At 53.6% G+C, this 57,046-nt stretch carries 57 protein-coding genes, 1 tRNA gene, 1 other RNA gene and 1 pseudogene (1 of these 60 running past the window's edge); 33 read left to right on the top strand and 27 right to left on the bottom strand.

The genetic code is table 11. The annotated features are described in order from the left end of the window. Positions 1 to 49: 49 nt before the first annotated feature. From ubiI to FCH32_RS14760, 4 genes are all read right to left on the bottom strand, one after another. Positions 50 to 1,252, bottom strand: coding sequence for an FAD-dependent 2-octaprenylphenol hydroxylase (gene ubiI / locus FCH32_RS14745; RefSeq protein ID WP_174361130.1), 1,203 nt, complete (start codon positions 1,250 to 1,252; stop codon positions 50 to 52). Between the two features lie 122 nt (positions 1,253 to 1,374). Beyond that, a complete protein-coding gene (ubiH, locus tag FCH32_RS14750; protein ID WP_174361131.1) occupies positions 1,375 to 2,553 on the bottom strand; it encodes a 2-octaprenyl-6-methoxyphenyl hydroxylase in 1,179 nt (392 codons plus the stop codon). After that, positions 2,550 to 3,866: a Xaa-Pro aminopeptidase gene (gene pepP / locus FCH32_RS14755; protein WP_117342629.1), complete on the bottom strand. Its 1,317-nt coding sequence runs from the start codon at positions 3,864 to 3,866 to the stop codon at positions 2,550 to 2,552. Before pepP ends, ubiH begins: the two co-directional genes overlap by 4 nt. A 26-nt stretch (positions 3,867 to 3,892) precedes the next feature. After that, positions 3,893 to 4,471 (bottom strand): YecA/YgfB family protein, encoded by a 579-nt coding sequence (locus tag FCH32_RS14760; RefSeq protein WP_135911444.1) that lies wholly within the window; start codon positions 4,469 to 4,471, stop codon positions 3,893 to 3,895. Between the two features lie 166 nt (positions 4,472 to 4,637). On the opposite strand from FCH32_RS14760, the gene zapA reads away from it, so the two are divergent. The 3 genes from zapA to FCH32_RS14775 all read left to right on the top strand — a co-directional run bounded on the left by zapA (position 4,638) and on the right by FCH32_RS14775 (position 5,808). After that, positions 4,638 to 4,967 carry a cell division protein ZapA gene (gene zapA, locus FCH32_RS14765; protein ID WP_096755784.1) on the top strand — a complete coding sequence of 110 codons (330 nt, stop codon included), beginning with the start codon at positions 4,638 to 4,640 and terminating at the stop codon, positions 4,965 to 4,967. Between the two features lie 41 nt (positions 4,968 to 5,008). After that, positions 5,009 to 5,192: non-coding RNA, 6S RNA (gene ssrS, locus FCH32_RS14770), on the top strand. 19 nt (positions 5,193 to 5,211) lie between these two features. Continuing rightward, entirely contained in the window at positions 5,212 to 5,808 is a 597-nt protein-coding gene (locus FCH32_RS14775; RefSeq protein ID WP_117342630.1) for a 5-formyltetrahydrofolate cyclo-ligase, read from the top strand. A gap of 96 nt (positions 5,809 to 5,904) precedes the next feature. On the opposite strand, the gene serA is transcribed toward FCH32_RS14775, so the two are convergent. Beyond that, entirely contained in the window at positions 5,905 to 7,137 is a 1,233-nt protein-coding gene (gene serA, locus FCH32_RS14780) for a phosphoglycerate dehydrogenase (protein WP_096755782.1), read from the bottom strand. Positions 7,138 to 7,410: 273 nt separating this feature from the next. Continuing rightward, positions 7,411 to 8,070, bottom strand: a complete 660-nt coding sequence (gene rpiA, locus FCH32_RS14785; RefSeq protein WP_136345248.1) for a ribose-5-phosphate isomerase RpiA — start codon at positions 8,068 to 8,070, stop codon at positions 7,411 to 7,413. Positions 8,071 to 8,240: 170 nt separating this feature from the next. On the opposite strand from rpiA, the gene argP reads away from it, so the two are divergent. From argP to FCH32_RS14810, 5 genes are all read left to right on the top strand, one after another. Then, positions 8,241 to 9,134, top strand: a complete 894-nt coding sequence (gene argP, locus FCH32_RS14790; protein ID WP_003825477.1) for a DNA-binding transcriptional regulator ArgP — start codon at positions 8,241 to 8,243, stop codon at positions 9,132 to 9,134. Positions 9,135 to 9,366: 232 nt separating this feature from the next. Then, a complete protein-coding gene (scpA, locus tag FCH32_RS14795) occupies positions 9,367 to 11,511 on the top strand; it encodes a methylmalonyl-CoA mutase (RefSeq protein WP_174361132.1) in 2,145 nt (714 codons plus the stop codon). Then, positions 11,504 to 12,499, top strand: a complete 996-nt coding sequence (gene meaB, locus FCH32_RS14800; RefSeq protein WP_174361133.1) for a methylmalonyl Co-A mutase-associated GTPase MeaB — start codon at positions 11,504 to 11,506, stop codon at positions 12,497 to 12,499. Before scpA ends, meaB begins: the two co-directional genes overlap by 8 nt. Before the next feature lie 10 nt (positions 12,500 to 12,509). After that, positions 12,510 to 13,295, top strand: coding sequence for a methylmalonyl-CoA decarboxylase (gene scpB / locus FCH32_RS14805; RefSeq protein ID WP_096755778.1), 786 nt, complete (start codon positions 12,510 to 12,512; stop codon positions 13,293 to 13,295). A gap of 24 nt (positions 13,296 to 13,319) precedes the next feature. After that, on the top strand, positions 13,320 to 14,786 hold the full coding sequence (locus FCH32_RS14810; protein ID WP_174361134.1) for an acetyl-CoA hydrolase/transferase family protein: 1,467 nt from the start codon (positions 13,320 to 13,322) through the stop codon (positions 14,784 to 14,786). Here FCH32_RS14810 and srsR read toward each other — a convergent pair. From srsR to epd, 7 genes are all read right to left on the bottom strand, one after another. After that, entirely contained in the window at positions 14,783 to 15,679 is an 897-nt protein-coding gene (gene srsR, locus FCH32_RS14815; protein WP_115257528.1) for a LysR family transcriptional regulator SrsR, read from the bottom strand. The two genes, FCH32_RS14810 and srsR, sit on opposite strands and share 4 nt — an antisense overlap. Before the next feature lie 121 nt (positions 15,680 to 15,800). After that, positions 15,801 to 16,547 (bottom strand): oxidative stress defense protein, encoded by a 747-nt coding sequence (locus FCH32_RS14820; protein ID WP_096755775.1) that lies wholly within the window; start codon positions 16,545 to 16,547, stop codon positions 15,801 to 15,803. A gap of 93 nt (positions 16,548 to 16,640) precedes the next feature. After that, positions 16,641 to 17,276 carry an arginine exporter ArgO gene (argO, locus tag FCH32_RS14825; RefSeq protein WP_096755774.1) on the bottom strand — a complete coding sequence of 212 codons (636 nt, stop codon included), beginning with the start codon at positions 17,274 to 17,276 and terminating at the stop codon, positions 16,641 to 16,643. Between the two features lie 190 nt (positions 17,277 to 17,466). After that, complete coding sequence (locus tag FCH32_RS14830; RefSeq protein WP_096755773.1) at positions 17,467 to 18,327, bottom strand: small-conductance mechanosensitive channel MscS; 861 nt, start codon at positions 18,325 to 18,327, stop codon at positions 17,467 to 17,469. Between the two features lie 191 nt (positions 18,328 to 18,518). Continuing rightward, a complete protein-coding gene (fbaA, locus tag FCH32_RS14835; protein WP_096755772.1) occupies positions 18,519 to 19,598 on the bottom strand; it encodes a class II fructose-bisphosphate aldolase in 1,080 nt (359 codons plus the stop codon). A 97-nt stretch (positions 19,599 to 19,695) separates the two neighbouring features. Then, complete coding sequence (pgk, locus tag FCH32_RS14840; protein ID WP_096755771.1) at positions 19,696 to 20,859, bottom strand: phosphoglycerate kinase; 1,164 nt, start codon at positions 20,857 to 20,859, stop codon at positions 19,696 to 19,698. A gap of 48 nt (positions 20,860 to 20,907) precedes the next feature. After that, positions 20,908 to 21,927, bottom strand: coding sequence for an erythrose-4-phosphate dehydrogenase (epd, locus tag FCH32_RS14845; RefSeq protein WP_096755770.1), 1,020 nt, complete (start codon positions 21,925 to 21,927; stop codon positions 20,908 to 20,910). Between the two features lie 375 nt (positions 21,928 to 22,302). Here epd and FCH32_RS14850 point away from each other — a divergent pair, with 375 nt between their 5' ends. The 5 genes from FCH32_RS14850 to FCH32_RS14870 are packed head-to-tail and all read left to right on the top strand — an operon-like array spanning position 22,303 to position 25,357. Then, on the top strand, positions 22,303 to 22,728 hold the full coding sequence (locus FCH32_RS14850) for a PPC domain-containing DNA-binding protein (RefSeq protein WP_115257526.1): 426 nt from the start codon (positions 22,303 to 22,305) through the stop codon (positions 22,726 to 22,728). Between the two features lie 24 nt (positions 22,729 to 22,752). Then, on the top strand, positions 22,753 to 23,331 hold the full coding sequence (locus FCH32_RS14855) for an ECF transporter S component (RefSeq protein WP_135911441.1): 579 nt from the start codon (positions 22,753 to 22,755) through the stop codon (positions 23,329 to 23,331). Next, entirely contained in the window at positions 23,332 to 24,039 is a 708-nt protein-coding gene (locus tag FCH32_RS14860) for an energy-coupling factor transporter transmembrane component T (RefSeq protein ID WP_137362197.1), read from the top strand. Next, the gene (locus FCH32_RS14865; RefSeq protein WP_135911439.1) at positions 24,027 to 24,704 is read left to right on the top strand and encodes an ABC transporter ATP-binding protein; all 678 of its coding nucleotides are present in this window, start codon (positions 24,027 to 24,029) and stop codon (positions 24,702 to 24,704) included. The genes FCH32_RS14860 and FCH32_RS14865 overlap by 13 nt, the downstream gene beginning before the upstream one ends. Beyond that, complete coding sequence (locus FCH32_RS14870; protein ID WP_174361135.1) at positions 24,698 to 25,357, top strand: ABC transporter ATP-binding protein; 660 nt, start codon at positions 24,698 to 24,700, stop codon at positions 25,355 to 25,357. Before FCH32_RS14865 ends, FCH32_RS14870 begins: the two co-directional genes overlap by 7 nt. A gap of 53 nt (positions 25,358 to 25,410) precedes the next feature. On the opposite strand, the gene tkt is transcribed toward FCH32_RS14870, so the two are convergent. Continuing rightward, a complete protein-coding gene (gene tkt / locus FCH32_RS14875; protein ID WP_096755758.1) occupies positions 25,411 to 27,402 on the bottom strand; it encodes a transketolase in 1,992 nt (663 codons plus the stop codon). Between the two features lie 279 nt (positions 27,403 to 27,681). Here tkt and loiP point away from each other — a divergent pair, with 279 nt between their 5' ends. Then, a complete protein-coding gene (gene loiP / locus FCH32_RS14880; RefSeq protein WP_096755757.1) occupies positions 27,682 to 28,440 on the top strand; it encodes a metalloprotease LoiP in 759 nt (252 codons plus the stop codon). Between the two features lie 110 nt (positions 28,441 to 28,550). On the opposite strand, the gene speB is transcribed toward loiP, so the two are convergent. The 5 genes and pseudogenes from speB to FCH32_RS23325 all read right to left on the bottom strand — a co-directional run. Further along, the gene (gene speB / locus FCH32_RS14885) at positions 28,551 to 29,471 is read right to left on the bottom strand and encodes an agmatinase (protein WP_096755756.1); all 921 of its coding nucleotides are present in this window, start codon (positions 29,469 to 29,471) and stop codon (positions 28,551 to 28,553) included. A gap of 276 nt (positions 29,472 to 29,747) precedes the next feature. Then, entirely contained in the window at positions 29,748 to 30,482 is a 735-nt protein-coding gene (locus FCH32_RS14890; protein ID WP_174361136.1) for a hypothetical protein, read from the bottom strand. Positions 30,483 to 30,633: 151 nt separating this feature from the next. Further along, positions 30,634 to 32,610, bottom strand: a complete 1,977-nt coding sequence (gene speA, locus FCH32_RS14895) for a biosynthetic arginine decarboxylase (protein ID WP_096755755.1) — start codon at positions 32,608 to 32,610, stop codon at positions 30,634 to 30,636. An 8-nt stretch (positions 32,611 to 32,618) separates the two neighbouring features. Further along, positions 32,619 to 32,750, bottom strand: coding sequence for an acid stress response protein YqgB (yqgB, locus tag FCH32_RS14900; protein ID WP_115257520.1), 132 nt, complete (start codon positions 32,748 to 32,750; stop codon positions 32,619 to 32,621). A gap of 185 nt (positions 32,751 to 32,935) precedes the next feature. Further along, positions 32,936 to 33,037: pseudogene (locus tag FCH32_RS23325) on the bottom strand (hypothetical protein); the annotation flags it as partial. 419 nt (positions 33,038 to 33,456) lie between these two features. Here FCH32_RS23325 and metK point away from each other — a divergent pair. From metK to FCH32_RS14925, 3 genes are all read left to right on the top strand, one after another. Continuing rightward, positions 33,457 to 34,611 (top strand): methionine adenosyltransferase, encoded by a 1,155-nt coding sequence (gene metK / locus FCH32_RS14915; protein ID WP_115257519.1) that lies wholly within the window; start codon positions 33,457 to 33,459, stop codon positions 34,609 to 34,611. Between the two features lie 380 nt (positions 34,612 to 34,991). Then, the gene (gene galP / locus FCH32_RS14920; RefSeq protein WP_096755752.1) at positions 34,992 to 36,386 is read left to right on the top strand and encodes a galactose/proton symporter; all 1,395 of its coding nucleotides are present in this window, start codon (positions 34,992 to 34,994) and stop codon (positions 36,384 to 36,386) included. 78 nt (positions 36,387 to 36,464) lie between these two features. Further along, positions 36,465 to 36,986, top strand: a complete 522-nt coding sequence (locus FCH32_RS14925; RefSeq protein ID WP_115257518.1) for a SprT family zinc-dependent metalloprotease — start codon at positions 36,465 to 36,467, stop codon at positions 36,984 to 36,986. Positions 36,987 to 36,998: 12 nt separating this feature from the next. Here FCH32_RS14925 and FCH32_RS14930 read toward each other — a convergent pair whose 3' ends face one another. Beyond that, positions 36,999 to 37,874, bottom strand: coding sequence for a dihydrodipicolinate synthase family protein (locus FCH32_RS14930; protein ID WP_174361137.1), 876 nt, complete (start codon positions 37,872 to 37,874; stop codon positions 36,999 to 37,001). A gap of 237 nt (positions 37,875 to 38,111) precedes the next feature. Between FCH32_RS14930 and endA the strand changes: the two genes are divergently transcribed. From endA to ruvX, 5 genes are all read left to right on the top strand, one after another. Next, positions 38,112 to 38,819 (top strand): deoxyribonuclease I, encoded by a 708-nt coding sequence (gene endA / locus FCH32_RS14935; RefSeq protein WP_174361138.1) that lies wholly within the window; start codon positions 38,112 to 38,114, stop codon positions 38,817 to 38,819. Between the two features lie 74 nt (positions 38,820 to 38,893). Continuing rightward, positions 38,894 to 39,625, top strand: coding sequence for a 16S rRNA (uracil(1498)-N(3))-methyltransferase (rsmE, locus tag FCH32_RS14940; RefSeq protein ID WP_117342641.1), 732 nt, complete (start codon positions 38,894 to 38,896; stop codon positions 39,623 to 39,625). Positions 39,626 to 39,637: 12 nt separating this feature from the next. Then, complete coding sequence (gene gshB / locus FCH32_RS14945) at positions 39,638 to 40,585, top strand: glutathione synthase (protein WP_174361139.1); 948 nt, start codon at positions 39,638 to 39,640, stop codon at positions 40,583 to 40,585. A 175-nt stretch (positions 40,586 to 40,760) separates the two neighbouring features. Beyond that, complete coding sequence (locus tag FCH32_RS14950; RefSeq protein ID WP_096755746.1) at positions 40,761 to 41,324, top strand: YqgE/AlgH family protein; 564 nt, start codon at positions 40,761 to 40,763, stop codon at positions 41,322 to 41,324. Further along, positions 41,324 to 41,740 carry a Holliday junction resolvase RuvX gene (gene ruvX / locus FCH32_RS14955; protein ID WP_096755745.1) on the top strand — a complete coding sequence of 139 codons (417 nt, stop codon included), beginning with the start codon at positions 41,324 to 41,326 and terminating at the stop codon, positions 41,738 to 41,740. The genes FCH32_RS14950 and ruvX overlap by 1 nt, the downstream gene beginning before the upstream one ends. Before the next feature lie 9 nt (positions 41,741 to 41,749). On the opposite strand, the gene FCH32_RS14960 is transcribed toward ruvX, so the two are convergent. Beyond that, entirely contained in the window at positions 41,750 to 42,730 is a 981-nt protein-coding gene (locus FCH32_RS14960) for a type IV pilus twitching motility protein PilT (RefSeq protein ID WP_174361140.1), read from the bottom strand. A 17-nt stretch (positions 42,731 to 42,747) separates the two neighbouring features. On the opposite strand from FCH32_RS14960, the gene FCH32_RS14965 reads away from it, so the two are divergent. Genes FCH32_RS14965 through hemW form a run of 5 tightly spaced genes read left to right on the top strand, consistent with a single transcriptional unit; the run spans position 42,748 to position 46,054 of the window. After that, entirely contained in the window at positions 42,748 to 43,452 is a 705-nt protein-coding gene (locus FCH32_RS14965) for a YggS family pyridoxal phosphate-dependent enzyme (protein WP_174361141.1), read from the top strand. Positions 43,453 to 43,470: 18 nt separating this feature from the next. After that, positions 43,471 to 44,037 (top strand): YggT family protein, encoded by a 567-nt coding sequence (locus FCH32_RS14970; protein ID WP_096755742.1) that lies wholly within the window; start codon positions 43,471 to 43,473, stop codon positions 44,035 to 44,037. Continuing rightward, positions 44,034 to 44,324, top strand: a complete 291-nt coding sequence (yggU, locus tag FCH32_RS14975) for a DUF167 family protein YggU (RefSeq protein ID WP_003027101.1) — start codon at positions 44,034 to 44,036, stop codon at positions 44,322 to 44,324. The genes FCH32_RS14970 and yggU overlap by 4 nt, the downstream gene beginning before the upstream one ends. 7 nt (positions 44,325 to 44,331) lie before the next feature. Then, complete coding sequence (locus tag FCH32_RS14980) at positions 44,332 to 44,925, top strand: XTP/dITP diphosphatase (protein ID WP_115257510.1); 594 nt, start codon at positions 44,332 to 44,334, stop codon at positions 44,923 to 44,925. Further along, positions 44,918 to 46,054 (top strand): radical SAM family heme chaperone HemW, encoded by a 1,137-nt coding sequence (gene hemW / locus FCH32_RS14985; RefSeq protein WP_135911432.1) that lies wholly within the window; start codon positions 44,918 to 44,920, stop codon positions 46,052 to 46,054. Before FCH32_RS14980 ends, hemW begins: the two co-directional genes overlap by 8 nt. 124 nt (positions 46,055 to 46,178) lie before the next feature. Here the strand turns inward: hemW and ansB are convergent, their stop codons facing one another. The 4 genes from ansB to trmB form a co-directional block, all read right to left on the bottom strand. Beyond that, entirely contained in the window at positions 46,179 to 47,225 is a 1,047-nt protein-coding gene (gene ansB, locus FCH32_RS14990) for an L-asparaginase 2 (RefSeq protein WP_096755739.1), read from the bottom strand. 188 nt (positions 47,226 to 47,413) lie between these two features. Beyond that, positions 47,414 to 48,133, bottom strand: a complete 720-nt coding sequence (locus FCH32_RS14995) for a YggN family protein (protein WP_096755738.1) — start codon at positions 48,131 to 48,133, stop codon at positions 47,414 to 47,416. Positions 48,134 to 48,182: 49 nt separating this feature from the next. Then, positions 48,183 to 48,509 carry a YggL family protein gene (locus FCH32_RS15000; RefSeq protein ID WP_096755737.1) on the bottom strand — a complete coding sequence of 109 codons (327 nt, stop codon included), beginning with the start codon at positions 48,507 to 48,509 and terminating at the stop codon, positions 48,183 to 48,185. Next, positions 48,509 to 49,228 carry a tRNA (guanosine(46)-N7)-methyltransferase TrmB gene (gene trmB / locus FCH32_RS15005; RefSeq protein ID WP_174361142.1) on the bottom strand — a complete coding sequence of 240 codons (720 nt, stop codon included), beginning with the start codon at positions 49,226 to 49,228 and terminating at the stop codon, positions 48,509 to 48,511. The genes FCH32_RS15000 and trmB overlap by 1 nt, the downstream gene beginning before the upstream one ends. 160 nt (positions 49,229 to 49,388) lie before the next feature. Between trmB and mutY the strand changes: the two genes are divergently transcribed. The 4 genes from mutY (at position 49,389) to FCH32_RS15025 (ending at position 53,379) form a co-directional block, all read left to right on the top strand. Beyond that, entirely contained in the window at positions 49,389 to 50,441 is a 1,053-nt protein-coding gene (gene mutY / locus FCH32_RS15010) for an A/G-specific adenine glycosylase (protein ID WP_174361143.1), read from the top strand. A 27-nt stretch (positions 50,442 to 50,468) separates the two neighbouring features. Next, a complete protein-coding gene (locus tag FCH32_RS15015; RefSeq protein WP_003027126.1) occupies positions 50,469 to 50,738 on the top strand; it encodes an oxidative damage protection protein in 270 nt (89 codons plus the stop codon). An 86-nt stretch (positions 50,739 to 50,824) separates the two neighbouring features. Then, positions 50,825 to 51,910 (top strand): membrane-bound lytic murein transglycosylase MltC, encoded by a 1,086-nt coding sequence (gene mltC, locus FCH32_RS15020; protein ID WP_135911431.1) that lies wholly within the window; start codon positions 50,825 to 50,827, stop codon positions 51,908 to 51,910. A 212-nt stretch (positions 51,911 to 52,122) separates the two neighbouring features. Beyond that, positions 52,123 to 53,379: a nucleoside permease gene (locus FCH32_RS15025; protein ID WP_096755733.1), complete on the top strand. Its 1,257-nt coding sequence runs from the start codon at positions 52,123 to 52,125 to the stop codon at positions 53,377 to 53,379. Positions 53,380 to 53,455: 76 nt separating this feature from the next. Here the strand turns inward: FCH32_RS15025 and FCH32_RS15030 are convergent, their stop codons facing one another. Then, positions 53,456 to 55,591, bottom strand: coding sequence for an ornithine decarboxylase (locus FCH32_RS15030; protein ID WP_117342646.1), 2,136 nt, complete (start codon positions 55,589 to 55,591; stop codon positions 53,456 to 53,458). A 468-nt stretch (positions 55,592 to 56,059) separates the two neighbouring features. Between FCH32_RS15030 and FCH32_RS15035 the strand changes: the two genes are divergently transcribed. Together FCH32_RS15035 and FCH32_RS15040 are read left to right on the top strand one after the other, a co-directional pair. After that, on the top strand, positions 56,060 to 56,767 hold the full coding sequence (locus FCH32_RS15035; RefSeq protein WP_096755730.1) for a DUF554 domain-containing protein: 708 nt from the start codon (positions 56,060 to 56,062) through the stop codon (positions 56,765 to 56,767). Between the two features lie 105 nt (positions 56,768 to 56,872). After that, positions 56,873 to 56,948, top strand: a tRNA-Phe gene (locus FCH32_RS15040). Between the two features lie 75 nt (positions 56,949 to 57,023). Here the strand turns inward: FCH32_RS15040 and FCH32_RS15045 are convergent. After that, positions 57,024 to 57,046, bottom strand: partial view of a VasL domain-containing protein gene (locus FCH32_RS15045; RefSeq protein ID WP_174361144.1) — the 3' portion only. The gene runs 1,348 nt beyond the window's last position; only the last 23 of its 1,371 coding nucleotides appear in the window; its start codon lies off the right edge, out of view; its stop codon occupies positions 57,024 to 57,026.

A 57,046-nucleotide genomic window follows, 5' to 3' on the forward strand; every position in this document is an offset into this window, starting at 1 on the left:
AGAGGAAAGTGTGACGGGTCTCAAACTCTTAAAATTGTCCTGACGGACGTTAGCGCAACCACTCAGGAAGATCGTTTAATCCCATCGCCTGACGGATGAGTTGTGGTTTTACGCCTGGCAGGGTATCGGCCAGTTTCAGACCAATATCACGAAGCAGTTTCTTCGCTGGGTTCGCGCCAGCAAACAGTTCACGGAACCCCTGCATACCGGCCAGCATCACCGCTGCACTGTGCTTACGGCTACGCTCGTAGCGACGCAGATAGAGGTACTGACCGATGTCTTTCCCCTGGCGTTGCAGACGTTTTAGCTCATCAATCAGCTCCGCAGCATCCATAAAACCGAGGTTAACCCCCTGTCCTGCCAGCGGATGGATGGTATGTGCCGCATCACCGACCAGCGCCAGGCGGTGCGCGGCAAACTGGCGGGCATAGCGCCCCGTTAGCGGAAACACCTGACGTTCACTCTCAACGCGACATAGTCCCAGCCGATTATCAAAGGCGATATTCAGCGCCTGATTAAACGCGTCAGCACTTGCCAGTTGCATGCGCTCTGCTTCCTGCGGCGAGAGTGACCAGACGATAGAGCACAAATGCGGATCGCTGAGCGGTAAGAACGCCAGAATGCCTTCGCCATGGAACGCCTGGCGGGCAACTGCACCGTGCGCGTCCTCGGTACGAATGGTTGCCACCAGCGCATGATGGCGATAATCCCAGAAGGTCAGCGGGATATCCGCTTTGTTACGCAACCAGGAGTTTGCGCCGTCCGCGCCAATGACCAGGCGCGCAGTCAGCATCGAGCCATCCTTCAGGGTCAGAAAAGCTTCGTTCTCCCCCCAGGCCACTTGCTGAAGTTCTGCCGGAGCCATTAGCGTAATATCCGCCGACTGCTGCGCCTTTTGCCACAGCGCGTAGTGGACCACCGAATTTTCAACGATATGTCCTAAATGGCTATAGCCCATGCTTTGGTCATCAAATTCGATGCGCCCAAAGCTGTCTTTGTCCCAGACTTCCATCCCGTGGTAGCAGCAAGCCCGACGGGCGACAATGTCTGACCATACGCCAAGACGGGTCAGTAGTTTTTCGCTGGCGGCGTTAATGGCCGACACGCGAAGCTGAGGAGGTGCATCCGCCGCCAGAGGCTGCGGAACATGTTGTTCTAATACGGCAACGCGTAACCCGCTGCCCTGCAAGCCGCAGGCAACCGCCAGTCCCACCATGCCGCCACCAACAATTGCTACATCAACACTTTGCACTGTTTGCTCCTGAAAACGGGACTATCAAATACCGTAGGCCGGATCAGGCGAAGCCGCCATCCGGCATGATTGCCATTGCATTTTCCTGATGGCGCTACGCTTATCAGGCCTACTGGCTATATTTATCGCGCGACCCAGCCCAGGGTCCGCTCCGCCAACGCATCGCGGGCTGGCGTCAATAATTCCATCGCCATAAGACCCACGTTACGTCCAACAACCAGCGGTGCCCAGCGATTGGCAAACAGATACACCAGGCTGTTGGTCACGCCAATCGTTGTTTCGCGATCGGTCTCACGACGCTGCTGATAGCGCGACAGCACCGCATAATCACCCACGTCTTCGGCTGCAAACTGTGCCTGCGTCAACGTTTCGGCAAGGCTCATGACATCGCGCAGGCCGAGATTAAAACCTTGGCCGGCAATAGGATGCAGGGTCTGCGCCGCATTGCCCACCAGCACGGTGCGATGGCTAATCGCCTTCACCGCGGTGGTTAAAGACAGCGGATAGGCGCTACGTTGACCGGCTTGCGTAATGCGCCCAAGCCGCCAGCCAAACGTCGTTTGCAGTTCGCGACAAAACTGTTCGTCAGACCAGGCCATGATCTCATCTCGCTTTTCCAGCGGATGACACCACACCAGCGAGCAGCGCCCTTCTGACATCGGTAACATGGCCAGCGGGCCATGCTGCGTGAAACGTTCAAACGCTCGTCCGTTATGCGGGACGGAGGTGGTAACGTTGGCAATCACCGCCAGTTGTTCGTAAGGCTGCTGCTGCCAGTCAACGCCGCAGGCGGTCGCCAGCGCAGAGCGTGTGCCGTCAGCGGCTACCAGTACACGACCGGTAATCACCTCGCCATTCTCCAGCGTGACCTCAACGTGCTGCTGGGTGCGCGACACGCTGGCCACCCGGTCAGGGCAATGTAGCGTGACGCCGCGCGCTTTGCGCAACAGCGCAAACAGACGCAGCCCGACGTCATGCAGTTCCACCACCTGACCCAGCGCAGGAATACGGTATTCCAGTGCATCAAGCGTCACACACCCGGCATGTCCACGGTCGCTGACGTGCACCGTTTTGATCGGGGTTGCGCAATCGGCAATGGCCTGCCAGACGCCAATTCGCGCCAGCTGCTGGCAGGTGCCTGCGGCCAACGCAATCGCCCGAGCGTCAAATCCCGGATGGCGGTCAGTATCCGGCTCGCTCGCTTCAATAAGATGGACCGGCAGCGTCCCATGACTCAGCTCTGAAATAGCCAGCGCCAGAGTCGCTCCAACCATACCACCACCGACAATAATCACGCTCATTTCAGTCGCGCCGCAGCCATCAGGGCTTCAATATCATCCGCCTTTTTCACTACGCTGGCGGTGAGGTTTTCATTACCGTCTTCGGTAATCAGGATGTCATCTTCAATACGAATGCCAATTCCGCGATAAGCCGGTGGTACGTCGGCGTCCGGCGCGATATACAGTCCTGGCTCGACGGTAAGCACCATCCCCGGTTCGAGGATACGCGAGCGATCCTGGCCATAAACGCCAACGTCATGGACATCCAGCCCCAGCCAATGGCTCAGGCCATGCATAAAGAAAGGACGCTGCGCGTTGTCGGCTATCAGTTGATCGACATCGCCGTGCAGAATACCCAGTTTTACCAGACCGGTAATCATGATGCGCACCACCTCTCCCGTCACCTCCTGGATGGACGTCCCCGGACGATACAAACGCAGGCTGGTTTCCAGTGACTCCAGCACGATGTCATAGATCTCGCGCTGGGCGGGAGTGAACTTCCCGTTGACCGGGAAGGTGCGGGTAATGTCGCCAGCGTAACCTTTGTATTCGCATCCGGCGTCAATCAGCACCAAATCGCCATCGCGCATTTCACTTTCGTTTTCGGTGTAATGCAGGATGCAGCCGTTTACACCGCTGCCGACAATGGTGTTATAGGAAGGATAACGCGCACCATGACGGGTAAACTCATGATGGATCTCCCCTTCCAGCTGATACTCGAACATTCCCGGACGACATTTTTCCATCGCGCGGGTATGCGCCAGCGCGCTGATTTCACCGGCGCGACGCATGATTGCTATCTCTTCCGGCGATTTGAACAGGCGCATCTCGTGCACCATCGGACGCCAGTCGATAATCGCCGCAGGGGCTTTCATATTTTGTCTGGCGCCTTTGCGCAGCTTATCCATCGCCGTAAACACAATCTCATCCGCCCAGGCATATTCGCCCTGGGCGTGGTACACCGTGTCCAGACCGTTAAGCAACTGATGCAGCTGTTGGTTGATTTCGCTGAACGCTAACGCCCGATCAACACCCAGTTTCTCGGGGGCAGCATCTTGTCCCAGACGGCGACCAAACCAGATCTCCGCCGTCAGGTCACGTACCCGGTTGAACAAAACGCTATGGTTATGAGTGTCATTACTTTTAATCAGCACCAGCACGGCTTCAGGTTCGTTAAAACCGGTGAAGTACCAAAAGTCGCTGCTCTGGCGGTACGGATATTCACTGTCCGCACTGCGCGTCGCTTCTGGGGCCGCGAAAATCAGCGCAGCGCTGCCTGGCTGCATGTGCGCCAGTAATGCCTGGCGACGGCGTAAGTATTCTTGCTGAGTCATAACACTCTCCCTGGCGTTCTCGTTACTTAGTGCAGTGTCGGTTTACGTACTTCCGGCGCGGTCGGTTGCTGACGCGTAAACGTGTCATGGCACAACAGCGCAGCAACACGCACGTACTCGATGATCTCTTCAAGCGACATTTCCAGCTCTTCCTGATCTTCGTCTTCGTCATATCCCAACTGGGCGATATTGCGCAGGTCGTCAATCGCTTCGCCGGTTTCGCCGGTCACTTTGTCGAGCTTGGGCTGCGTAACCCCGAGGCCCAGCAAAAAGTGATTGACCCAGCCCGCCAGCGCGTCGGCACGATCGAACACGCTAACGCCGTCGCCTTCAGGCAGATAAAGCTGAAAAAGGAAGCCGTCGTCTTCCAGGGCGTCGCTGGTCGCCGCGTGCATTTTGATCAGTGCCTGAGCCAGCTCATGGCCAAAGGCCAAACCTTCGTTGGTCAGGTCGTGCAACAGCGGCTGCCATGAGCTGTCGTTGTTGCCGCCGCAAATCATCCCGCTGATCAAACCGTGCATTTCGGCCGGGGTTAATCCAGCCCCTTGTTGGTTCAAAAACTGGCTAACATCGGTGTAACCAGGCATTTCGTTCTGTATGGACATAAGCATTCGTCATCAAAGGGAGGATATTCATGTTATGCTACCACTTTGGGCCCTGGTGGACCAGAAAAGGGCTTGTATGTTCATACCAGGGTAGCTATAGTGTCGCCCCTTCGCGGACCCAAGGTCTGGAGACGAAGGCAGCGCAGTCAATCAGCAGGAAGGTGGCATGTCTGCACAACCCGTCGATATCCAAATTTTTGGCCGTTCACTGCGAGTGAATTGCCCGCCTGAACAACAAGATGCGTTGAATCAGGCTGCGGACGATCTGAATCAGCGATTGCAAGATCTGAAAGTTCGCACTAGAGTCACAAATACTGAGCAGCTGGTTTTCATCGCCGCGTTGAACATCAGCTATGAATTAACTCAGGAAAAAGCGAAGACGCGTGACTACGCGGCGAGCATGGAACAACGTATTCGGATGCTACAACAAACCATTGAACAGGCGTTGCTTGATCAGGGTCGCATAACCGAAAAAACGGGCCAAAACTTTGAATAACACTTTTCGGTTTACTGTGGTAGAGTGACCGTGAAGACAAAATTTCTCTGAGATGTTTGCAAGCGGGCCAGTCCCCTGAGCCGATATTTCATACCACAAGAATGTGGCGCTCCACGGTTGGTGAGCATGCTCGGTTCGTCCGAGAAGCCTTAAAACTGTGACGACACATTCACCTTGAACCAAGGGTTCAAGGGTTACAGCCTGCGGCGGCATCTCGGAGATTCCCTTCTACCTGGCAACAGCCATGACACTACTTTCTGAACTTCCTTTATCCCGGCAAGAAATTCGTCAACTGATTCGGCAACGTCGCCGTGCGCTAACGCCTGAGCAACAACGCCATTTCGGTCAGCAGGCCGCGAGCAGAATGCTGAGCTTCCCCCCTGTTGTACTCGCCCACACCGTGGCGGTATTTCTCTCTTTTGATGGCGAACTTGATACTCAACCGCTGATCGAACAACTGTGGCGTGCGGGCAAGCGTGTCTATCTCCCGGTTCTACATCCGTTTAGCCGCGGTAATTTACTGTTTCTGCACTATCATCCGCACAGTGATCTGGTAACTAACCGACTCAAAATCCAGGAGCCGCGACTCGATGTGCGCGACGTTTTGCCGTTATCAAAGCTGGATGTATTGATTACGCCGCTCGTGGCGTTTGATGAAGACGGACAGCGCTTAGGCATGGGCGGTGGTTTTTACGATCGCACGTTGCAAAACTGGCAGCAGCATCAGATCCAGCCGGTGGGCTACGCACATGATTGCCAGCGAGTGGAGAAGTTACCGGTCGAAGAGTGGGATATTCCGCTGCCCGCGGTGGTAACACCGTCAAAAGTATGGGAATGGTAGCCTTGAATTGCCAGATGGCGCTACGCTTATCAGGCCTACGAATCATCTCGTAGGTCGGTTAAGACGCAGTCGCCACCCGGCACGATGTACCAATAATTAGTACAGCATACGCGCGCGAATCGTTCCCGGAATGGCTTTCATCGCCAGCAGCGCTTTCTCCGCCACATCCTCATCTGCCTCGATATCAATAACCACATACCCCACCTGCGCGGAAGTTTGCAGATACTGCGCGGCAATGTTAACGCCCTGCTCGGCAAAGATTTGGTTCAGCGCGGTCAGCACGCCTGGTCGGTTTTCGTGAATGTGCATCAGACGACGACCACCGTGCAGCGGCAGCGACACTTCCGGGAAGTTAACCGCCGACAGCGTAGAGCCGTTATCGGAATACTTCGTCAGCTTACCTGCCACTTCCAGACCAATGTTTTCCTGCGCTTCCAGCGTTGAACCGCCGATGTGCGGCGTCAGGATCACGTTGTCAAAATCACACAGCGGAGATGTAAACGGATCGCTGTTGCTCGCCGGCTCCGTCGGGAAGACGTCGATTGCTGCGCCAGCCAGATGCTTAGTGGCTAACGCATCGCACAGCGCAGGAATATCAACAACCGTGCCGCGCGCGGCGTTGATCAGCAGCGCACCCGGCTTCATCAGGGCAATCTCTTGTGCGCCCATCATATTCTTGGTGGAGGCATTTTCCGGCACGTGAAGGCTGACCACATCGCTCATATTGAGCAGGTCGGAAAGATGCTGTACCTGGGTGGCGTTACCCAGCGGGAGTTTGTTTTCAATATCATAGAAATAGACGTGCATCCCCAGCGATTCCGCCAGAATGCCCAACTGGGTACCAATGTGGCCGTAACCAATAATCCCCAGTTTTTTGCCACGCGCTTCAAAAGAGCCGGTAGCCAGTTTGTTCCACACGCCACGGTGCGCCTTAGCGTTCGCTTCCGGCACGCCGCGCAGCAGCAGCAACAGTTCGCCAATTACCAGTTCGGCAACGGAGCGGGTGTTAGAGAATGGTGCGTTAAACACGGGGATCCCGCGTTTTGCCGCCGCCCCCAGATCAACCTGATTGGTGCCAATACAGAAGCAGCCAATCGCGACCAGTTTCTCTGCGGCGTCAATCACATCTTCAGTCAGATGAGTACGGGATCGCAGGCCAATAAAATGGGCATCACGGATGGACTCTTTCAGCTGTTCAGTGTCCAGAGCGCCTTTGTGAAACTCGATGTTGGTGTAACCTGCCGCACGAAGGCTTTCCAGTGCTTTTTGATGCACACCTTCAACCAGCAGAAACTTAATCTTTTCTTTCTCCAGTGATACCTTTGCCATTTCCCCGACCCTGTCTTTTTTTAGTTCAATCTGATGTGTTGTGTGTGGGATTTTCATCCGCCTCTTCAACATATCAAAAAAAAATATTGCGGCAATATGAACGTTTGCGTCGTCGTGCTGAAGAAGTGTCATTCAGCGGGAAATGTCAGAGTAAAATTCTGGTGATAACTTTTTCTTTGGAGGGATCGGCAGGACAATATTGTAAACGTGACACAAGTCACCAAATTTGCCCTGCCAAAATTTTTTTAACGACAGAAGATCCCGGTCGTCAGATCATTTTACGATAGTTTTCACGCCATCTGCTGTGCCGATCAGCGCAACGTCCGCCCCACGGTTGGCAAACAGACCCACGGTCACAACGCCCGGGATTGCGTTGATGGCGTTTTCCATCGCCACAGCGTCAAGGATCTCCAGACCGTGCACGTCAAGGATGACGTTGCCGTTATCAGTAACCACACCCTGACGGTATTCAGGACGACCGCCCAGCTTCACCAACTGACGAGCAACCGCACTACGCGCCATCGGGATCACTTCTACCGGCAGCGGGAAGTTACCCAGAATATCGACTTCTTTGGACGCGTCAGCGATGCAGATAAATTTCTTAGCGACGGAGGCAATGATCTTTTCGCGGGTCAGCGCTGCGCCGCCGCCTTTGATCATTTGCATGTGACCGTTGATTTCGTCCGCGCCATCAACGTAAACGCCAAGGCTGTCCACTTCGTTAAGATCGAACACGTGGATACCGAGGCTTTTGAGTTTTTCAGTGGAAGCGTCCGAACTGGACACTGCGCCTTCAATCTGACCTTTCATGGTGCCCAGCGCATCAATAAAGTGTGCGGCTGTTGAACCGGTACCTACGCCCACAATGGTGCCGGGCTGTACATACTGAAGTGCCGCCCATCCTACTGCTTTTTTCAGTTCATCCTGCGTCATGATCGTTTCGCCTGTGGTGTGAATGTGGTGTGGAAATTCACGCGCATTATAGAACATTGCGTAGAAAAATGTCCCCACACCCGCTCGCAGACGGCGGATTTCGTCTGTACCCAACCTAAAATTGTGTCATAGTGCAGAACACGCAAAAATATCAGGAGTACGTCAGAGCAATGAAACGTCCGGACTACAGAACACTACAAGCACTGGATGCGGTTATTCGTGAACGGGGATTTGAGCGCGCTGCGCAAAAGCTATGCATCACACAATCCGCGGTTTCACAACGCATAAAACAGCTTGAGAATATGTTCGGACAACCGCTGCTGGTGCGTACCGTACCGCCTCGCCCAACCGAGCAAGGGCAAAAGCTGCTGGCACTGTTGCGTCAGGTTGAACTGCTGGAAGACGAGTGGCTGGGAGATGAACAAACCGGCTCGACGCCGCTGCTGCTCTCCCTGGCCGTCAACGCCGACAGTCTGGCCACCTGGCTACTCCCGGCGCTGGCCCCTGTGCTGGCAAACTCACCGATTCGTCTGAACCTGCAGGTTGAAGATGAAACACGCACTCAGGAACGCCTGCGTCGCGGTGAAGTGGTGGGCGCGGTGAGTATTCAACATCAGGCGCTACCAAGCTGTCTGGTGGATAAACTCGGCGCGCTGGACTACCTGTTTGTCGGCTCAAAACCTTTTGCCGAGCGCTACTTTCCGAATGGCGTCACCCGTTCTGCCCTGCTAAAAGCGCCGGCGGTTGCGTTTGACCATCTCGACGACATGCATCAGGCTTTTCTGCAACAAAACTTCGATCTGCCACCGGGCAGCGTGCCGTGCCACATCGTTAACTCGTCGGAAGCCTTTGTGCAGCTGGCACGCCAGGGGACAACCTGCTGCATGATCCCACACCTGCAGATCGAGAAAGAGCTGGAAAGCGGCGAGCTTATCGACTTAACGCCAGGCCTGTTCCAGCGTCGGATGCTCTATTGGCATCGCTTTGCACCGGAAAGCCGCATGATGCGCAACGTCACCGATGCGCTGCTAGCCTACGGACACAATGTGCTGCGTCAGGATTAAAGCATTTATTGCCCCTGAGTGCCGGATGGCGGCGTAACGCCTTATCCGGCCTACAACCTTATACTCTCTTTTCATGCTATTCCCGCCACGTCTTTGAAATCCATCACAAAATAAAACACGCCACGCGGCAAAAAACGACGTCTTATTGGCTATTTTTTGCTGGCGACAAGCCAGCTGAAAAAGCTCACCGTATTCGCAAAGATTCAACTTATTGCGTAATACGGAGCAAAAAATGGCCAATATGCAGGCGTGGCAAACGCTCGCCAACAAAGAACTCAGCCGACGGGAAAAAACCGTCGACTCGCTGGTAAAACAGACGGCAGAAGGGATTGCCATTAAGCCGCTGTACACCGAGGCTGATCTCGACAACCTGGAAGTGACGGGCACCCTCCCCGGCCTGGCGCCTTACGTTCGTGGCCCACGCGCCACCATGTATACCGCGCAGCCGTGGACTATTCGCCAGTACGCCGGGTTCTCTACCGCCAAAGAATCTAACGCGTTTTATCGCCGTAATCTCGCCGCCGGACAAAAAGGGCTTTCCGTCGCCTTTGACCTCGCCACTCATCGCGGCTACGACTCAGATAACCCGCGCGTGGCAGGCGACGTCGGCAAAGCGGGCGTGGCTATAGATACCGTCGAAGATATGAAGGTACTGTTCGACCAGATCCCACTGGATAAGATGTCGGTATCCATGACCATGAACGGCGCGGTACTCCCGGTGATGGCGTTTTATATCGTGGCAGCGCAGGAGCAAGGCGTCGCGCCAGAGCTGCTCACTGGCACGATACAAAACGATATTCTGAAAGAGTACCTATGCCGCAACACCTATATTTACCCGCCCAAGCCCTCTATGCGCATTATCGCTGACATCATTGCCTGGTGTTCTGACAATATGCCGCGCTTTAATACCATCAGCATCAGCGGATATCACATGGGTGAAGCGGGTGCCAACTGCGTGCAGCAGGTGGCGTTTACCCTGGCCGACGGGATTGAGTACATCAAAGCCGCGCTGTCCGCCGGACTGAAAATTGATGATTTCGCCCCACGACTGTCATTCTTCTTCGGCATTGGCATGGATCTGTTTATGAACGTCGCCATGCTGCGCGCCGCGCGTTATCTGTGGAGCGAGGCAGTCAGCGGATTTGGCGCCACCAACCCAAAATCTCTGGCGCTACGTACCCACTGTCAGACCTCCGGCTGGAGCCTGACCGAGCAGGATCCGTACAACAACGTGGTGCGCACCACCATCGAAGCGCTGGGTGCAACCCTGGGCGGTACTCAGTCTTTGCACACCAACGCCTTTGATGAAGCGCTCGGCCTGCCGACTGACTTTTCCGCCCGCATCGCGCGCAATACGCAGATCATCATTCAGGAGGAGTCGGAGATCTGCCGCACCGTCGATCCGCTGGCCGGATCGTATTATGTGGAGTCGCTGACCGATCAGATCGTTAAGCAAGCACGGGCGATCATCGAACAGATCGATGAAGCGGGTGGAATGGCGAAAGCGATAGAAGCGGGGTTACCAAAACGGATGATCGAAGAAGCTTCCGCCCGCGAACAATCACTCATCGACCAGGGTCAGCGCGTTATCGTTGGCGTGAACAAATACAAGCTGGATAAAGAAGACGCCACGTCGGTATTGGAAATCGACAACGTCAAGGTGCGCAACGAGCAGATTGCCTCGCTGCAACACATCCGCGCGACCCGTGACGATATTGCGGTGAAAGCCACGCTGAAAGCTTTGACCCACGCAGCGCGGCACAATGAAAACCTGCTCGCCGCCGCAATAGATGCCGCGCGCGTTCGCGCCACGCTGGGTGAAATCTCTGACGCACTGGAGTCCGCTTTTGACCGTTACCTGGTACCCAGCCAGTGTGTTACCGGAGTGGTTGCGCAAAGCTACCACCAGTCTGAAAAATCCGCCGACGAGTTTGACGCCATTGTTGCGCAAACTGAAAAATTTCTCGCCGATAACGGCCGCCGCCCGCGCATTCTGGTCGCTAAGATGGGTCAGGACGGTCACGATCGCGGCGCCAAAGTGATTGCCAGCGCCTATTCCGATCTCGGTTTCGATGTTGACCTCAGCCCGATGTTCTCCACGCCGGAAGAGATCGCTCGCCTGGCGGTAGAAAACGATGTGCACGTGGTTGGCGCCTCTTCACTGGCGGCGGGTCATAAAACGTTGATCCCCGAACTGGTGGCGGCGCTCAAAAGCTGGGGGCGCGAGGACATTTGCGTGGTAGCCGGCGGCGTCATCCCACCGCAGGATTACGCCTTCCTGCAAGCGCGAGGTGTCGCCGCTATTTATGGTCCCGGTACGCCGATGCTCGACAGTGTACGCGATGTATTAACCCGCATTGGTCAGCACCATGATTAGCAGCGCCACGCTGGCTGATAGCATCCAGCGTTTACGTCTGGGGGAGCGCGCCACGCTCGCCCAGGCCATGACGCTGGTCGAGAGCCAGCATCCGCGTCATCAGCTACTCAGCACACAGCTGCTGGACGCCATTATACCGTTCGCCGGTAACGCCCTGCGTCTGGGCATTACCGGTACGCCGGGCGCGGGGAAAAGCACCTTTCTGGAAGCCTTTGGCATGCTACTGATCCGTAAGGGATTGCGGGTGGCGGTGATCGCTGTCGATCCCAGCAGTCCGGTCAGCGGCGGTAGCATTCTGGGCGATAAAACCCGTATGACGGAACTGGCGCGTGCGGATGCCGCGTTTATTCGACCGGTTCCTTCCAGCGGGCATTTGGGCGGTGCCAGCCAGCGCGCCCGGGAATTAATGCTGCTGTGCGAAGCGGCAGGCTTCGATGTAGTGATCGTCGAAACCGTCGGCGTTGGGCAGTCCGAAACAGAAGTCGCCAGCATGGTTGATTGCTTTCTCTCGCTGCAAATAGCCGGCGGTGGTGACGATCTGCAGGGCATCAAAAAAGGCATCATGGAGATGGCGGATCTGGTCATCATCAACAAGGATGACGGGGACAACCGCGCCAACGTCGCCATCACCCGCCATATGTATGATTCCGCCCTGCACATTCTACGCCGCAAGTATGACGAGTGGCAGCCGCAGGCTCTGGCCTGCACCGCGCTGGAAAAACGCGGCATTGAAGAAATCTGGCAGGCCATCATCGATTTTAAAACATGCCTTACAGCCAGCGGTCGGCTGGAAAAAGTCCGCCAGCAGCAAGCGGTGGACTGGTTACAGAAACAGGCCGAAGAAGAGGCGCTGCACCTGTTATTTTCCCGCACTGATTTCGATCGCTATTTCCAGCAAACGCTGCGCTCGGTCAGGAACAATGACCTTTCGCCACGTACCGGCCTGCGACACATCAGCGAATTTATCCAACATCATTACTTTGATTAAAGAGAACATTATGTCCTATCAATACGTCAACGTCGTCATCATCCAGAAAGTCGCGGTCATTGAATTCAACTATGCCCGCAAGCTTAACGCCCTGAGCAAAGTGTTTATTGACGATCTTATGCTGGCGCTGAACGATCTCAATCGTCCAGAAATTCGCTGCATTATTCTGCGCGCACCGAGCGGGGCCAAAGTGTTCTCTGCTGGACATGATATTCATGAACTCCCTACCGGACGTCGCGATCCGCTGTCCTATGACGATCCGCTGCGCCAGATCACCCGCATGATCCAAAAGTACCCGAAACCTATTATCTCGATGGTTGAAGGCAGCGTCTGGGGCGGTGCATTCGAGATGATCATGAGTTCCGATCTCATCATCTCTGCCGAGACCTCGACGTTCTCGATGACACCGGTCAATCTCGGCGTGCCGTATAACCTGGTGGGTATTCACAACCTGACCCGTGATGCGGGTTTTCATATCGTCAAAGAGCTGATTTTCACCGCCCTACCGATTACCGCCCAGCGCGCGCTGGCGGTAGGTATTCTCAACCATGTGGTCGCCGTCGACGAGCTGGAAGATTTTACTCTGCAAATGGCGCATCACATCTCAGAAAAAGCGCCGCTGGCGATTGCCGTGATCAAAGAAGAACTGCGCGTGCTGGGCGAAGCGCACACCATGAATTCCGATGAATTTGAACGCATCCAGGGCATGCGCCGTGCGGTTTACGACAGCAATGATTATCAGGAAGGGATGAATGCGTTTTTAGAAAAACGGAAACCGAACTTCGTCGGCCATTAATCGCGGTCAGCTAAAGGAAAAGCCATGAAACGGATGAACGCCGAACAGGCGGCAGAAATTATTCAGCATGATGATATGGTGGCGTTCAGCGGCTTTACACCTGCGGGTTCACCAAAGGCGTTGCCCGCAGCGATTGCCCGGCAAGCCAGCGAACTGCATCACGTAGGGCAGCCTTTTCAGATCCGCCTGCTGACCGGCGCGTCAATTAGCGCTGCCGCAGATGACGCGCTCTCTGAGGCGGATGCCGTTTCCTGGCGCGCGCCTTATCAAACCTCATCTGGTCTGCGTCAGAAAATTAATCAAGGCCAGGTGCGGTTTGTCGATCTCCATCTCAGTGAAGTCGCACAGATGGTTAATTACGGCTTCTTTGGCGAGATTGATGTTGCTGTTATAGAGGCCTCAGCCATTGCGCCGGACGGCAGGATCTGGCTGACCAGCGGGATCGGTAATGCGCCAACCTGGCTGCTACGGGCGAAAAAAGTCATTATTGAGCTGAATCATTATCACAATCCACGCGTAGCGGAACTGGCCGACATTGTGATACCAGGCGCGCCGCCGCGTCGTAACAGCGTCCCCATTTTTCATACCATGGATCGCATCGGCAGCCAGTGCGTCCAGATAGACCCGAAAAAAATCGTCGCTCTGGTGGAAACGAACCTGCCCGATGCCGGCAGTGCGTCGGATAAAACCAATCCGCTCTGCCAGCAAATTGCCGATAACGTGGTGAGCTTTCTGCTGGCGGAAATGGCGCACAAACGCATTCCACCTGAGTTTCTGCCCTTACAAAGCGGCGTCGGCAATATTAATAACGCGGTGATGGCGCGGCTGGGCGAGAATCCGGAAATTCCCCCCTTTATGATGTACTCCGAGGTACTGCAGGAGTCGGTCGTAAATCTGCTGGAAACGGGCAAGATAACCGGCGCCAGCGCCTCCAGCCTGACGATTTCTGCCGCCTCACTGCAGAAGATTTATGCCAATATGGATTTCTTCGCCAGCCGCATTGTGCTGCGCCCGCAGGAGATCTCCAATAACCCGGAGATCATCCGCCGGCTGGGGGTGATTGCGCTGAATGTCGGCCTGGAGTTTGATATCTATGGCCATGCCAACTCCACGCACGTTGCAGGGGTAAACCTGATGAACGGCATCGGCGGCAGCGGGGATTTTGAGCGCAACGCCTATCTGTCTATTTTTATGGCCCCGTCGATTGCCAAAGACGGGAAAATCTCGACGATCGTCCCGATGTGCAGCCACGTCGATCACAGCGAACACAGCGTCAAAGTGATCGTTACTGAACAAGGGATTGCCGATCTGCGTGGGTTATCGCCGCTGCAACGAGCGCACACCATCATCGACAACTGCGCGCACCCGCTGTACCGCGACTACCTGCATCGCTATCTGGAACAGGCACCCGGCGGGCATATTCATCACGATCTCAGCCACGCATTTGATCTGCACCGCAACCTGCTCGAAACAGGATCAATGCTGGGTTAATCTGCCGTACCGTCACGATCTTCAGCAATATGCTGGAGCATCGTGGCGGTATAACGATGATTTTTCAGCGAATAGAGAAATTCCTGCATGTACATCGGGCTGCCGGGCGCATCAAAATATTTCAGCGTTGCCGGATTCACCAGCCGCCAGGCAAAATGGGGGATTACCGTCAGAAAATGTCCGCGCTCCACCGCACTCACCTTAGCCATAAAGCTATATGGACGATAGATAATGGTTGGATTGATCCCACTGGGCCGCATGTAGGCATCCAGCATGGCTTCAAAATTGGCGCGGTTCTGGAAGCGCATTTGCAGCCAGGGTAATTCCCGCAGCAGATCCTGAGGCTGCTTTTCTTCGTAACGGCGGGACACCAGGAACCCCAGGCGCAGGGGAGGCAGTTCGCTCACCGCCAGATTTTCCAGCTCCTGAACGCGCGAAGAAACATGCTGCGGCGAAATAATAAAATCCAGCTGTCGGTCGAACAGATTATCAATCACCCCATTCTCACTGAATTCAACGGCCTGAGCCGTCACGCCTTCATATTTATCACCAAGGCTAATCAACTGGTCGAAAATGATGGTCGGATAGGTATTGTCGATGCCAATAACGATTTCACGCGAACGACGCGAGGAAGTATGGATTTCGTTATCAATGGCGGACAAACGCTGATAGACGGGAAACAGTTTCTGATACAGCTCCTGCCCGGCTTTGTTGAGACTGATGTTGTTGTCTTTACGGGTAAACAGCGTATAGCCGATTTGATCTTCCAGTGCAGCAATGCTTTTGCCAAAGGGCGATGCGGTCATGTGGATTTTTTCTGCTGCTCTGGCGATATTATTGGTTTGCGCCAGCAGAATAAAATTACGCATCTTTTTCGAGATAAAAATATCCATAGTCACCTCATAAAATCACTATGGCATATCCTCATGCAGCCCCAAAAAAGACGCACGACGCGGTCGCATTTTTACAGTTGATCACATAAAAAACCCGGCTGAAAAGCCGGGTCTGAAAAGATTACTGCGTTTTGGCAGGTGTTGTCGCTGGCTGACTTGCCGCAGGCTCTATCTGGAAGACCACATCGACCTGATCGTCAAACTGAATGACCGGCTGCTCGTAGGTTTCCTGCGCCGATGCTGCAGGCGCTGCGTCGGCTTTCATCATCCGTACCATTGGGCTTGGCTGATAATTCGACACGTGGTAGCGCACGCTGTAAACCGGGCCGAGTTTGCTGTTAAAGCCCGCCGCCAGTTGTTCAGCCTGATGAATCGCATCATCAATGGCTGCTTTACGCGCTTTATCTTTGTAGGCATCCGGCTGGGCAACACCCAGCGACACTGAACGAATCTCGTTCAGACCCGCTTTCAGCGCGCCATCCAGCAGCGCGTTGAGTTTGTCCAGTTGACGCAGAGTCACCTCAACGGTGCGCACCGCACGATAGCCTTTGAGTACGCTTTTACCATTCTGGTAATCGTAATCCGGCTGGGTACGCAGGTTTGCAGAGCTGATGTCTTTTTTCGCTATCTGGTTTTGTTCCAGGAAGGAAAGGTATTGCGCGACGCGTTCGTCAGCCTGTTTCTTTGCTGAGGCCGCATCCTTTGCCGCCACGTTGACTTCAATTGCCAGCGTCGCAATATCAGGTGTCGCGTCCACGCTTGCCGTTCCGGAAGTCACGATGTGAGGTCCATTCGGCAATTCATTTGCCTGTACTGAGAGTGCACTGAATCCGACTAATGCCGCCAGGGCCATTATTTTGAACTTCACTGTCGTTCCTCCATGTTTCATTATTTACCCCGAAACTCAGGGCGCATGCAGGCAAGCTTAGCGGATCTCAGCCTGTTGTCCATCAGACAACACTTAGTTGAACAGCGCATCTACATGCGCAACGCCTTCTTTTGCCAGTTGAAAAGCAATAAACCACATCACGAGTCCCACCAGCGTATTGATGATTCGTTGTGCTTTGGCGGTGCGTAGACGAGGCGCCAGCCAGGCCGCCAGCAGCGCCAGGCCAAAGAACCACAGGAACGATGCGCTAACAGTACCCAGAGCAAACCAGCGCTTCGGCTCGACGTCCAGTTGACCGCCAAGACTGCCCAGCACCACGAAGGTATCGAGATAGACATGCGGGTTAAGCCACGTCACCGCCAGCATCGTAGCGATAATTTTCCAGCGCCCCTGCTTCATCACCTCGGCACTGGCCAGCTCCAGATTACTGCTCATCGCCGTTTTTAACGCGCCGAAACCGTACCAGAGTAAGAACGCCACGCCGCCCCAGGTTACCAGCGCCATCAGCCATGGCGATTGCATCAGCAAGGCGCTGCCGCCAAAGATCCCCGCGCAGATCAGCAGTAAATCGCTGATGGCACAAAGTAAGGCGATCATAATGTGATACTGGCGACGAATACCCTGATTCATCACGAAAGCATTTTGCGGACCGAGCGGAAGTATCATCGCTGCGCCAAGCGCAAGCCCTTGAAAATAATATGATAACACGTTGAATATCCCGAACTGTTTCTCTTAAGCGCAGACTATAACGCGGGATAATCATTAGCGGAAATTGATAATATTAATCAGGTATAAGAGGAATTAATACCCGGAGGGAAAACGCCGGATGGCGGCTGACGCCTTATCCGGCCTACAGGTTTTGTAGGCCCGGTAAGCGGTAGCGCCACCGGGCTCGTGATTATTCTGCCGCGTTTGCTTTCACGCGCTTGAAATTCACATCCATTTGCGGATACGGGAAGCTGATGCCGTGAGCATCAAACTCACGCTTAATACGTTCCAGTACGTCCCAGTAGACGCTTTGCAGATCGCTACTGTTGCTCCAGACGCGCACCACGAAATTAATCGAGGACGCCCCGAGCTCATTCAGGCGCACCGTCATTTCACGGTCTTTCAGGATACGCTCGTCAGACTGAATGATATCGGTGAGGATTTGTTTAACCTGGTCGATATCAGAGTCATACGCCACCCCAATAATAAATTCGTTGCGACGAACCGGTTCACGAGAGAAGTTAATGATATTACCGGCAATGATTTTCCCGTTGGGGATCACCACAATTTTTCCGTCTACGGTACGCATGGTGGTAGAGAAAATCTGCACATTGAGCACGGTACCCGCTACGCCGCCAAGATCGACATATTCGCCTGCGCGGAACGGACGGAACATCACCAGCAGAACGCCTGCGGCGAGGTTAGACAGCGAGCCTTGCAACGCCAGACCGACGGCTAAACCGGCGGCACCGAGCACGGCGATAACAGAGGCTGTCTGCACGCCCACGCGGCCCAGCGCAGCAATCAACGTAAAGGCAATAATACCGTAACGCACCAGCGCAGAGAGAAAATCAGCCACGGTCGCATCAATTTGACGCGCCACCATCACACGGTTAATGGTGTTGGACACAACCCGAGCCACAATCATCCCGATGATGACAATAGCGATAGCCGCAACGATGTTGACGGCATAGCTCAACAGCAGCTCCTGGTTACGCACCAGCCAGGTACCCGCACCGTTTATGCTGTCGACAACATTCAAATCTTCCATTCACTATTCCTTTTTTGCTTACCCAAACGGGAGAAAGAAAGCCGCCCCACCGGGACGGGCAATTTGACAAGGGTAAACAATAAACGCCATTTTTGCCAAATAGATCACATAATTCTCTGTCGACTACCGCGAGAAATGACAATAAAAAAGGCCCGCATTTGCGGGCCTGATGTCATGTTGAACGGCGTAAATTACAGAACGTCAACCGCGTTCAGTTCTTTGAAAGCCTGTTCCAGACGGGTGATCATGGTTGCCTGACCAGCACGCAGCCATACGCGCGGATCGTAGTATTTCTTGTTCGGCTGATCTTCGCCTTTCGGGTTACCCAATTGACCCTGCAGGTAAGCTTCGTTTGCTTTGTAGTAGTTCAGAACACCTTCCCAGGTCGCCCATTGGGTATCGGTATCGATGTTCATTTTCACTACGCCGTAGCTTACGGAGTCTTTGATTTCCTGAGCAGTAGAACCGGAACCGCCGTGGAAGACGAAGTTCAGGCTGTTGTGCGGCAGGTTATGTTTCTTAGAAACATAGTCCTGAGAGTCACGCAGGATAGTCGGGGTCAGAACCACGTTACCTGGTTTGTACACGCCGTGTACGTTACCGAAGGATGCCGCGATAGTGAAACGCGGGCTGATTTTGCTCAGCTCGGTGAACGCGTAATCAACGTCTTCTGGCTGGGTGTACAGTGCAGAAGCGTCCATGTGGCTGTTGTCCACGCCGTCTTCTTCGCCACCGGTGCAACCCAGTTCGATTTCCAGAGTCATGTCCATTTTGGACATGCGCGCCAGGTATTTGGAGCAGATTTCGATGTTCTCTTCCAGAGACTCTTCAGACAGGTCGATCATGTGAGAAGAGAACAGCGGTTTGCCGGTTGCTGCGAAGTGTTTTTCACCCGCGTCCAACAGACCGTCGATCCACGGCAGCAGTTTCTTCGCGCAGTGGTCAGTGTGCAGGATAACCGGAACACCGTAGTGTTCAGCCATCTGGTGAACGTGATGCGCACCAGAGATAGCACCGAGGATTGCCGCGCCCTGAGGAACGTCAGACTTCACGCCTTTACCCGCGATGAATGCAGCGCCACCGTTGGAGAACTGAACGATTACCGGTGCTTTAACTTTTGCAGCGGTTTCCAGAACGGCGTTGATGGAGTCGGTACCGACGCAGTTAACAGCTGGCAGTGCAAAGTTGTTTTCTTTTGCTACCTGGAAAACTTTCTGTACGTCGTCGCCAGTGATGACGCCCGGTTTTACGAAATCAAAAATTTTAGACATGTTACGTAGTCCTGTATCTGTATCTTCGACCGTTGAAGAAGGTTCGCGAGCGTTTAAGCGCGCTGAAAAACAGGCGGGTCACCCCGCCTGAACTGAATTACTTCTTAGCACGCTCTTCGAGCATGGCTACTGCTGGCAGAACTTTGCCTTCCACGAACTCGAGGAATGCGCCGCCACCAGTGGAGATGTAGGAGATTTTGTCAGCGATGCCGAACAGGTCGATAGCCGCCAGGGTGTCGCCGCCGCCAGCGATAGAGAATGCTTCGCTGTCGGCAATGGCGTTAGCCACGATTTCAGTCCCTTTACGGAAGTTCGGGAATTCAAACACGCCAACCGGGCCGTTCCACAGAATGGTTTTTGCATTCTTCAGGATCTCAGCCAGCTGCTGTGCAGATGCGTCACCGATATCCAGGATCTGCTCGTCTTCTTTCACGTCGTTAACAGATTTCAGCGTTGCAGGCGCAGTTTCAGAGAACTCAGTTGCTACGCGAACGTCAGCCGGTACCGGGATGTCGCAGAGAGTCAGCAGGCGCTTGGCTTCATCAACCAGGTCTGCTTCGTACAGGGATTTACCCACGTTGTGGCCTTGCGCGGCAACGAAGGTGTTGGCGATACCACCGCCGACGATCAGCTGGTCAGCAATTTTAGACAGAGAGTCCAGAACGGTCAGTTTGGTAGAAACTTTAGAACCACCAACGATAGCAACCATCGGACGAGCCGGTTCTTTCAGAGCTTTACCCAGTGCGTCCAGCTCAGCGGCCAGCAGCGGACCCGCGCAAGCAACGTCAGCGAATTTCGCGATACCGTGAGTAGAAGCCTGCGCACGGTGAGCCGTACCGAAAGCATCCATGACGAATACATCGCACAGTGCAGCGTATTTTTTAGACAGTGCTTCGTCGTCTTTCTTCTCGCCTTTGTTAAAGCGAACGTTTTCCAGAACCACCAGTTCACCGGCTGCAACGTCAACGCCGTCGAGGTAATCTTTTACCAGACGAACCGGGTTAGACAGTTTGTCTTTCAGGTAGTTAACAACCGGCAGCAGAGAGAATTCTTCGTTGTACTCGCCTTCGGTAGGACGACCCAGGTGGGAAGTTACCATCACTTTTGCACCCTGTTTCAGGGCCAGTTCGATGGTCGGCAGAGACGCACGGATACGCGCATCGCTGGTTACTTTCCCTTCTTTAACTGGTACGTTCAGATCCGCACGGATAAAAACACGTTTACCAGCAAGATCCAGATCGGTCATCTTAATTACAGACATGGTGAATCCTCTCGTTGATTCTTAAAGTTTTGCAAGCGCTCACGCGCCTTACCTGAAACCAATAGCAGCCATCGCTAACGTTGTGTCGAGCATGCGGTTAGCAAAGCCCCATTCATTATCGCACCAGACCAATGTTTTGATCAGGTGAGCACCACTTACGCGCGTTTGCGTACCATCAACGATGGCGCTGTGCGGGTCGTGGTTAAAATCTACAGAGACCAACGGTAATTCCGTATAGTCAACTATACCATGAAATGCACCTTGTGCTGCTTTTTGCAGCAACTGGTTGACTTCACTCGCTTTTACTGGTTTTTTCACCGTCACGCTTAAGTCGATCGCCGTCACATTTATGGTCGGTACACGCACCGCAATCGCTTCAAAACGATCGTTAAATTGTGGAAAAATTCGTGTGATCCCCGCCGCCAGTTTGGTATCAACGGGAATAATCGACTGACTGGCTGCTCGCGTACGACGCAGGTCGGGATGATAGGCATCAATAACCTGTTGATCGTGCATCGCGGAGTGGATCGTCGTAACGGTGCCGGACTCGATGCCGTAAGCATCATCCAACAATTTAATAACGGGAATAATGCAATTCGTGGTGCAGGAGGCGTTGGAAACGATCCGGTCTTCAGCGCGCAGCTGATCCTGATTAACGCCAAACACAACGGTTGCGTCGATGTCGTGACTACCAGGATGTGAAAAGAGCACTTTTTTTGCACCTGCGGCAATATGCGCTTCGCCGTGTTCGCGGCTACCGAAGACCCCCGTACAGTCCAGCACGACGTCAACACCCAGTTCGCGCCACGGAAGCGCATCGAGTGTTCGCTCATGCAGAATGCGAATCGCGTCGTCGCCAACAATGAGCTGGTCGCGTTCCTGGCGAACATCCCAGGCAAAACGTCCATGGCTGGTGTCATATTTCAACAAATGCGCCATGCCTTCAGCACTCGCCAATTCGTTGATGGCCACCACGGTGATTTCCGCCCGACGCCCGGATTCATACAAAGCACGAACCACGTTGCGCCCGATGCGACCGAAACCATTAATCGCTACGCGTACGGTCATAGGTCTCCTGCAAGGATTTCTCAGAAACGATGTGGCTGACAGAGTAATGCAGCAAATCGCTCAGGGAAACCTTACCTGTCGCAAACTGCGACTGTTTGATTAATTGTCGAACATTTAATCGACTGAAACGCTTCAGCTAGAATAAGCGAAACAAGGAATAAAAGGAATGATTGTCCAGCAACAGAACACCGTTATCTGACTTACATCACATTTTAACGCTCTGCCCCGCTAAATTTATTCCATATTCCTGAATTGCGAATAAGCGTAGCAAGATTATTTCGTTGCCGTGTCACAAATCCTGATTTATATCAGAAAGCACCCTAGCCAGCGTCTATATTATCAGCGCTACGTCCGAGTCTCGGAGTCCCTCAACCTATGGTCACATACTCTCCTCACGCCTCTGCAGCTCGCTTTCATGCGCTGCGTTTACTCCCTGGCCAGGAAGTCTTTTCCCGACTGCACGATTTTATCCAACAGCATCAATTACATGCCGCCTGGATTGCCGGTTGTACCGGAAGTTTAACCCACGTTGCCTTACGCTTCGCGGGTCAGGAAGAAACCACATTGCTCACCGGCACCTGGGAAATTATCTCCCTGAACGGCACGCTGGAACTGACCGGCGAGCACCTGCATCTTGCGGTTTCTGACCCACAGGGCGCGATGTTGGGAGGCCACATGATGCCAGGCTGTACCGTGCGCACCACGCTGGAACTGGTGATTGGCGAACTCACAGAGCTGGCGTTTAGCCGCCAACCTTGTGTCGTTTCCGGCTATGACGAACTGGTTATCACATCCCGTTAACGCTTCACTTTAAAGAGGTTTTCTATGGCGCGTCGCCAATTTTCCAGCCAGTCACTGGTACTGATTGTTATTGCCATCGCCATCAATATGGTCGGTGGACAGCTCATCAGCATGGTGAAACTGCCTATTTTTCTCGACTCCATCGGCACCATTATCAGCGCGGTGCTATTAGGCCCGATTGTGGGAATGTTAACGGGATTACTCACCAACCTGCTGTGGGGGTTACTCACCGATCCGATCGCTGCCGCCTTCGCGCCGGTAGCCATGGTTATCGGGCTGGTCGCAGGATGGCTAGCACGAGCAGGATGGTTTCGTACCTTACCGAAAGTGGTGTTCAGCGGCGTGATCATTACCCTGGCCGTCACTGTCGTTGCCGTGCCTATCCGCACCACCTTGTTTGGCGGCGTGACCGGCAGCGGCGCTGATTTATTTGTTGCCTGGATGCACTCGGTTGGCGAGGGTCTGGTTGAGTCGGTGGCTGTCACGGTGATTGGCGCCAATCTGGTAGATAAAATTCTCACCGCCGTGATTGTTTGGGTACTGTTGCGCCAGCTTCCATTGCGCACCACACGTCATTTTCCAACGATGTCTGCTGTGCGCTAAATGCACCCGTTTACCTCGTTAACCCTGTGGGCGCTGGCCGCATGTTCCACATTGCTGCTACCCGCGGGAATACCGCTTACCGTTTACAGCACGGTCGTGTTCCTGTTCTTACTCTGTATGCCAGCCACGCGTCCCCGGGCGAAATATGTCGTCTGGTTGATGGTGCCCCTGGGCGTTGGATTGTGGCTGGTCCACGGTGGCTGGTTGACCGAATGGATAAGCGGACAACCGCGCACGCCACAACGGTGGGCCGATGCCATCACGCTGTGGTTGCGGATCCTGGCAATTGTGTCAACGTCACAGCTGTGGATGCAGTACGTGCCGGTATCGCGGTTTATTCGCGCCCTGTTTGCCTCCCGCCTGCCACCCGGCGTTGCCTACCTGTTTGCAGGCCCGCTGCTGGTTGTTGAGCAACTCAAACGCCAGTTGGCGATTATTCACGAAGCCCAGCGCGCGCGCGGCGTGCCGTTGGACGAGCACTGGTATCAACGGCTGCGCGCCACGCCAGCGCTGATCGTGCCACTCACGCATAATGCGCTTAACGATCTGGTGGTTCGCGGGGCGGCACTGGACATGCGGGCCTTTCGTTTGCATCGTAGACGCACAACGTTATGGGCACCGGAGGACAGCACCTTACAACGCATTGCCCGCTACACGATGGTACTCGCCATGCTGGTCGAAACAGGAGTGTGGATATGGTTACGCTAGAGCAGTTTCGCTATCTCCCGACGCACGCCACGCGCCCACCAGCCTGCTTTGACTTCCACTATGCAGAACCCGGAATGGTGGCAATTTTCGGTGATAACGGCAGCGGAAAAAGTACGCTGGCACAGCTGATGGCAGGCTGGTACCCCGATTTTCTTCCCGGAGAGATTGAAGGGAAAGGAAAGTTGCTGGGAAATCCTGTCGGACAACTGTCACTCGTCGAGCAGTCGTGTACCATCCAACTGGTGCAGCAATCGCCTTATCTGCAGCTTTCTGGCTGCACATTCAGCGTGGAGGAAGAAGTGGCATTCGGCCCGGAGAACCTCTGCCTGCAGGAGGCTGAAATTATGCGTCGAATTGACGCGGCACTCACACTGACGGAATGCCAGTCGTTGCGCCATCGCCATCCAGGAACGCTTTCCGGCGGAGAAACACAGCGGGTGGTCATTGCCAGCGCACTAGCCATGCAACCCAGAATATTGATTCTGGATGAAGCATTCAGTCGTCTGACGGCGCAGGCCACCAGTATGTTGCTGGATCGGTTGCATCAATGGGCGCAGGAACAACAGGCGTTGATTGTGCTTTTCGAACGCGACCACACCCCTTTTATCAGCCATTGTCAGCAGGCATGGCAACTGCGTGACGGAGCGCTATCCCCACAATGCTAACGCTTAACCAGGTGACGTATCGCTGGCCGAATGCCTCTTATAACTGCCTGCACAACATCTCGCTTAATCTTAACGCCGGTGAATGGCTGGCGCTGACGGGCGATAATGGCGCGGGAAAATCCACGCTGCTGCGCATCATGGCGGGCCTTCTGCCCCCCTCATCTGGCACGATAACCTTGAGTGACAGGTCGATTGCGCAACTGAAAAACCGCGAAAGAGCTAAGGTGCTCGGCGTATTGTTTCAGGAAGCCGAAAACCAAATTTTTCACAGCAAGGTCGTAGAGGAAGTCGCCTTTGGATTGCGACTGCAAAAGCGTCCCGCCGCGGAGATTGCGCAACGTACTGCAGCAGCCCTGCAGTTATGTCAGTTAGCGGACGTCGCCGACGCTCATCCGCTGGATCTGCACACCGCGCAACGACGTATGGTCGCCGTCGCCAGCCTTGAAGCCATGGCACCGGCCCTTCTCCTGCTTGATGAACCGAGCCGGGATTTTGACGCACACTGGCTGGCGATATTTGAGAACTGGCTCGCGGTATGCCGCGCACGAGGTACTAGCGTGGTCGCGATCAGCCATGACGTTGCATTTACGCAGCGTCATTTTTCTCGCATAGTGCGCCTTGAAACGGGTCAGCTACGCCAAGAAAAAATCTGACGCACAAAAAAAACGGGCCGCCTGAGCGACCCGTTATACCGTTGTAATCGTAATTACAGCAGTTCTTTGGCTTTCGCAACCACGTTGTCTACGGTGAAGCCAAACTCTTCAAACAGCAGCTCAGCCGGAGCAGACTCACCAAAGGTGGTCATACCGATGATAGCGCCGTTCAGGCCCACGTATTTGAACCAGTAGTCCGCGATACCCGCTTCAATTGCCACGCGAGCAGAGACAGCTTTCGGCAGCACGGATTCGCGATAAGCGGCATCCTGCTTGTCGAATGCATCGGTAGACGGCATGGAGACCACGCGCGCTTTAACGCCTTCCGCCGTCAGTTTGTCCCATGCAGCCACCGCCAGTTCAACTTCAGAACCGGTAGCAATGAAGATCAGCTCAGGCTGGCCAGCGCAATCTTTCAGCACGTAACCACCGCGTGCGATGTTTGCCAGCTGCTCTTCAGTACGTTCCTGCTGTGCCAGGTTCTGACGGGAGAGGATCAGCGCGGTCGGACCGTCCTGACGCTCAACGCCGTATTTCCACGCTACCGCAGATTCAACCTGGTCACATGGACGCCATGTGCTCATGTTCGGGGTCACGCGCAGAGAAGCAACCTGCTCTACCGGCTGGTGAGTCGGGCCATCTTCGCCCAAACCGATGGAATCGTGGGTATAGACCATCACTTGACGCTGTTTCATGAGTGCCGCCATACGCACCGCATTACGGGCATATTCAACGAACATCAGGAAGGTAGAGGTGTACGGCAGGAAACCACCGTGCAGCGCGATACCGTTAGCGATAGCGGTCATACCAAATTCACGAACACCGTAATGGATGTAGTTACCAGCAGCGTCTTCGTTAATGGCTTTAGAACCAGACCAGATAGTCAGGTTAGATGGGGCGAGGTCAGCGGAACCACCGAGGAATTCTGGCAGTAAAGGACCAAACGCTTCAATAGCGTTCTGGGATGCTTTACGGCTGGCGATTTTGGACGGATTGGCCTGCAGTTTAGCAATGAACTCATTCGCTTTCGCATCGAAGTCAGATGGCATTTCACCTTTCATACGACGGGTGAATTCAGCGGCTTCCTGCGGGAAGGCTTTCGCATAAGCAGCGAATTTCTCGTTCCACGCCGCTTCTTTAACCTGACCTGCTTCTTTCGCATCCCACTGTGCGTAGATTTCAGACGGGATTTCAAACGGCGCGTATTTCCAGCCCAGCTGCTCGCGGGTCAGTGCAATTTCTGCGTCGCCCAGCGGTGCACCGTGAGAGTCGTGGGTGCCAGCTTTGTTCGGGGAACCGAAACCGATGATGGTTTTGCACATCAGCAGGGACGGTTTGTCGGTCACTGCGCGGGCTTCTTCTACTGCGCGCTTAATCGCATCAGCATCATGGCCATCAACGCCACGCACCACGTGCCAGCCGTAAGCTTCGAAACGCTTCGCGGTGTCATCAGTGAACCAGCCTTCAACGTGACCATCGATAGAAATACCGTTGTCATCGTAGAACGCAATCAGTTTGCCCAGCTTCAGCGTACCAGCCAGAGAACATACCTCGTGAGAGATACCTTCCATCATGCAGCCGTCGCCCATGAAGGCGTAGGTGAAGTGGTCAACAATGTCGTGACCTGGACGGTTAAACTGCGCCGCCAGCGTTTTTTCAGCGATAGCCATACCCACCGCGTTAGCGATGCCCTGACCCAGCGGACCGGTAGTCGTTTCCACACCCGCGGTATAACCCACTTCCGGGTGACCCGGCGTTTTGGAGTGCAGCTGACGGAAGTTCTGCAGCTCAGACATCGGCAGGTCGTAGCCGGAGAGGTGCAGCAAACTATAAATCAGCATTGAGCCGTGACCGTTTGACAGCACGAAGCGGTCACGGTCAGCCCAGGACGGGTTATTTGGGTTGTGGTTCAGGAAATCACGCCACAGGACTTCGGCAATGTCAGCCATACCCATCGGGGCACCCGGATGACCGGATTTGGCTTTCTGTACTGCGTCCATGCTCAGCGCACGAATAGCATTGGCAAGCTCTTTACGTGAGGACATTTTGACTCCAGATCGGATAATGAAGGCTGTGCCCGGAACGACTTGACGACAGAGCGTTTTGGGCTACGCCGGAAAAAAGTGCCAACAATGTAACCCAAGCCGCGTGCCATGTACATGGAGCATCCTTTTACCGCTTCAGAAATCTCTGGATCCTGCACGCATGTTGCGCAATCTTCTCGCCCGCTTGTTGTTCTTTTCTTTATACTTAGGTTGAGCGTCGCATTACCTGCAAACGACGCATTTTTTAGAATAATCCTGACTTCGTGCGGAAGAGAAAAAATGAAAATTCGCGCTTTACTGCTTGCTATGAGCATGGCAACGGCATTGACCGGCTGCCAGAATATGGACTCCAACGGACTACTTTCATCTGGCGCAGGTGCTTTCCAGGCCTACAGTCTGAGCGATGCTCAGGTCATCGCGCTGAGCAACCAAGCCTGCCAGGATATGGACAGCAAAGCGACCATTGCTCCTGCCAGCAGTGAATATACCAAACGACTGAGCAAAATCGCCGCTGCGCTAGGCGATAACATCAACGGACAGCCGGTGAATTACAAAGTCTATGTGGCGAAAGACGTCAACGCGTTTGCGATGGCAAATGGCTGCATCCGCGTGTACAGCGGCCTGATGGATATGATGACCGATAACGAAGTTGAGGCGGTTATTGGTCACGAAATGGGCCACGTTGCGCTGGGTCACGTGAAGAAAGGAATGCAAGTTGCGCTGGGAACCAACGCCGTGCGTGCCGCAGCGGCCTCTGCGGGCGGCATCGTCGGCAGCTTGTCGCAGTCTCAGCTTGGCGATCTGGGAGAAAAACTCGTGAACTCGCAGTTCTCCCAACGTCAGGAATCCGAAGCGGATGATTACTCGTATGATTTGTTGCGCAAACGCGGTATTAATCCGGCAGGCTTAGCCACCAGCTTTGAGAAACTGGCAAAACTGGAAGCCGGTCGTCAAAGCTCAATGTTTGACGACCATCCAGCCTCCGCCGAACGTGCGCAACATATTCGCGACCGCATGAGCGCAGACGGAATTAAGTAATCTTCAAACAGTGCCGGATGGCTGCGTAAACGCCTATCCGGCCTACAGATTCAACAACAATGTAGGCCGGATTAGCGTCAGCGACATCCGGCAAAATTGTCCGAAATCCGTTATTCGCCTTTCTTCGCCGCCTGGATATACAACATCTCCAGTGCCAGCGTTGCTGCTGCCAGCGCGGTGATCTCAGACTGATCGTAGGCCGGAGCCACTTCGACTACATCCATCCCGACAATATTCAGATCCTTCAGGCCACGCACCAGTTTGATCGCACGATCCGACGTCAGACCGCCGATCACTGGCGTACCCGTACCCGGAGCAAACGCCGGATCCAGGCAGTCGATATCAAAGGTCAGGTAAACCGGCATGTCACCGACAATCTGCTTCACCTGCGCAATGATGTCATCCACGCTGCGATCGTTCACCTGGCAGGCATCCAGTACGGTAAAGCCGTTGTCTTTGTCAAACTCGGTCCGAATACCGATCTGCACGGAATGGTTCGGATCGATCAGGCCTTCGTTCGGCGCGGTATAGAACATGGTGCCGTGGTCAAATTCACAGCCGTTAGCATAGGTGTCGGTGTGGGCATCAAAGTGCACCAGCGCCATTTTACCAAAGTGCTTAGCGTGCGCGCGCAGCAGCGGCAGCGTGACGAAGTGGTCACCGCCGAAGGAGAGCATGCGCTTGCCGGCAGAAAGCAGCTTTTCAGCATGCGCCTGCAATTTTTCACTCATTTCACGCGCATCGCCAAACGCATACACCAGATCGCCGCAGTCCACGACGTTCAGGCGTTCACGCATGTCAAAATTCCACGGGAAGCGGTTGTGCTCCCAGGCCAGATTGGTCGACACCTGACGGATCGCTGCCGGACCATGACGTCCACCCGCACGACCAGACGTCGCCATATCAAACGGTACGCCGGTAATAACCCAGTCGGCATCGCTGTCGTAGGGCTGGAAATTCATCGGCAGACGTAAAAAACCAAAGGCGTTAGAAACCAGGGAGTTGTCGTATTGATGACCTAAGGTGCTCATGGGTATGACCTCTTTTTTGCCGTCTTGGTATTTGAAAAAGATATAAAAAAACCCTTCCGCGTCGTTAGGCCCGACGAGAAAGGGTTTGATTTATACCCGTCATACTTCAAGCTGCTTGCGCGTTAGTTACGCTCGTTCACCCCAGTCACATAGTTATCTATGCTCCTAGGGACTCACTCCCTTGCCGCCTTCAAGCAACTCGAGTTATTTTGGGTATACATATAGCGTATTGAGTGTAATTATCGCCTTAAAACTACCCAGCTTCAAGCAAAGCGTTTATTTACGGCACGGCGGCGGTGCATAACCGTTGTTGTTTGCAGGGAAGGCCTGAGCCGAGCACGGCGGCAGCGCCGAGGTTGATTTACTCTGTAGCGCAAATGCCGCGAAGCCAATAACCCCGGTATTACGCACATCACCCTGCGCGGAGTTAGCCGCATAGGAATCAGAGGCATCGGAGAACTGGAACGCCGCCTCGGTATGCTTATCTTTTCTGAACCCTTTAATTGCCAGTGAATCACCAGCATTAACAATATAACCGCTATTATTCAGAGAGCCGGGTTTACCGCTCAGCACATCCAGGCCATCAACCGTCGCGACAATTTCATAATTCGTATCACGACTGAAATTACGCACGTACAGCTGATAGTTCATCCCCACGGTCGCTGGGATAATATATTGCCACTGTCCAGTGTAGGAGTCATAACGACGAGTGATTGGAATAGAGTTAAAGTTTGCATCACGAACAGCATATTCAAGATTACTGATTCGAATGCTATAAACACGATCGTACCCCGGCTGGTATTTAGCAGAGTAATTTATCAGGATAATTTCGCTGGGCTCATGCTCTGCACGCTCGGCTGAAACGCCTGTCACCGTTGACTTTACGTCTCCGCCCCACCCGGTACCAACTTCAGAGCTCAGCGATTGGTTGGAATGCATCGGCGTGGTGGAGCAGCCGCCTAAAAGCAAAAACATGCTGACCAGAATACTCTTGATTTTAAATCCCTTCATACCCACTCCCTTTGCTGTCATGAATAAAATCCCCGGCAATAGTATGGATATTTGAAAATAAAAAAAGAGGGTAATTAACGATTACGATACTTTTCAGAATGGGATGACCGATTTAGAACAATAAATCGGTCATCAAGCGGAATACTCTTAATTACTCGTCTTCGAGATAGGTGTAGCCGTACAGTCCAGCCTCGAACTCTTCGAGGAACTGCTGTTGCAGCGCATCGTCCAGATCGGTCTGTTTAACCTGATCGCGGAAGTGGGTCAGCAACGTTTTTGGATCCAGCTGCACGTACTGCAACATGTCCGCGACGGTATCCCCTTCATCAGACAGCTCAACTTCAACGCTACCATCCGGGAAGACAAATACGTCGACCGCTTCGGTATCGCCGAACAGGTTGTGCATGTTGCCAAGGATTTCCTGGTACGCGCCAACCATAAAGAAGCCCAGCATCGGCGGGTTCTCAGGATCGTACTCCGGCATCGGCATGGTGGTAGCAATACCATCGCCGTCAACATAATGGTCAATAGCACCGTCAGAGTCGCAGGTAATATCCAGCAGCACCGCACGGCGCTCAGGGACCTGGTTCAGTCCTTCCAGCGGCATGACCGGGAACAGCTGATCGATCCCCCACGCATCCGGCATCGACTGGAACAGTGAGAAGTTGACGTAAATCTTATCCGCCATACGCTCCTGCAGTTCGTCGATGATCGGACGGTGCGCGCGGTTGCTCGGGTCGAGCTGTTTCTGCACGTCATGGCACATGTTCAGATACAGCTGCTCTGCCCACGCGCGCTCCTGCAGGCTGAAGGTTCCGGATGAATAGCCAATGTGAACATCGTGCAAATCCATCTGACTGTCGTGCAGCCATTCACGCAGCGAACGGCGGGTGCCCGGTTCGTGCATCTCCTGCCAGGTTTCCCACATGCTTTGCAGGGCACGCGGCGCATCGTCAGCCGGAGGCGTAGCTTCGGTGTGTTCGCTACGCTCAACGCCGATGATGTTAGACACCAGCACGGTATGGTGCGCGGTTACCGCACGGCCGGACTCGGTAATTACCGTCGGATGCGGCAGGCCGTGTTCTTCACAGGCATCGCCAATCGCCCAGATAATATTGTTGGCGTATTCGTTCAGACCGTAGTTGACCGAACAGTCAGACTGCGAGCGTGTCCCTTCATAGTCCACGCCGAGGCCACCACCCACATCGAAGCACTGGATGTTTACGCCCAGTTTGTGCAGCTCAACGTAGAAACGCGCAGATTCACGTACGCCGGTGGCGATATCGCGAATGTTCGCCATCTGTGAACCGAGATGGAAGTGCAGCAATTGAATGCTGTCCAGACGACCGCGTTCGCGCAGAATTTCCACCAGTTGCAGTACCTGGTTCGCCGCCAGGCCGAACTTGGATTTTTCACCACCGGAGGACTGCCATTTACCAGAACCTTGCGAGGCCAGACGCGCACGCACGCCCAGACGCGGGACCACATTCAGCCGTTCGGCTTCATCCAGCACGATCGCGATTTCAGACATCTTCTCAATGACCAGATAGACCTTGTGGCCCATCTTCTCGCCAATCAGCGCCAGACGAATGTATTCGCGGTCTTTGTAACCATTACAGACAATCACGCTGCGGGTCATGCCCGCATGCGCCAGAACCGCCATCAGTTCGGCCTTAGAACCGGCTTCCAGTCCCAGCGGCTCACCGGAGTGAATCAGCGATTCAATCACACGACGGTGCTGATTAACCTTGATCGGATAAACGAGGAAATAATCCCCCTTGTAGCCGTAAGATTCGCGGGCGCGTTTGAATGCGGCGTTAATCGAACGCAGACGGTGTTGCAGGATCTGTGGGAAACAGAACAGCGCAGGCAGACGTTGCCCCTGCGCTTCGCGAGCTTTTACCAGCTCGGCAAGATCAACACGTGCTTCCGGGACGTCAGGGTCCGGACACACGCTAATGTGACCGAGTTCGTTGACGTCGTAGTAGTTATTACCCCACCAGGCAATATTGTAGGTACGCAGCATCTTGCTGGCTTCCTGGGAACTCATTGCAACCTCCTGCATGGAGCGTAGTACACCCTGTCCGCCTGCTGACGAAGGCGAACCCATAGAAATGTCGTCAGACATAGCGAACCTCAAATTTTATTAACAAGTGTAAAACAGTTGACTACTATCGCAATCCGAAGAAGCGATAACAACCCATAAACAGGCAGATTTTCCAGCAGATAGTGCTGACGCTCCGACTGTGCGACCGGTTTCTTTATCATTTCATTGTAAACACGTTACCGAACGTAATACTGACAGTTCGGCGAAACCACGAGAAAACTCTTGTTTACCAAGAGCGCCCTTGTTCAGTCCTTAGTGACCGTTACCGGCTCTTGAGTCCTGAGATACGCCGGGATGGGTATACACTTCATCCTTCATGCAGCCTCGACGCAGCATGAATGATTTTATGTATATAACATCGACAGGTATGCAAAGCAGAGATGCAGATTGCGGGGGACATATGCACACCTGAACGGTGTGGCAGATTCAGCAGAATACAACGGTTCATTATCTCGTATCACCTCCACGGTCGCTCCAGACGGAACGAACCCACAAGCCAAAGCTAAAGTGTTAACCCGGCTGGAAGTGGCGACACGATGAAAACGTCGTGTGCTTTTTGTATAAGCCGCGCGCCGCGTTTTATACCGATAAGAGTACGAAAAAGCAAAAGATAAATGCGCGCATTGCCAGCACCGTCAGGAAAAATTTCCAGTTACATTTTCGGTACAATGCGACCGTAGTCAAAAAAAGCTGGAAATCGGGCGAAGAACTGTCCTAAAATAGCCGTCCAGATGTTAATCCATCTATACCGATTAACACTCAGACTGCCAGTGTCCGAAATCTGCAGACTCATGGTAGAATCTTCTACACATGGCTATTCCACTCGACAGTTTGAGCTAACCAAATTCTCCTTAGGTGAAATTAAATATGGCAAAACACCTTTTTACGTCCGAGTCCGTATCAGAAGGGCATCCTGACAAAATCGCTGACCAAATCTCTGATGCCGTGCTGGATGCAATCCTCGAACAGGATCCGAAAGCACGCGTCGCCTGCGAAACCTATGTCAAAACCGGTATGGTTTTAGTTGGCGGTGAAATCACCACCAGCGCATGGGTCGACATCGAAGAGATCACGCGTAATACGGTTCGCGAAATTGGCTATGTGCATTCCGACATGGGCTTTGACGCTAACTCTTGCGCAGTACTGAGCGCTATCGGTAAACAGTCTCCGGATATCAACCAGGGCGTTGACCGTGCCGATCCGCTGGAACAGGGCGCGGGCGATCAGGGTCTGATGTTTGGTTATGCCACCAACGAAACCGACGTGTTGATGCCGGCACCAATCACTTACGCTCACCGTCTGGTACAACGTCAGGCTGAAGTGCGTAAAAACGGCACCCTGTCGTGGCTGCGCCCAGATGCGAAAAGCCAGGTCACCTTCCAGTATGACGATGGCAAAATTGTCGGTATTGATGCGGTGGTTCTGTCTACTCAGCACTCTCAAGATGTTGACCAGAAAACACTGCAAGAAGCAGTGATGGAAGAGATCATCAAGCCGGTACTGCCGACCGAGTGGTTGAGCGCATCGACCAAATTCTTCATCAACCCAACCGGCCGTTTCGTTATCGGTGGCCCAATGGGTGACTGCGGTCTGACCGGTCGTAAGATTATCGTTGATACCTACGGCGGCATGGCGCGTCACGGTGGCGGCGCATTCTCAGGTAAAGATCCGTCTAAAGTTGACCGTTCTGCAGCCTACGCAGCCCGCTATGTCGCGAAAAATATCGTGGCTGCCGGTCTGGCTGACCGCTGTGAGATTCAGGTTTCCTACGCTATTGGCGTGGCAGAACCTACCTCTATCATGGTCGAAACCTTCGGTACCGAGAAAGTGCCAACTGAACAGCTGACCCTGCTGGTACGTGAGTTCTTCGACCTGCGTCCATACGGCCTGATCCAGATGCTGGATCTGCTGCACCCGATCTATAAAGAAACCGCAGCCTACGGCCACTTTGGTCGCGAACATTTCCCATGGGAAAAAACCGACAAAGCGCAACAGCTGCGCGAAGCTGCCGGACTGAAGTAATTTACTGAATACCCCCGCTTACCAGGACCAGCCTTAAGGCTGGTCTTTTTTTTAGCTGTACCTTAACATCCCTCTCCTCCCTGACTTTCAATGCAAATGAAAGCGATTACATCCAGTCATTATCATAATGAATTGATTTTACATCCCTTAATTTCTGCATTTTCATTATTGTTACATTACTTTTCAGTATCGTCTTAATTCCAGGCAATCACTCATTTTTCATTTTTATGAAATTGCATATTTTTCAAATAATTAACTTATAACAGCCGTGAATGCTAGTGTAAGCGATTACACTAATGTGATATTAATCTCATTTTTTCACCCCGTACTCACCTACCCTTAACATCAACAAAAATAAGTTACCCAACCTGGAGGGCATCATGCCTGGGAATAAAAAACAGGGGCGTTCCAACAAAGCCATGACATTTTTTGTCTGCTTTCTTGCCGCCCTGGCAGGATTACTTTTTGGCCTGGATATCGGCGTGATTGCCGGTGCATTACCGTTCATCACCGACGAGTTTCAAATTACCCCGCACACTCAGGAATGGGTGGTCAGCTCCATGATGTTTGGCGCAGCTGTAGGTGCTGTCGGCAGCGGCTGGCTCTCCTTCAAGCTGGGGCGTAAAAAAAGCCTGATGATCGGCGCGATCCTGTTTGTCGCCGGCTCGCTGTTCTCCGCCGCGGCGCCTAACGTGGAAGTACTGCTTCTCTCCCGTATCCTGCTGGGTCTGGCCGTGGGCGTTGCGTCTTACACTGCGCCACTGTATCTCTCTGAAATTGCACCGGAAAAAATTCGTGGCAGTATGATTTCCATGTATCAGCTGATGATTACCATCGGGATCCTCGGGGCCTATCTATCCGATACCGCCTTTAGCTATAGCGGTGCATGGCGCTGGATGCTGGGCGTGATCATCATTCCTGCCCTGCTGCTGCTGGTTGGCGTGTTCTTCCTGCCGGACAGCCCGCGCTGGTTCGCCGCTAAACGTCGCTTCGTCGATGCTGAACGCGTGCTGTTACGTCTGCGTGATACCAGTGCAGAAGCGAAACGCGAGCTGGATGAAATTCGTGAAAGCCTGCAGGTAAAACAAAGCGGTTGGGCGCTGTTTAAAGAAAACAGCAACTTCCGCCGCGCGGTATTCCTTGGCGTACTGTTACAGGTGATGCAGCAGTTCACCGGGATGAACGTCATCATGTACTACGCACCAAAAATCTTTGAACTGGCGGGTTATACCAACACCACTGAGCAGATGTGGGGCACCGTTATCGTGGGTTTGACCAACGTGCTGGCGACCTTTATCGCCATTGGCCTGGTTGACCGCTGGGGCCGTAAACCGACGCTGATCCTCGGCTTTATCGTGATGGCTATCGGTATGGGCGTGCTGGGCACAATGATGCACATTGGTATCCACTCCGCTGCCGCCCAGTACTTTGCCGTACTGATGCTGCTGATGTTTATCGTTGGCTTCGCGATGAGTGCCGGTCCGCTGATTTGGGTACTGTGCTCTGAAATCCAGCCGCTGAAAGGCCGCGATTTCGGTATCACCTGCTCTACCGCAACCAACTGGATTGCCAACATGATCGTCGGCGCAACCTTCCTGACGATGCTGAACTCGCTGGGCAGCGCCAACACCTTCTGGGTCTACGGCGGCCTGAACGTCCTGTTCATCTTCCTGACCTTGTGGCTGATTCCGGAAACCAAAAACGTCTCCCTGGAACACATTGAACGTAACCTGATGAAAGGCCGTAAACTGCGCGAAATTGGCGCACACGACTAATCACCTGCGGCTTCCTCCCCTCGCGGGGGGAAGCCTGCCTCTTGCAGTCCTTTTCCTGTCGCACTATCCTCTGGCGTTATGAAAACCTCTCGTCTCCCCATCGCCATCCAGCAAGCCGTTATGCGCAGCCTGCGGGAAAAACTTGCCCTCGCCAATCTCAAGCTCGAACGCAATTATCCGGAACCTAAGCTTGTGTACCAACAGCGCGGCACTGCTGCGGGTACAGCGTGGCTGCAAAGCAATGAAATTCGCCTCAACCCGGTGCTGCTGATGGAAAACGTCGAGGCGTTTATCAACGAGGTCGTACCGCATGAACTGGCACATTTGCTGGTGTGGAAGCACTTTGGCCGCGTACCGCCTCACGGGAAAGAGTGGAAATGGATGATGGAGAGCGTGCTGGGCGTTCCGGCCCGGCGTACGCATCAGTTCGAACTGCAATCCGTGCAGCGCAATACCTTTACTTACCGCTGCAAGTGCCAGGAGCATCAGTTGACCGTCCGCCGACATAACCGCATTGTGCGCGGTGAGGCCACCTACCGCTGCGTCCACTGCGGCGAACCGTTGATTCCCGGGCCGCAGGAAAACCCGGCGAAGGCCTGACATCCTCGTTCATCAATCCAAAAAAGATAATGAACTCAACGTTTCCTGCAATAAGAGCCTTTCCTCCCCCTTCAGCGTTTGCAGCGGAAAGGGGAGACAAGGCGCAGACACTTTCCCCATCATTTCTGCCACCGTCGCGATCACCCTCAGGCTACCGTGCCGTTGATAAAAGGCCCACAGAGGCTGGAGCGCGCTATCCAGTTGCCGGGTTTTGACGTGATCTCCCGTCAACGCGGCATTGGCTAAAGCACGTGAATAATGCGGGAACAAGCCTGCCAGGACGGAATACCAGACATCGCCTCCGGCTAACAGCCCTGAGGCAGCCTGACCGTCGCCACTGACACCAATAGAGACGCCTGCCGGAAGACTGTTTTTTAGCCTGGCGATCCGTTCAGAGGTGAATGAAGCCAGTTTAATCGAACCAATAGCCGGTAAATTTGACAGCGCGATAAGCAGGGCATCGCTAAATTCAAACCCGGTGGTGGCGGGATTGTCATAAATACATAGCGGCACCGACAGCTCACGAGTGACTCGATCGTACAGATCAAAAACTTCATCCACGTTCAGTCGCTGGTAAGAGACCGGGGCCATCAAAACGCCGCTGACACCCGCCTGCTGCGCATCATCGATAAGGTGCAGAATTTCTTCGACTCGTACGCTGCCAATGCTGGTAATAACGGGGATACCAGATGCCGCCTCAAGCGCTAACCGGGTAACGCGTAGGCGCTGTTCACGCGTCAGGTAGGCATAGCTCCCGGTTGAACCCAGCACACCGATGGAATCAACGCCGGCACCGGCAATATTCTCAATCAGAGAAAGCCATGTATTTTCATCAACCTCACCCGCCCTCAGCGGCGTAAGCGGAAACGCGCTCAACCCTTTCTTCATCTTTTTTCCCGGTCATTAATTCGATAAAAACGGCTGTTATCTGGGCAATCTGCGCAACGCCCTGGTTCGCGCTCGTGACACGCTACTGTATGAGCAGGCGCGCTAAACAAGCAAACAATAATCCGCCGATAGCGCCTTGTTACTCAAAAGTAATTTCTGGAACTTATATGATTTAGCTGATTGCATCTGCCCGACGCTTTCGTTACGTTGCGGGCTCGTTTTGACACGGAGTGTGTGATGTACCGTAATCTTTCTATGGCAGTGGCGTTATTGGCTACTGCACTCTCTGGCCCGGCATTCGCCGAAGGTATCAACAGTTTCTCCCAGGCGAAAGCCGCTGGTGTAAAAGTTAATGCCGATGCGCCCGGCGATTTCTACTGCGGCTGTAAAATTAACTGGCAGGGCAAAAAAGGGGTCGTGGATCTCGAGTCCTGCGGCTATAAAGTGCGGAAAAACGAAAACCGCGCCAGCCGTATTGAATGGGAACACGTGGTTCCGGCCTGGCAATTTGGTCATCAACGCCAGTGCTGGCAGGACGGTGGACGTAAAAATTGCGCCAAAGATCCGGTCTATCGCAAGATGGAAAGCGATATGCACAACCTGCAACCGGCAGTGGGTGAAGTAAATGGCGATCGCGCGAACTTTATGTACAGCCAGTGGAACGGCGGCGAAGGCCAGTATGGGCAGTGTGACATGAAGGTCGATTTCAAAGAAAAAGTGGCTGAGCCGCCTGCCCGCGCTCGCGGCGCCATCGCGCGCACCTATTTTTACATGCGCGACCAGTACAACCTGACGCTTTCCCGTCAGCAAACCCAGCTTTTTAACGCCTGGAATAAACAGTATCCAGTGACCGACTGGGAGTGCGAACGCGACGAACGTATTGCGAAGGTACAGGGCAACCATAACCCATACGTGCAACGCGCTTGCCAGGCGCAAAAGAGCTAACCTACACTAGCGTCAATATTTTAACCCATGCCCTGCCGTTTTGTCGGCCAGGGCCATGACGCGGATGGTTAACTATGCGCATTCCTCGCATTTATCACCCTGAACCACTCACGGCAGGCAGCCAAATTTCACTGTGTGAAGATGCCGCCAACCATATCGGTCGCGTGCTGCGCATGGGACCGGGCCAGGCTCTTCAACTATTTGACGGCAGCAACCAGGTGTTTGACGCCGAGATCACCCACGCCAGCAAGAAAAGCGTGGATGTGAAGATACTGAGCGCCGAACTCGACGATCGCGAATCTCCCTTGCATATTCATCTTGGGCAGGTGATGTCGCGCGGTGAAAAAATGGAATTTACTATCCAGAAATCGATTGAACTGGGTGTAAGCCTCATTACGCCACTTTTTTCTGAGCGCTGCGGCGTTAAACTGGACAGTGAACGCCTGAACAAGAAGCTCCAGCAGTGGCAGAAAATTGCGATTGCCGCCTGCGAGCAATGCGGTCGTAACCGGGTGCCTGAAATTCGCCCGGCAATGGATCTGGAAGCCTGGTGTGCCGAGCAGGACGTGGGGCTAAAACTGAACCTGCACCCGCGCGCCAGCGCCAGTATTAACACGCTTCCGCTGCCGGTAGAGCGCATCCGACTGCTGATTGGCCCGGAAGGCGGGCTGTCGGCAGATGAAATTGCCATGACTGCACGCTATCAGTTTACTGATATTCTGTTAGGACCTCGCGTTCTGCGTACTGAGACAACTGCGCTCACCGCCATTACCGCGCTACAGGTGCGATTTGGCGATCTGGGCTAACGGAGAAGAACAATGATCAAGCTCGGCATCGTGATGGATCCCATCGCAAGCATCAACATCAAGAAAGATTCCAGCTTTGCTATGCTGCTGGAAGCACAACGTCGTGGTTACGAACTTCACTATATGGAGATGGCCGATCTTTATCTGATTAACGGTGAAGCCCGCGCCCGCACGCGTACCCTGAGCGTAGAGCAGAACTACGACAAATGGTATGAGTTCAACAGCGAACAAGATCTACCACTGGCTGACCTGGACGTCATTCTGATGCGTAAGGATCCGCCGTTTGATACCGAGTTCATCTACGCCACCTATATTCTGGAGCGTGCAGAAGAGCAAGGGACGCTGATCGTGAACAAACCGCAGAGCCTGCGCGATTGTAACGAAAAGCTGTTCACCGCCTGGTTCGCGGACCTGACGCCAGAAACGCTGGTCACGCGTAACAAAGTGCAGCTGAAAGCCTTCTGGCAAAAACACAGCGATATCATTCTCAAGCCGCTGGACGGCATGGGCGGTGCATCGATCTTCCGCGTGAAGGAAGGCGATCCGAACCTCGGTGTAATTGCCGAAACGCTGACCGAACACGGTACCCGCTACTGCATGGCGCAGAACTACCTGCCGGCAATTAAAGACGGCGACAAACGCGTACTGGTGGTCGATGGCGAACCCGTTCCCTACTGCCTGGCACGCATTCCACAGGGCGGTGAAACCCGTGGTAATCTGGCGGCCGGTGGCCGTGGCGAACCTCGTCCGCTGACCGACAGCGACTGGGAAATTGCACGTCGTATCGGGCCAACGCTGAAAGCCAAAGGACTGATTTTTGTCGGTCTGGATATTATCGGCGATCGCCTGACGGAAATTAACGTCACCAGCCCAACCTGTATTCGCGAAATTGAGGCGGAGTTCCCGGTGTCCATTACCGGTATGCTGATGGATGCCATTGAAGCTCGCTTAGCCAAGTAAACCTGCGCCGGATGACGACGCCACGGTGTCTTATCCGGCCTACAATTGCACCCCGTTGGCCGGATAAGGCGAAGCCGATATCCGGCAATGTTATTTTCAGAGGGTGACAACTTAACGCTTTCCTCGCATACTGACCGTTGTTGCTTTTTTGAACCAGGAAACAGAACCTCTGACAATGAATTTACAGCATCACTTTCTTATTGCCATGCCTGCTCTCCAGGATCCGATTTTCCGCCGTTCCGTGGTCTACATTTGCGAACATAATGAAAATGGCGCAATGGGGATTATCGTCAATAAACCCCTGGAAAACTTACAGATTGCAGGGATTCTGGAAAAGCTGAAGATTACCCCTGAGACACGCGATCCGGCGATTCGCCTGGATAAAGCCGTGATGCTCGGAGGCCCGTTAGCAGAAGAGCGTGGGTTTATTTTGCATACCCCTCCTTCACGCTTCGCCTCCAGCATTCGTATTTCGGACAACACCATTATCACTACTTCCCGCGATGTACTGGAAACCTTAGGCACTCAGGAACAACCTTCCGAGGTGCTGGTCGCCCTGGGGTATTCATCATGGGAAAAAGGCCAACTGGAGCAAGAGTTGCTGGATAATGCCTGGCTCACCGCCCCCGCGGATCTCAATATTCTGTTTAAAACGCCGATTGCCGACCGCTGGCGCGACGCGGCCAAACTTATCGGGATCGATATCCTGACCATGCCTGGCGTGGCGGGACACGCATAATGAGCGAAACATTACTCTCCTTTGATTTTGGGACCAAAAGTATTGGCGTGGCGATTGGTCAGCGCATTACAGGTACTGCCAGACCGCTGCCTGCTATCAAAGCGCAGGACGGCACGCCAGACTGGAACGTGATTGAGCGCCTGCTAAAAGAGTGGCAACCGGATGAAATCATTGTCGGTCTGCCGCTCAATATGGACGGCACCGAGCAGCCGCTTACTGCGCGCGCGCGCAAGTTTGCCAACCGTATTCATGGCCGCTTTGGCGTCACGGTCACGCTGCACGACGAACGCCTGAGCACCGTCGAAGCACGTTCCGGCCTGTTTGAGCAAGGCGGGTACCGCGCGCTGAATAAAGGCAAAGTAGACTCCGCGTCTGCCGTCGTTATTCTCGAAAGCTATTTCGAACAAGGTTACTAAGGCTCATATTTACAGCCTGCCTTGCGCCTGACGCTGCTGCAGGCTCTGGGCAAATGTTTGCATACCCGCCTGTTGCCCGGTTTGTATCACGCCGGGTAGCTGGTGGGTTTTCCCTTCACGGATCAGATTACTCACAGCCGACGTATTGACCAGCAGTTCAAATAACGCCACCCGCCCCCCCTGCCTGTCGGCTTCCAGTTTTTGTGCGAGCACCGCCCGCAAGCTACCCGCCAGTTGATTACGCACCGGGTCTTTTTCCTGTGCAGGGAACGTATCCACCAGCCGCTCCACCGCCTGCGCCGCACCGCGCGTATGCAGCGTTGCCAGCACCAGATGCCCCGTTTCCGCCGCCGTCAGCGCCAGGCGAATCGTCTCGCTGTCGCGCAGTTCCCCCAGTAAAATCACGTCAGGATCTTCACGCAATGCCGCCCGCAGGCCGGCAGCAAAAGAAAGGCAGTGCACGCCAATCTCACGCTGTTGGATCAAACAACGCTGGCTGGTATAGCGGAATTCAATCGGGTCTTCCAGGGTCAGAATATGCCCGTCAACGTGCTGATTGAGAGAGTCCACCATCGCCGCCAGCGTCGTCGACTTACCGCTGCCCGTCGCCCCGGTCACCAGAATCAACCCGTTTTCGCTGTGCAGCAGTTCTGGCAACGCAGCGGGCGTATGGAGATCATCCAGGCACGGGCAATCAAGCGGCAGCAGTCTCAGCGCCAGTGACGTTCCCTGCTGATGCGTAAATGCGCTGGCCCGTAAACGCCGGGAATCCGCCAGTGCGATAGCAAAATCAACCTGACCCTTTTCCCGCCACTGTACCTGTTGTTGCTCACTGAGCCATAACATCAGCAGATTCTCCACGTCAGGCGCGGTAAACGGGGCAATTTCTACCCTTCCACATATGCGCCAGCGCGCAGGCCATGCATTGCACAGGTGTAGATCCGACACGTTATGCTTTACACTAAGGGCCACTATTTCTTCCATATTCATATGAACATCCTCGGAAAATGAACGATATCGCGCATAACCTGGCACATGTCAGGGAGAAAATCTCAGCCGCCGCGACGCGTTGCGGGCGGTCTTCAGAAGACGTTACGTTGCTTGCAGTGAGCAAAACCAAACCTGCGAGCGCCATCGAAGAAGCCATTGCTGCCGGGCAGCATGCCTTTGGGGAAAACTATGTTCAGGAAGGCGTGGATAAAATCCGCTACTTCAGCGAAAACGGCGTGACTGGACTGCAGTGGCACTTTATCGGCCCGTTGCAGTCCAACAAAAGCCGTCTGGTGGCTGAACATTTTGACTGGTGCCACACGATAGACCGTTTGCGCATCGCCACCCGACTCAGCGAACAGCGCCCGGCAGACCTACAGCCGCTAAATGTGCTGATTCAAATAAACATCAGCGATGAGAACAGCAAGTCAGGTATTCCGCTGGCAGAGCTTGATGCCCTGGCCGCAGACGTCGCCGCTCTGCCGCGCATTACCCTGCGTGGACTGATGGCAATCCCGGCGCCTGAGTCAGATTATGTAAGGCAGTTTGAAGTTGCACAGCAAATGGCTGTAGCATTTGCCGGGTTGAAAACACGCTACCCGACAGTCGATACGCTCTCGTTGGGAATGTCTGATGATATGGATGCCGCCATCGCGGCGGGTAGCACGATGGTGCGCATTGGCACTGCCATTTTTGGTGCTCGTGATTACACAAAAAATTAAGGAAAACTGAGGAACACCATGAATACGTTGACCTTCCTGCTCTCAACGGTAATTGAGCTGTATACCATGGCGCTGCTATTGCGCGTGTGGATGCAGTGGTCTCGCTGCGATTTTTACAATCCGTTTTCGCAGTTCATTGTAAAAATCACTCAGCCTATTATTGGGCCGTTACGCCGAATTATTCCCCCGATGGGGCCGATTGATAGCGCATCGTTACTGGTCGCGTTAGTGCTCAGCTTTATCAAAGCTATTGTGCTGTTCAAAGTGGTCACGTTCCAACCCATTATCTGGATCGCCGCCGTACTGATCGTCCTGAAGACTATCGGGCTGCTGATTTTCTGGGTACTGCTGGTGATGGCCATCATGAGCTGGGTCAGCCAGGGCCGCAGCCCTGTAGAATACGTACTGATTCAACTGGCGGATCCGCTGCTGCGTCCTATTCGCCGTATCCTTCCAGGAATGGGCGGGATCGACTTCTCCCCGATGATCCTGGTGCTGCTGCTCTATGTCATCAACATGGGGATCGCAGAAGTGTTACAAGCGACAGGCAACATGCTGCTGCCGGGGCTGTGGATGGCGCTATGAGTGCCGTAACACCCTGCGATGACGGTCTGGTTTTACGGCTCTACATTCAGCCTAAAGCCAGCCGTGACAGTATTGTGGGTTTACATGGCGACGAAGTAAAAGTCGCCATTACCGCCCCACCGGTCGATGGGCAAGCCAACAGCCATCTGGTGAAGTTTCTCGGTAAACAGTTCCGTGTGGCGAAAAGCCAGGTCGTTATTGAGAAGGGCGAGCTTGGCCGCCACAAACAGGTTAAAATCATTCATCCGCAACAGATCCCGCCAGAAATTGCGGCGCTAACTGATTAGGTATCCCATGCAAAAAGTTGTCCTCGCGACCGGCAATGCCGGTAAAGTGCGTGAACTCGCCTCTCTCCTGAGCGACTTCGGGCTTGATGTCGTTGCCCAAACGGATCTGGGCGTTGATTCCGCAGAAGAAACCGGCCTGACGTTTATTGAAAACGCCATTCTGAAGGCGCGTCATGCCGCGCAAATCACCGGTCTGCCTGCCATTGCCGATGATTCCGGCCTGGCCGTTGACGCCCTCGGCGGGGCTCCGGGGATTTATTCTGCTCGCTATTCTGGTGAAGATGCGACTGACAGACAAAACCTGGAAAAACTGCTGCACACCCTGCAGGATATCCCGGACGAAAAACGTCAGGCACAGTTCCATTGTGTACTGGTGTATATGCGCCACGCAGATGACCCAACCCCTGTTGTATGTCACGGACGCTGGCCGGGTGTGATCGCTCGTGAGCCTGCCGGAGACGGTGGTTTTGGCTACGACCCTATCTTCTTTGTACCGTCTGAGGGTAAAACCGCAGCCGAACTGACCCGCGAAGAAAAGAGTGCTATTTCCCACCGTGGACAGGCACTAAAACTGCTGCTGGATGCGCTGCGTAATGGTTAAGTTGCCACCGCTGAGTCTTTATATCCACATCCCGTGGTGCGTGCAGAAATGCCCCTACTGCGACTTCAACTCGCATGCGTTAAAGGGCGAAGTTCCCCATGACGATTACGTTGGGCATCTGCTGAGCGATCTGGATGCCAACGTCGCCTACGCGCAGGGACGCGAAGTAAAGACCATTTTTATTGGTGGCGGTACGCCGAGCCTGCTCTCTGGCCCGGCAATGCAAACGTTGCTGGATGGCGTGCGTGCGCGTCTGAATCTGGCGGCGGATGCCGAAATCACGATGGAAGCCAATCCCGGTACGGTGGAAGCCGATCGGTTTGTCGATTATCAACGCGCTGGAGTTAACCGCATCTCGATTGGCGTACAAAGTTTTAGCGCCGCCAAGCTTGAGCGACTGGGGCGTATTCACGGGCCAGAAGAAGCCAAACGCGCGGCGAATCTGGCTGACGGTCTGGGATTGCGCAGCTTTAACCTCGATTTGATGCACGGCCTGCCGGATCAAACGCTGGAAGAAGCGCTGGGCGATTTACAGCAGGCCATTGAGCTTAACCCCCCGCACCTCTCCTGGTATCAGCTCACTATTGAGCCCAACACGTTGTTTGGTTCGCGCCCGCCGGTGCTACCGGATGATGACGCCCTGTGGGATATTTTTGAGCAAGGCCACCGGTTGCTGACCGCCGCCGGGTATCAGCAATATGAAACCTCGGCCTATGCAAAACCGGGATATCAGTGCCAGCACAACCTGAACTACTGGCGTTTTGGCGACTATCTTGGCATTGGCTGCGGGGCTCACGGCAAGATCACCTTCCCGGACGGACGTATCCTGCGCACCACCAAAACCCGACATCCGCGCGGTTACATGCAGGGACGTTATCTCGAAAGCGAGCGTGATGTCGCCGAGGCTGATAAGCCATTTGAGTTCTTTATGAACCGCTTCCGCTTGCTGGAGGCCGCACCGCGTGTGGAATTCACCCACTATACCGGGCTTGCCGAAGAGGTGATTCGGGCACAGATTGATGAGGCTATCGCCCAGGGATATCTGACGCAGAGCGATGAGTACTGGCAGATTACCCAGCACGGTAAGCTGTTTTTAAACTCACTGCTGGAGCTGTTTCTGGCGGAGTAACGCGGAAAACCGTAATGAATGTTGGCCTGATAAGGCTTTGAGCCACCATCCGACAAATTGCCTGATGGCGCTGCGCTTATCAGGCCTACAGGGTTAGGTCGATAAGCGCAGCCACCTTCATCGATTAGTACTGATTAAACATTTCCTGGATCTGTTTAGGATCTTTGGTCTGTGTCAGCGCCAATTGCAGCAGCACGCGAGCTTTTTGTGGGTTCAGCGAGCCAGACGCCACAAATCCGTACTTCGCATCATCGATTTCAGCATCCTGCGTGGTGGAGCCAGTAGGTACGCGGGAAGAACGCACGACCACGGTGCCTTTGTGCGCAGCGGTTGCCAGCGTATCGAAAATGGTTTTATACAGGTTACCATTACCCACACCAGCACTCACAATCCCGGCGTATCCGGCATCGACCAGCGCTTTTGCCGGCAGATCGGAGGCGTTAGCGTAGTTATAGATAATGCCCACCTTCGGCAGCTCGGTCAGCTTAGAGACATCGAATGGCGTTGCGGAAGTATGCTTGCGCGCAGGCGTACGCTGGTAATCAATTTTACCGTTATGGATATAGCCCAGCGGACCATAGTTGACGGCTTTGAAGGTCGCGACATCCGTGGTGTTGGTCTTGGTCACATCACGGCCATCCAGGACAGTGTCGTTCATCACCACCAGCACACCGCGGTTAGCAGACGCTTTATCCGCCGCGGTCACCACGGCGTTATACAGGTTGAACGGGCCATCGGCGCTCATACCCGTAGACGGACGCATTGCGCCGACCAACACCACTGGCTTGTTGCACTTGACGGTCAGATCGAGGAAATACGCGGTTTCTTCCATAGTATCCGTACCATGGGTCACCACGAAGCCGTCGGTTTTATCACATTCGGTGTTGATCTTCTTCGCCAGCGTTAACCAGACGTCGTCATTCATGTCCTGCGAGCCAATATTCACCACCTGCTCGCCTTTAACGACGGCAATATCTTTCAGTTGCGGCACCGCATCGACCAGATTTTCTACGCCAACTTTACCCGCCGTGTAGTTGGATTTTGTTGCGGAATCACCGCCACCAGCAATCGTCCCGCCGGTAGCCAGAATGGTGATATTGGGTAATGCGAGCGCTGCGCCGCTGAACCCCATAACCAGTGCTGCCAGTGCCGTTTTTCTGAAAAAATCCATGTTATTACTCCGGTTATTTGAATTTGCCGCATTATGTCAACCTGACAGATGAATAATGTGACCTCTTCCAATTAACCAGACTTATATATTTATAAATTTGTTATTTTTAGAGATGGATATCAAAAAACAAGGAAAATGCAAAGCAAAACGGCACAGAATGTTTCTGTGCCGTTAAAGAGAGGTAAATGCTATTTTAGACCGTTAACCAATGCCTTACGGTCATCTTCCAGCGTCACGACGCGCGCGCAAACATCTTTGCCAAACTGCTGGAAGTCTTTCTCTTGGTTCTTCCATTCATTCTGGATGGAGGTTTGCAAACCGCCGAGGCTACCGAGCACACCCTGCAGTGGGTTACCGCCACCTTTGAGCACCGCTTTGGCACCCATTTCGTTGATGCTGTCCTGCAGAATGCCGCCCATCGCCTGATTCACCAGCTGCTGCCCGTCAGCACGGACCTGATCAATTGCCTTATAATGGAAGGTCAGACCGTCAGTACGATGCTCGATGATCCGGTTCATCTGCTCTTTCAATTGGGCGTCAAGCTTGGTTAAACGACCGCGCATGTTGCTGCTTTCACCGACTTCTTTGGCGATAATTTTGTCCAGCGCGATGCGACCTTTCTCGACGCGCGCTCTGGCGCCGTCGTCAATCCACGGCAGGCTGCTACGCAACGCCGCCTGATAATCTTTCGCCTGCTCACGCTGTGCGGCGCTTAAGGTGTACTGCTTACCGTTGAAGGTAACATTCCCGGCTGGCGTGATCACCAGATCGCCGTTTTCACCCTTCACCTGCACCGTTTGCGGAGTCACAATCACATCGTCACGCGGGGTGACGCTGCACTTATAATCAGCATGTGCGGCCATCGCCGTGAACGTCAGGACTGCCGCCAGCAGCGTTTTACGCATCATATCTATCCCTCAATACAAATCGGGTCGGCATTTGCCGACCCTGTGCTACTTAGTCCCACCAAATATCGAAAAGTTCGCTGGTGCGCACATCTTCAAGTTTGTGCTCTTCCAGCCACTTACGCACGATTGCCTGATGTTCTTCAGTGCATTTGCCGATTTCCTGCAGGCAGATCAGACCTTCCCAGGCCAGATAGCCACTGCCGTCATAGGCCAGCTTGTTCGGCTCAATAACCTCATTGATAAAGTCATCAACGATTTTATCGACCTGCTCTTCAGATGTGCCTTCCGGAAAACGCCATGCAACCGAAAATCCGACTTCCTGGAATTCGTCGATATGCATTTTTTTACGCAGACGACGGCTACGGTTCTTTGCCATTATTTCACCCTCTCGAACATTAAGTCCCATACGCCGTGGCCAAGACGATGGCCACGTTGTTCAAATTTGGTTACCGGGCGCGATGGTGGGCGCGGTACATAATCGTTACTCTCAGACAGGTTTTTATACCCGTCAATGGAGGACATCACTTCAAGCATGTGCTCCGCATAGGCTTCCCAGTCGGTAGCCATGTGGAAAACACCGCCCAACTTCAGCTTACTCTTCACCAGCTCAGCAAACGGTACCTGAACGATACGGCGTTTATTATGACGTGCTTTATGCCACGGGTCAGGGAAAAAGAGCTGAACCATCGATAAAGAATTGTCAGGAATCATTTTGTGCAGCACTTCAACGGCGTCATGACACATCACGCGCAGGTTTTCGACGCCCTCTTCATGCGCCGAAGCCAGGCAGGCGCCAACGCCCGGAGAGTGAACCTCAATACCGAGGAAGTTTTGTTCCGGACGCGCTTTGGCCATCGCCACCAGCGAAGCGCCCATACCGAAACCTATTTCAAGCGTCACCGGTGCGTCACGGCCAAACAGCGCAGCAAAATCGACCGGTGCTTCGCTGAACTCAACGCCCATCACCGGCCAGTAGTTTTCCAGTGCGTGTTCCTGCCCTTTAGTCAGTCGCCCCTGGCGACGAACAAAACTACGAATCCGGCGCAGCGGGCGACCGTTTTCATCAAATTCCGGTGAAATGACGTCGTTCTTCATAAAAGTTTAGTCTGCTGTGTTTGAGTTCTGAAAACGGGCATTATCCAAAGTTAGTTGCCGGATGCAAGTAAAGGAAGAGAGTCAGCTGCGGAAAGTTCCGGTTTACACCCTTCGACCTCTGTGCTGCAATCTTGCCCCCAGCAATAATGAAACGGTAATCATGCAAGCGTCTCAATTTTCAGCTCAGGTGTTGAGCTGGTACGACAAATACGGGCGGAAAACGCTGCCCTGGCAAATTGACAAGACGCCTTACAAAGTATGGCTTTCTGAAGTCATGCTGCAACAAACTCAGGTTGCGACCGTTATTCCTTATTTTGAACGCTTTATGGCGCGCTTTCCAACGATAACCGATTTAGCCCATGCCCCGCTTGATGAAGTCCTGCATTTGTGGACCGGGCTGGGGTATTACGCGCGTGCGCGCAATCTGCATAAAGCCGCTCAGCAGGTGGCGACGCTGCATGGCGGCACCTTCCCGCAAACCTTTGATGAAGTTGCCGCCCTGCCCGGCGTTGGACGCTCTACCGCAGGCGCGATCCTTTCGCTCTCTTTGGGTCAGCATTTTCCGATTCTCGACGGCAACGTCAAACGCGTGCTGGCACGCTGTTATGCTGTCAGCGGCTGGCCGGGGAAAAAAGAGGTCGAGAAAAAACTGTGGGCGTTGAGTGAGCAGGTTACACCCGCCCACGGCGTTGAACGATTTAATCAGGCGATGATGGATTTAGGCGCGCTAGTCTGTACGCGTTCAAAACCTAAGTGCGCCCTGTGCCCATTACAAAATGGCTGTGTGGCTACCGCCAATGCAAGTTGGGCACAATACCCGGGTAAAAAGCCCAAGCAGACGTTACCGGAGCGCACAGGCTATTTTTTACTGATGCAGCATAACGATGAGGTGTTACTCGCGCAGCGTCCACCCAGCGGCTTATGGGGCGGATTATACTGTTTTCCGCAGTTTGAAGATGAAGATGGACTGCATCAGTGGCTGGCGCAACGGCAAATTAACGCAGATAATCTGACCCAGCTTACTGCGTTTCGCCATACCTTTAGTCATTTCCACTTAGATATTGTGCCTATGTGGCTTCCCGTGTCCTCATTCACCGCCTGCATGGATGAAGGCAACGCGCTCTGGTATAACTTAGCGCAACCGCCGTCGGTCGGACTGGCGGCTCCCGTGGAGCGTTTGTTACAGCAATTACGCGTCGGTGCGCAGGTTTAACGTGCCGGTCGATAAAGAGGATTTTTTATGAGCAGAACGATTTTTTGTACTTTCCTGCAACGTGAAGCAGAAGGTCAGGATTTTCAGCTGTACCCAGGCGATCTGGGAAAACGCATTTATAACGAGATTTCGAAAGAAGCATGGGCACAGTGGCAGCACAAGCAAACCATGCTGATTAACGAGAAGAAACTCAACATGATGAACGTCGAGCACCGCAAGCTGTTGGAACAGGAGATGATCAACTTCCTGTTTGAAGGCAAGGACGTGCACATTGAAGGCTATACGCCAGAGTCATAAGAACCGTTGCCGGATGGCACTGCGCTTATCCGGCCGACGATTTAATCTGGTCCTTGCAAATAACCAACACAACACGCACCCCCGGAATGATGAAAAAATTTCTCGCGCTTGCCGTTATTGCGCCGTTGCTCATCTCCTGTTCCAGTTCGACCAAAAAAGGCGATTCCTATAACGAAGCCTGGGTCAAGGATACCAACGGTTTTGATATTCTGATGGGGCAGTTTGCCCATAACATTGAGAATTTGTGGGGATTTAAAGAAGTGCTGATCGCGGGTCCGAAGGACTACGTCAAGTATACCGATCAGTATCAAACCCGCAGCCACATCAACTTTGATGACGGTACCATAACCGTGGAGACCATCGCCGGGACAGATCCTGCCGGGCATTTACGACGGGCAATAATCAAGACCTTGCTGATGGGAGACGATCCGGGTTCCATCGATCTCTATTCCGATGTCGATGATATCAAGATTTCCAAAGAGCCGTTCCTCTACGGGCAGGTCGTTGATAATACCGGTCAGCCTATTCGCTGGGAGGGACGCGCGACAAACTTCGCCAACTACCTGCTGCAAACGCGACTGAAGAGCCGGAGTAACGGCCTGCGCATTATCTACAGCGTGACAATTAACCTGGTGCCAAACCACCTTGATAAGCGTGCGCATAAGTATATCGGCATGGTTCGTCAGGCATCGCGTAAGTATGGCGTCGACGAGGCGCTGATCCTCGCCATCATGCAAACCGAGTCCTCCTTTAACCCGTATGCGGTCAGCCATGCTGATGCACTGGGCCTGATGCAGGTCGTGCAGCACAGCGCCGGGAAGGATGTATTCCGCTCACAGGGCCGTTCCGGTACGCCAAGCCGTAGCTTCTTGTTTGACCCGGCCAACAACATTGATACCGGTACCGCCTATCTGGCGATGCTCAACAATGTCTACCTGGGCGGAATCGATAACCCAACCTCACGTCGTTACGCCGTCATTACCGCGTATAACGGTGGGGCAGGCAGCGTGCTGCGTGTGTTCTCCAGCGATAAAATTCAGGCAGCAAATATCATCAACAGCATGTCGCCGGGTGACGTTTATCAAACATTAACCACCCGACATCCGTCGGCGGAATCACGCCGCTACCTTTATAAGGTCAATTCTGCACAAAAATCCTATCGACGTCGGTAATGTTTACCCTCTTCGGCCGCGTGAAGCTGGCGGCAGAAGAGGGTAAAAGCGTTAACTCCGTCACTATTTTGCTTTGCAATTGGAAATTGTTTGCAAATATTTGTCACAGCTAACAAAAAAACACCCCTTCTCATTGATAGAATCACATCATATTGAAACGGCAAATGTGCTTTTTAAAACATCCATCCGCATTACGATGTGAGGAAATTAACATGAATCTTAAGCTGCAGCTGAAAGTCCTTTCCTTTCTGCAGTTCTGCCTGTGGGGTAGTTGGCTCACGACCCTCGGCTCTTATATGTTTGTCACCCTTAAATTCGACGGTGCCTCTATTGGCGCAGTCTATAGCTCGCTGGGGATTGCCGCCGTATTTATGCCTACGCTGTTAGGTATCGTCGCCGACAAATGGATCAGTGCCAAGTGGGTTTATGCTCTTTGCCACCTGGTGGGTGCGGGTACGCTGTTCGCTGCCGCCGAGGTCACCACGCCTGGAGCCATGTTCTTTGTGATCCTGCTTAACTCCCTGGCCTATATGCCAACGCTGGGGTTAATCAACACTATTTCTTACTATCGCCTGCAGTCTGCCGGGATGGATATTGTCACCGACTTCCCGCCAATCCGTATCTGGGGCACCATCGGGTTTATTCTGGCCATGTGGGCGGTAAGCTTCTCAGGCTTTGAACTGAGCCATATGCAGCTGTATATCGGCGCAATTCTGTCCGTGGTACTGGCACTGTTCACCCTGACGCTGCCGCATATTCCGGTTGCTAATCAGCAGAAAAATCAGAGCTGGACATCAATGATGGGTTTGGATGCCTTCGCCCTGTTTAAAAACAAGCGTATGGCAATTTTCTTCATCTTCTCGATGATGCTGGGCGCAGAACTGCAAATTACCAACATGTTCGGTAATACCTTCCTGCACAGCTTCGATAATAACCCGCTGTTCTCTGGTAGCTTCATCGTCGAGCATGCGTCAGTCATGATGTCCATCTCGCAGATTTCAGAAACCCTGTTTATCCTGACCATCCCGTTCTTCTTAAGCCGTTACGGTATTAAGAACGTTATGCTGATCAGTATTGTGGCGTGGATGCTGCGTTTTGGTCTGTTTGCGTACGGCGACCCGACTCCGTTCGGTACCGTGCTGCTGGTTCTGTCGATGATTGTTTACGGCTGCGCCTTCGATTTCTTCAACATCTCCGGTTCGGTGTTCGTGGAAAAAGAAGTTCGTCCGGAAATTCGCGCCAGTGCACAGGGTATGTTCCTGATGATGACCAACGGCTTTGGCTGTATTCTGGGTGGTCTGGTGAGCGGTAAAGTGGTGGAACACTTCACACTGAACGGCATTACTGACTGGCAGAGCGTATGGCTGATCTTCGCGGGCTACTCACTGTTCCTGGCCTTTGCCTTCGTCGCACTGTTTAAGTACAAACACGTTCGCACTCCGGCTGGCACGCAGACTATCGCACACTAATCTTCATTGATTAAAAAGGGTCACCTGACGGTGACCCTTTTTTTGCCGGAAATGTATCGGCCGCGCGATCCGTTTTTTATTTCAGAACATATCCGTACAGACGCTTAATACCGTCGGCATCCGTTTCACTGTAAACCCCTTGCAGTTCAGGTGAGAAGCCCGGCAGCAGATTAACGCCCTCTTCCAGCGCCAGGAAGTAACGCTGTACCGCTCCGCCCCACACTTCACCGGGTACTACGCACAACACGCCGGGAGGATAAGGCAACGCACCTTCTGCCGCGATACGACCGGCAGCATCACTAATGCGCACCAGCTCAACATCTCCCCGGATATAAGCACTGTTGGCATCCTGCGGGTTCATGGCAACAGCGGGTAAGCTCTCCTGACGGAACATCGCTTTTTGCAGATCCTTCACATCAAAGCTCACGTACAGGTCATGCATTTCCTGACACAGTTCACGCAGCGTGTAATCCCGATAGCGCATCGGGTATTTGTTGAAGATTGTGGGCAGCACATCTGCCAGCGGCGTATCGTTCTCAATGTGCTGTTCAAACTGAGCCAGCATCGCCACCAGCTGCGCCATTTTCTCTGCGCTTTCTGCTGGCGTCAGCAGGAACAGGATTGAATTGAGGTCGCATTTTTCCGGCACAATACCATTCTCTCGCAGGTAGTGTGCGAGGATCGTCGCTGGTATACCAAAGTCAGTATACTGCCCAGTTTGCGCATCAATTCCCGGCGTGGTCAGCAGCAGTTTGCACGGATCGACAAAATACTGATCGCTCGCATAGCCGTCAAAACCATGCCATTTTGCTCCCGGCTCAAAGCTAAAGAAGCGACGCTCGCTGGCAATAACCTGCGTCGGGTATGTCTGCCAGGGCTTCCCCCCCACCATCGGGGGAATAAAGGGCTGAATCAGCTTACAGCGATCGATAATGGCTTTACGTGCCTCAATTCCTAACGCCACGCATTCCGCCCATAACCGGCGTCCGCTCTCACCTTCATGGATTTTTGCGTTAACGTCCAGCGCGGCAAATAGCGGGTAAAACGGGCTGGTGGAGGCGTGCAGCATAAAAGCATTGTTCAACCGTTTATGCGGGCAAAAACGCGCCTGGCCGCGAATATGGTTATCTTTTTTGTGGATCTGCGAGGTTTGTGAGAACCCGGCCTGCTGTTTGTGCACCGACTGGGTGACAAAAATCCCGGGATCGTTGGGTTTGAGATCCAGTAGCAATGGCGAGCCATCCGCCATCATCGGGATAAATTGTTCGTAACCAACCCAGGCAGAGTCAAACAAAATGTAATCGCACAAACTGCCGATCTTGTCGATCACCTGTCGCGCGTTATAAATGGTCCCATCATAGGTTCCCAACTGGATAATCGCCAGACGGAACGGGCGCGGCTGGTCGGCTTTATGTGGTGCGACATCGCGTATCTGCCCACGCAGATATGCTTCATTAAAGCAGTGCTCATCAATGCCGCCAATAAAGCCAAACGGGTTACGCGCCGCCTCCAGATAGACTGGAGTAGCGCCGGCCTGGATCAGCGCACCATGGTGGTTTGATTTATGATTGTTACGGTCAAACAGCACCAGATCGCCACGCGTCAGTAACGCGTTGGTCACGACTTTATTGGCAGCAGAGGTGCCGTTCAGCACAAAGTATGTTTTATCTGCATTAAACACTTTTGCCGCAAACTTCTGCGCATGCTTTGCCGACCCCTCATGAATGAGCAAATCGCCCAACTTGACGTCAGCATTGCACATGTCCGCGCGAAACAAATTCTCGCCAAAGAACTCATAAAAATGCCGTCCGGCAGGATGTTTCTTAAAAAATTCACCGTGCTGATGGCCTGGGCAGGCAAAGGTACTGTTGCCCATTTCGACATACTGCGTCAGCGTGTCATAAAATGGTGGCAACAGATCGTCCTCATAACGACATGCGGCGGACTCCAGCTCCAGCCAGTCCTGTGCGTTACCGCCAATAACCGCCTCTGCACCCGCAGGTAATTCGACAGTAACCTCTGAGAAAATAAACACCGGTAAATGAAAACCTGTGCGTTTAAGCAACGCGAGGATCCCGCTGCGGCTGTCCGCAACGGTAATGACGACTGCCGCAACATCAGTAAAATCGGTACCGTCCAGTGACACCACCTGACGATGGGTAGACAGACAAGAGACCAGTTCACCACTGGCGGCAATTTTCATTGATTTCATAAGCGCAAAAACCCGTTTCGGGAAAGTCAAAGTCCCGGACAATGCCACACGGCGTTATCCCACGAAATGTTTGGTCAAACTGGTTACCAGCCCCGACCGCCAGACATCAGTAAAAGCAGATAGCCTCTGATCTTACTGTTATCCTGCAGTGAGCGTACGCCGCCGTCACCGCATGGAGGGAGAATGAGGATGTGTCGTAGAAAGGGGAGAACGTCGCGCAAAAAGGCGATGTTGAAGGTGATGTAGGGGGAATTGATTCATCCCAGGCAACCCCATTCAGACAGGAGAAAATTCGCGCAATCATGTCACCTTTCACTACCAGGCGCAAGACAAAATCCTATGCATATCCCCACAGATAAACAAGCATTTTGCCGGACAATAGCGTCATAATAATGCAATCTGAAAACATAAATATACCCCGAAAATTGCCTTCATCATCAAGACGATAACGGGTATGCAGGAGCTCATGTGGTAATCGGACCTTTTATTAATGCCAGCGCTATTTTACTTGGTGGCGTTCTCGGCACGCTGCTCAGCCAGCATTTACCCGAACGCATTCGGGTCTCAATGACCTCTATTTTCGGACTGGCTTCTCTGGGCATTGGTATCTTGCTGGTAATCAAATGCGCCAACCTGCCGGTTATGGTGCTGGCAACGCTGGTCGGCGCACTGATTGGCGAGTTGTGCCATCTGGAAAAAGGGATTAATGCGGCGGTCGCCAAAGCGCAGCAGCTTTTCTCAAAGTCAGATGCCAATGCAACGCACGAATCGTTTATTCAAAGCTTTGTCGCCATCATTGTATTGTTTTGTGCCAGCGGCACCGGGATCTTTGGGGCGATACATGAAGGAATGACCGGCGATCCGAATATTTTAATCGCGAAGTCGTTTCTCGATTTCTTCACCGCTATCATCTTCGCCTGTTCGCTGGGGATTGCGGTATCCGCCATTTGTGTGCCGATGCTGGCAATCCAGCTGACGCTCGCCGCCTGCGCCGCGCTGATCTTGCCTTTGACGACGCCAGCCATGATGGCTGACTTTAGCGCCGTAGGTGGCTTGCTGTTGCTGGCAACCGGCTTGCGTATCTGCGGAATTAAAATGTTTGCCGTCGTGAACATGCTACCTGCCCTGCTATTGGCCATGCCGCTTTCCGCCGCGTGGACGGCATTTTTTGCCTGAGAATGCGTGCAATACCAGCAATGTGGTGATAGATTGTGCAGTCTGCATTGATTTGAAGAAATTTCGTTGACGAAAAGAAGCGAATCGGTTTTAATGCGCCTCGTTGCCCGGATAGCTCAGTCGGTAGAGCAGGGGATTGAAAATCCCCGTGTCCTTGGTTCGATTCCGAGTCCGGGCACCACTATTTAGAAAAACCAGCCTACGGGCTGGTTTTTTGCTTTCTGGGACTACAGGCTATTCATTAAACGTCGTGCGATTATTCGCTCCGTTTAACGCTTT

The sequence above is a fragment of the Citrobacter gillenii genome (genome assembly GCF_013337685.1).
In the GTDB taxonomy this organism is placed as follows: domain Bacteria; phylum Pseudomonadota; class Gammaproteobacteria; order Enterobacterales; family Enterobacteriaceae; genus Citrobacter; species Citrobacter gillenii.

Bases quoted from the DNA above. Each gene is read 5' to 3' on its own strand.
- ubiH (WP_174361131.1), bottom strand. From the start codon at position 2,553: ATGAGCGTGATTATTGTCGGTGGTGGTATGGTTGGAGCGACTCTGGCG.
- pepP (WP_117342629.1), bottom strand. From the start codon at position 3,866: ATGACTCAGCAAGAATACTTACGCCGTCGCCAGGCATTACTGGCGCAC.
- FCH32_RS14760 (WP_135911444.1), bottom strand. From the start codon at position 4,471: ATGTCCATACAGAACGAAATGCCTGGTTACACCGATGTTAGCCAGTTT.
- zapA (WP_096755784.1), top strand. From the start codon at position 4,638: ATGTCTGCACAACCCGTCGATATCCAAATTTTTGGCCGTTCACTGCGA.
- FCH32_RS14775 (WP_117342630.1), top strand. From the start codon at position 5,212: ATGACACTACTTTCTGAACTTCCTTTATCCCGGCAAGAAATTCGTCAA.
- serA (WP_096755782.1), bottom strand. From the start codon at position 7,137: ATGGCAAAGGTATCACTGGAGAAAGAAAAGATTAAGTTTCTGCTGGTT.
- rpiA (WP_136345248.1), bottom strand. From the start codon at position 8,070: ATGACGCAGGATGAACTGAAAAAAGCAGTAGGATGGGCGGCACTTCAG.
- argP (WP_003825477.1), top strand. From the start codon at position 8,241: ATGAAACGTCCGGACTACAGAACACTACAAGCACTGGATGCGGTTATT.
- scpA (WP_174361132.1), top strand. From the start codon at position 9,367: ATGGCCAATATGCAGGCGTGGCAAACGCTCGCCAACAAAGAACTCAGC.
- meaB (WP_174361133.1), top strand. From the start codon at position 11,504: ATGATTAGCAGCGCCACGCTGGCTGATAGCATCCAGCGTTTACGTCTG.
- scpB (WP_096755778.1), top strand. From the start codon at position 12,510: ATGTCCTATCAATACGTCAACGTCGTCATCATCCAGAAAGTCGCGGTC.
- FCH32_RS14810 (WP_174361134.1), top strand. From the start codon at position 13,320: ATGAAACGGATGAACGCCGAACAGGCGGCAGAAATTATTCAGCATGAT.
- srsR (WP_115257528.1), bottom strand. From the start codon at position 15,679: ATGGATATTTTTATCTCGAAAAAGATGCGTAATTTTATTCTGCTGGCG.
- FCH32_RS14830 (WP_096755773.1), bottom strand. From the start codon at position 18,327: ATGGAAGATTTGAATGTTGTCGACAGCATAAACGGTGCGGGTACCTGG.
- fbaA (WP_096755772.1), bottom strand. From the start codon at position 19,598: ATGTCTAAAATTTTTGATTTCGTAAAACCGGGCGTCATCACTGGCGAC.
- pgk (WP_096755771.1), bottom strand. From the start codon at position 20,859: ATGTCTGTAATTAAGATGACCGATCTGGATCTTGCTGGTAAACGTGTT.
- epd (WP_096755770.1), bottom strand. From the start codon at position 21,927: ATGACCGTACGCGTAGCGATTAATGGTTTCGGTCGCATCGGGCGCAAC.
- FCH32_RS14850 (WP_115257526.1), top strand. From the start codon at position 22,303: ATGGTCACATACTCTCCTCACGCCTCTGCAGCTCGCTTTCATGCGCTG.
- FCH32_RS14855 (WP_135911441.1), top strand. From the start codon at position 22,753: ATGGCGCGTCGCCAATTTTCCAGCCAGTCACTGGTACTGATTGTTATT.
- FCH32_RS14860 (WP_137362197.1), top strand. From the start codon at position 23,332: ATGCACCCGTTTACCTCGTTAACCCTGTGGGCGCTGGCCGCATGTTCC.
- FCH32_RS14865 (WP_135911439.1), top strand. From the start codon at position 24,027: ATGGTTACGCTAGAGCAGTTTCGCTATCTCCCGACGCACGCCACGCGC.
- FCH32_RS14870 (WP_174361135.1), top strand. From the start codon at position 24,698: ATGCTAACGCTTAACCAGGTGACGTATCGCTGGCCGAATGCCTCTTAT.
- tkt (WP_096755758.1), bottom strand. From the start codon at position 27,402: ATGTCCTCACGTAAAGAGCTTGCCAATGCTATTCGTGCGCTGAGCATG.
- loiP (WP_096755757.1), top strand. From the start codon at position 27,682: ATGAAAATTCGCGCTTTACTGCTTGCTATGAGCATGGCAACGGCATTG.
- speB (WP_096755756.1), bottom strand. From the start codon at position 29,471: ATGAGCACCTTAGGTCATCAATACGACAACTCCCTGGTTTCTAACGCC.
- FCH32_RS14890 (WP_174361136.1), bottom strand. From the start codon at position 30,482: ATGAAGGGATTTAAAATCAAGAGTATTCTGGTCAGCATGTTTTTGCTT.
- speA (WP_096755755.1), bottom strand. From the start codon at position 32,610: ATGTCTGACGACATTTCTATGGGTTCGCCTTCGTCAGCAGGCGGACAG.
- yqgB (WP_115257520.1), bottom strand. From the start codon at position 32,750: ATGATAAAGAAACCGGTCGCACAGTCGGAGCGTCAGCACTATCTGCTG.
- metK (WP_115257519.1), top strand. From the start codon at position 33,457: ATGGCAAAACACCTTTTTACGTCCGAGTCCGTATCAGAAGGGCATCCT.
- galP (WP_096755752.1), top strand. From the start codon at position 34,992: ATGCCTGGGAATAAAAAACAGGGGCGTTCCAACAAAGCCATGACATTT.
- FCH32_RS14925 (WP_115257518.1), top strand. From the start codon at position 36,465: ATGAAAACCTCTCGTCTCCCCATCGCCATCCAGCAAGCCGTTATGCGC.
- FCH32_RS14930 (WP_174361137.1), bottom strand. From the start codon at position 37,874: ATGAAGAAAGGGTTGAGCGCGTTTCCGCTTACGCCGCTGAGGGCGGGT.
- endA (WP_174361138.1), top strand. From the start codon at position 38,112: ATGTACCGTAATCTTTCTATGGCAGTGGCGTTATTGGCTACTGCACTC.
- rsmE (WP_117342641.1), top strand. From the start codon at position 38,894: ATGCGCATTCCTCGCATTTATCACCCTGAACCACTCACGGCAGGCAGC.
- gshB (WP_174361139.1), top strand. From the start codon at position 39,638: ATGATCAAGCTCGGCATCGTGATGGATCCCATCGCAAGCATCAACATC.
- FCH32_RS14950 (WP_096755746.1), top strand. From the start codon at position 40,761: ATGAATTTACAGCATCACTTTCTTATTGCCATGCCTGCTCTCCAGGAT.
- ruvX (WP_096755745.1), top strand. From the start codon at position 41,324: ATGAGCGAAACATTACTCTCCTTTGATTTTGGGACCAAAAGTATTGGC.
- FCH32_RS14960 (WP_174361140.1), bottom strand. From the start codon at position 42,730: ATGAATATGGAAGAAATAGTGGCCCTTAGTGTAAAGCATAACGTGTCG.
- FCH32_RS14965 (WP_174361141.1), top strand. From the start codon at position 42,748: ATGAACGATATCGCGCATAACCTGGCACATGTCAGGGAGAAAATCTCA.
- FCH32_RS14970 (WP_096755742.1), top strand. From the start codon at position 43,471: ATGAATACGTTGACCTTCCTGCTCTCAACGGTAATTGAGCTGTATACC.
- yggU (WP_003027101.1), top strand. From the start codon at position 44,034: ATGAGTGCCGTAACACCCTGCGATGACGGTCTGGTTTTACGGCTCTAC.
- FCH32_RS14980 (WP_115257510.1), top strand. From the start codon at position 44,332: ATGCAAAAAGTTGTCCTCGCGACCGGCAATGCCGGTAAAGTGCGTGAA.
- hemW (WP_135911432.1), top strand. From the start codon at position 44,918: ATGGTTAAGTTGCCACCGCTGAGTCTTTATATCCACATCCCGTGGTGC.
- ansB (WP_096755739.1), bottom strand. From the start codon at position 47,225: ATGGATTTTTTCAGAAAAACGGCACTGGCAGCACTGGTTATGGGGTTC.
- FCH32_RS14995 (WP_096755738.1), bottom strand. From the start codon at position 48,133: ATGATGCGTAAAACGCTGCTGGCGGCAGTCCTGACGTTCACGGCGATG.
- FCH32_RS15000 (WP_096755737.1), bottom strand. From the start codon at position 48,509: ATGGCAAAGAACCGTAGCCGTCGTCTGCGTAAAAAAATGCATATCGAC.
- trmB (WP_174361142.1), bottom strand. From the start codon at position 49,228: ATGAAGAACGACGTCATTTCACCGGAATTTGATGAAAACGGTCGCCCG.
- mutY (WP_174361143.1), top strand. From the start codon at position 49,389: ATGCAAGCGTCTCAATTTTCAGCTCAGGTGTTGAGCTGGTACGACAAA.
- FCH32_RS15015 (WP_003027126.1), top strand. From the start codon at position 50,469: ATGAGCAGAACGATTTTTTGTACTTTCCTGCAACGTGAAGCAGAAGGT.
- mltC (WP_135911431.1), top strand. From the start codon at position 50,825: ATGATGAAAAAATTTCTCGCGCTTGCCGTTATTGCGCCGTTGCTCATC.
- FCH32_RS15025 (WP_096755733.1), top strand. From the start codon at position 52,123: ATGAATCTTAAGCTGCAGCTGAAAGTCCTTTCCTTTCTGCAGTTCTGC.
- FCH32_RS15030 (WP_117342646.1), bottom strand. From the start codon at position 55,591: ATGAAATCAATGAAAATTGCCGCCAGTGGTGAACTGGTCTCTTGTCTG.